This window comes from Aliirhizobium cellulosilyticum, assembly GCF_014198105.1.
GTDB classification, from domain to species: domain Bacteria; phylum Pseudomonadota; class Alphaproteobacteria; order Rhizobiales; family Rhizobiaceae; genus Neorhizobium; species Neorhizobium cellulosilyticum.
Genome location: NZ_JACIGW010000002.1, coordinates 1027854 through 1082823, shown reverse-complemented (window position 1 = coordinate 1082823; position 54970 = coordinate 1027854). Strand labels below are relative to the sequence as shown.

Sequence of the window (54970 nt, the reverse complement as noted above, 5' to 3'; positions counted from 1 at the left end):
GCGCGACATAGAACATCATGATCTTCGGGTTGCCGAGTGTCACGGTCAGCCCGGCGAAGAACATCCTCGCCGCAGAGCGGCTTTCCGGCAGTTGGCCGTCAGCGCCGTCCGTTCTGGCAAACCACATTTTCCAGGCGAGATAGAGAAGATAGGCGACGCCGATCCACTTGATTGCGACGAAGACGGGCTGAAAACTTTCGGCGATAGCGGAAAGGCCGGCAACCGCAAAGGATAGCCATACGGTCTCCCCCACCCACATCGCCATCAGGAAGGGCAAAACGTCACGCCAGCCCTTTGTCAGCACGCGCGAGACGAGCGCGGCGATGCTGGGGCCGGGAGAGCCCGCCGCGACGAACAGCGCGGCGGCAAATACGAGCACGGAAGCCAATGTCATCGGAACCGCCCTTCTCGAGACAGGATTAGAACGGCAGCTTCATGCCGGGCGGGATCGGCAGGCCGGCGGTCAGTTCCTTGGTCTTTTCGGCGGTAATCTGCTCGGCGCGATCCTTGGCCGACTTGTGTGCGGCAACGATCAGGTCTTCGAGTATCTCGATATCGTCTTCCTTGAACAGCGAAGGATCGATCTTCAGGCCGAGTATTTCGCCCTTGCCGTTCATCTTGACGGTCACGAGACCACCGCCAGCCGTGCCTTCGACTTCGAGAGCAGCGATATCCGCCTGCATCTTCTCCATCTTGGCCTGCATTTCCTTGACCTTGCCCATCATGCCCATGATGTCGCGCATCGGTAATTCCTCTTCTTCTCTTATAGCTCGATGTCGTCGCCGGGCAGGATATCGCCCTCGGCGGATTCCGCGATGGCCGGCGCCGGCGCATCCTCGACCTCGTTGTCTTCCTCAAGCACACGGATCCTGACGTCGGTGATCTTGGCGCCCGGAAATTGCGACAGGATCGCTGCGACATCCGGATCGGCGCGCGCATCGGTCATCCGTGCTTCGCGAGCGCTGGCATCAGCCTCCACCAGCGTCGGCTCGCCTTCGTCCTTGCTGAGCATAACTATCCAGTGGATGCCGGTCCATTCCTTCAGCTTGACGCCGAGTTCACCGGGCAGCGTGCCGGGACCGCCATCCGTCATGCGGATATCGAGGCGGCCGGGCTCGATCTTCACCAGCCGGACGAAATTGCGCACCAGCGCCTTCAGCCTCGGGTCGCGGTTCTCGGTGCAGAGGTCAACGACATCGTGCAGCGAACGGACGGCAACCTTCGGCTCCGGCCTCTCGGACGGGCGTTCCTCGATGCGGCCGACGGGCATTTCCCGTGTCGTCGTGTTCGGCACCGCCTGCAGCATGGCCGTCGGTCCGCCGGAAGGAGCGCGCTGGCCGCCATCAAAGCCGCGGGCGTTGACGATCGTCTGCTGCGCCATCTGCGGGCCGCGCCCGCCGCCATTTCCGCCGCCGCCATTGGGCGTCGGCTGGCCATCGCCATTGGCAAAATCAGCAAGCCGCCGCGCCGCATCTTCGGGGGAGGGAAGCGATGCCGCATGCGTCAGCCGGATCAGCACCATTTCGGCAGCACCTGCCGGGCGCGAAGAGCTTTCCGCTTCCGGAATACCCTTCAACAGCATCTGCCAGATACGCGACAGCGCGCTGACCGCAACATTTTCGGAAAACTCCTGGCCGCGCACGCGCTCCACTTCGCTCAGCGAAGGATCGTCGGCAGCTTCGGGAATATATTTGAACCGGGTGACCAGATGGGTGAAATCGGCCAGATCCGTCAGGACGACGACCGGATTGGCGCCGGCCTCGTATTGAGCGTTGAATTCGGAAAGTGCAGCCGTGATATCGCCCTTCACGATATGCTCGAACAGGTCGACGATGCGGGCGCGGTCGGCAAGGCCCAGCATGCCGCGCACGGTATCCGCATGCACGCTGCCGCCGCCATGGGCGATCGACTGGTCGAGCAGCGAAAGGCCGTCGCGGGCGGAGCCTTCGGCGGCACGCGCGATCATCGCCAATGCTTCCTGCTCGGCAGGCACGCCTTCCTTCTCCAGAATGGTGGTAAACAGGCCGACCAGATCGGCAGCGCTGATACGGCGCAGATCAAAACGCTGGCAGCGGGAAAGGACAGTGATCGGAACCTTGCGGATTTCCGTCGTCGCGAAAATGAACTTCACATGTTCCGGCGGCTCTTCGAGTGTCTTCAACAGCCCGTTGAAGGCCTGCGTCGAGAGCATGTGCACTTCGTCGATAATATAGACCTTGTAGCGCGCCGAAACCGGGCGATAGCGCACCTGCTCGATGATCTCTCTGATATCGTCGATACCGGTATGAGACGCAGCGTCCATCTCGATCACGTCGACATGCCGGCCTTCCATGATCGCCTGGCAATGTTCGCCGGGTTCACGCAGGTCGATCGTCGGGCGGTCGATTTCGGCCGTCTTGTAGTTAAGTCCGCGGGCGAGAATTCGTGCGGTGGTCGTTTTTCCCACCCCGCGTACGCCCGTCAGCATATAGGCCTGGGCGATACGGCCGGTCTCGAACGCATTCGTCAGCGTCCGTACCATCGGTTCCTGACCGACCATCAGGTCGGAGAAATCCTTCGGCCGATACTTGCGGGCGAGAACCCGATATCCCGTGCTGCCCGAAGGGGCAGGGGATGAGGGATTGATTGATGTCGGCCCGCTGTCGCTCATAAGGTCCTGACTATAGGCCCTCGGGCCTGTACGGGCCATTCCGGCAGTCAGGCGATCTTGACCGGACCGGGCGTTGACCAAGATGAGAAGGTGGGAGGCTGGCACGGCGACCCGTGCCTGGCTCGTTAGGGCTGCTTCCTTCCGGACCTGACCCGGTTGGCGAGTGGCTCGTCCACCACCAACCTCCCGCCGCACATATCGGCAATAATGCTTCCAAATGCAAGCCAACCCTGTAAAAAACTGTCAGTATCGAAAATCACAACACCGAAAATGCCGGGAGGATCGCTTGAGCGCCTTTGAACTGGATCCACGGCTTGCCAGGGATACCGAGCTTGTGGAGAGCTTCGGCCTCTGTCAGCTCAGGATGATGAAGGACAGCCGCTGGCCTTGGTTCATGCTGGTGCCGCAGCGCAATGATGTGAGCGAGCTGTTCGAGCTGACGCCGCTCGACCAGGCGCTTCTGACCTTCGAGACCAATATGGTGGCGGCCGCGCTGAAAAAGGCGACAGGGGCCGAAAAGATCAATGTGGCTGCGATCGGCAATATCGTTCGCCAGCTGCATGTGCATATCGTCGCACGGTTCGACCGTGACCCGAACTGGCCGGGACCGATCTGGGGTTATGGCCAGGCGGAACCTTATGAAGATACAGCCAAGCAATTATTGATCAAAAGCCTGACGGAAAATCTCGTATCATGACAAGAAAACTTTTCGAGACGGATGCGCCCCATCCGGAGCCCGGCAACCTGACGGCCTTTTCCGGCAACAGGCTCGACCGTCGGGGCGAATATCGCGCCGACGACTGCGTTAGCGAGGCGCTGGCGATCGAGGGGACCCATATTCTCGCCTTCGCCGGTGCAAAGCTCATCCTCAAACATGACGAACAGGTTCTGGACCCGCTTTTCGCGGCTTACGAACTGGCGGAACTGAAGCCCGATTTCGACAATGCCATCCTGCTCGGCTACCGCGAAAACGGTGAGCCGCGCGTGGCGATTCCCGTTAATGTCCCGGCGGAAGAACTTGCCGGCCAGTACAAGCCCACGGATGCCCGCGCGCTCTACCGCGAAGCGCTGATCGACGCGGAGCTGCAGGGCGAGGTCGCTCAGGCGATCTCGCTTCTCTCCTGGAACGCGGCCAACCGCTTCTGCGGCAAATGCGGCTCGCCGACTGAAATGAAGATCGGCGGCTACAAGCGCGTCTGCACCCAGTGCCAGCACATGATGTTTCCTCGCACCGATCCGGTCGTCATCATGCTGACGGTCGATGTCGAGAACGATCGCTGCTTGCTCGGCCGCAGCCATCATTTTCAGGAGGGCATGTATTCCTGCCTCGCCGGTTTCGTCGAACCGGGCGAAACGATCGAGCATGCGGTTCGCCGCGAGACGGTCGAGGAATCGGGCATCGAGGTCGGTCGCGTGCGGTATCACGCTTCCCAGCCCTGGCCCATGCCGCACTCGCTGATGATTGGCTGTTATTCGGAAGCGATTTCGACAGAGATCACCATCGATCCGCAGGAAATGTCGGATGTCCGCTGGTTTACCCGTGACGAAGTCAGGCACATGCTCGACGCCGGCCCGGATACAAAACCCTTCGGCCCTGCCAGCGGCGCGATCGCCTATCGGCTGATGAAGGACTGGATCGATTGGCCGTATGAGCAATCGGGCGTCGCTTGAGTAACAGTTCCGTGGCCTGTGCGAGCAGGCTAGAAATCGGAGGCACCTGATGACAGTGGCCCGCTCGGAGCGTCTTCTGGTGCTTCTGCAGGTCATGCGGCGGTATCGGCAGCCGGTCAGCGGTGCGACGCTTGCCGCCGAAACCGGCGTCAGCCTCCGCACGCTCTACCGTGATATCGCCAGCCTGCAGGCACAAGGGGCCTTGATCGAGGGGGAAGCCGGGCTCGGCTACATCCTGAAGCCCGGTTTCATGCTGCCGCCGATGATGTTTTCGCAAGAGGAGATCGAGGCTCTCGTGCTCGGCTCCCGCTGGGTTGCGAAAATGGCTGATCCGATACTCGCGGCCGGCGCCGTGGACGCGCTGCAGAAGATCGCCGCAGTCCTGCCGGTCGAACTCAGCGAAGAGATCGATAATTCCACTTTGCTCGTAGCAGCGCCACGAAACAGAGAAGACAGGAGCGATCTGGCGATGATCCGCAAGGCGATCCGCGCCGAACACATGCTCGACCTCGCCTACAGGGATGAAAAGGGCGCGCTGACCGAGCGCCGCGTCTGGCCTTTTGCGCTCGGTTTTTTCGATAGCGTGCGGGTTATGATCGGCTGGTGCGAGCTGCGACAGGGATTTCGCCATTTCCGCACGGACCGCATCGTCTCCGCGGTCTCGACAGGAAAGCGTTACCCGCGCCGCCGCCCGGCACTGCTGAAAGAGTGGCGACGGTCAGAAGGCATTTCCGCGCCCGGCTAGGGCTGCTGACAGAATTTGACAGCATGATGCGATAGATTCGGGTCAGTCTCAACAAGGAGCACTGACATGGTTCACCCTGATTTCACTATTCTTTTCGTCGATAATCCGTTCGTAAGCGCCGCATTTTACCGCGATCTGCTCGGTGTCGAACCAGTGGAAAGCTCGCCGACATTCGCGTTGTTTATCCTGTCCAACGGCATGAAGCTCGGTCTGTGGTCGCGCCACACGGCACAGCCGGCGGTGACCGCGGGAAGCGGCTCCATGGAAATCTGCTACCGGCTCGAAAAAACCGCTGATGTCGATCGCACCTATAGCGATTGGGCGAAGAAGGGCCTGCGCGTGCTGCAGACACCGGCGGAACTGGACTTCGGCTATACCTTCGTCGCGACCGATCCCGATGGTCATCGCCTGCGCGTCTATGCCAGGAGCGAAACGGCCTGAAACACAAAAGGCGGCGTTGAACACGCCGCCTTTTGCAAATCCCTTACTAGTCTTAGTCTTCCGATGCCTCGTTCCGGCTTGGCGCGTTGAAGCGCCTTATGCTTTCTGCAGCGCGCCGCGCATCGGGTGTCCCTTGTAGCTGCCGAGGATGCGGACCTTTTCCGAGAAGAACCGGAGTTCCTCCAGCGCCCGGCGCACCGGCGCGTCATCCGGATGGCCTTCGATATCGGCATAGAACTGGGTGGCGACGAACTTGCCACCCAGCTGGTAGCTTTCGAGCTTCGTCATGTTGATGCCGTTGGTCGCAAAACCGCCCATCGCCTTGTAGAGGGCTGCCGGGATGTTGCGCACATTGAAGACGAAGGTCGTGACGATCACGTCTTCCGGATTGTTCCGTTGTACCCACTTCTCGTCGCGCGACAGAACGACGAAGCGGGTTACGTTGTTTTCCGTATCCTCGACGTTTTCGGCCAGGATCTCGAGCTTGTAGAGATCCGCGGCAAGCCGCGGCGCAAGTGCCGCCATCGAGTGATCGCCCTTTTCAGCCACCATCTTGGCAGCCCCCGCCGTATCGCCGGCAACAACGGCTTTCCAGCCGTTCGAGCGGATGATTTTGCGGCATTGGCCCAGCGCATGGATATGGCTGTGAACCGTGCGGATCTCGTCATGCTTCACACCCGGCAGAACCATCAGCTGGAAGCGAATCGGCATGAAATATTCACCGATAATATGCAGCCGCGATTCCGGCAGCAGCGTGTGGATGTCCGCCACGCGCCCGGCAATCGTGTTCTCGATCGGGATCATCGCCAGATCGGCCTCGCCGCTTTCGAGCGCCTGGAAGGCATCTTCGAAGGTCGCGCAGGGCAGCGGCTCCATATCGGGAAACATGTCGCGGCAAGCCATGTCGGAATTGGCGCCGTAGTCGCCCTGGAAGGCAATGCGATTGGTCAGCGTGGTCATCGGGTGCCTCTTTTTCAGGATTGGCGCGACGTCAGGATTGCACGGGCTTTCTCAAGGTCGGCAGGGGTGTCGACGCCGAGCGGGATCGAGTGCACGATTTCGGCATCGATCCGCATGCCGGCCTCGAGTGCCCGAAGCTGCTCCAGCCGCTCGCGCATTTCCAACGGGGACGGGCCGAGCGCGACGAATTTTTCCAGAGCCGCGCGGCGATAGGTGTAAAGGCCGATGTGATGGTAAAGCGGGCCATCACCATAGGGAGCGGTCGCGCGGGTGAAATAGAGTGCCTTCAGCCGGGTTTCGGAAATCGGCGAGCCGACGATCTTCACCACATTCGGATTGGTTTTCTCGTGTTCGTCGGTGATTTCGACGGTCAGAGTCGCGATATCGGTCGAGGGATTGTCGAGAAGCGGTCGAAGTGAAGCACGTACCACGTCCGCCTCGATCGTCGGCAGGTCGCCCTGGACGTTGATGACGAATTCCGCCTTGCCATCCGGGTCGGCCTTCTGCAGCGCCTCGTAGATGCGATCCGAGCCGGACTGGTGATCCTGGCGGGTCATGACGACATCGAAACCGGCTGCCTTGACGACATCGAACACGGCCTGATCGTCGACCGCCACGACAACGCGCCCGGCTTTTGCTTCCTCGGCGCGCTTTGCCACCTGAACGATCATCGGCAGGCCGGCGATGTCGGCGAGCGGCTTGTTCGGCAGTCGGGTCGAGGCCATTCGGGCCGGGATCAGGACCAGTGTTTTTTCTGCTGCCGGTTGTGTCATCGAAGGCCTTCTATTCTCGCGTCAAGAGTGTCAAATAGTCTCATGCGGCGCGTTTTGTTTCCAATTGCAACGATTTGGCAAAAGACATAGCTTCCGCGCGATTGCAAGATGGCCGTTTGTACCGCAAGTTGGTCCAGAGGGTAGTCAACGAGATGGGAAGGAGCTCTGGATGAACCCCTACGTGAATATGTCGGTTGGTGCGTTGCTTGCCACTGTTTTCGTGATGATGTCGGTTTCGATCGCTTCGGAGGGGATTTTTCACTCTCCCGTTCCTGAAAAGGAAGGTTTCGCGATTGCCGCTGCGGAGGAAGCATCGGGCGGCGAAGCAGCCGGCGCAGAAGCCGCACCCGCTGCCGTGCCTGTTGGCCAGCTCATGGCGAGCGCAGATGCCACCGCCGGCGCCGCCGTTTTCAAGAAGTGTCAGAGCTGTCACTCCATCGAGAAGGGAGGGCCGAACAAGGTTGGTCCTGACCTCTGGGGTCTTGTGAACCGTCCGGTCGCTACGCACGAGGGTTTTTCTTATTCTGCTGGGATGAAGGATTTTTCCAAGGGTGGCCAGGAAACCTGGACCTTCGATCATCTCAACCACTTCCTTGCCGGCCCGAAGGCTTATGTAAAGGGCACGGCCATGGGCTTTGCCGGTATCAAGAACGACAAGGAGCGCGCCAATCTGCTCGCCTATATACGCGAGCAGTCCGACAGCCCGGCGCCGCTGCCGGATCCGAACGCACCGGAACCAGCTACGAACTGATTTTACTTCTTGAGTTCCTAAGAGATAACGCCCGGCTCAGCCGGGCGTTTTGCATTCTGCCTCCGGTCAGGAAAGCAGCCAGGCCCACATGCTGACGGAGATGACACCGAAAGCGGTTGTGATGCTGATGACGGAAGCGGCAAGGCTCTGGCTGGAGCGGAAACGCTGTGCAATCAGCCAGGCATTGATGCCTGTCGGAACGGAAGAGGTCAGAACCAGCGCAGCGGTCCAGTCCGGCCGTAGGTTCAGTAGCTGGCAGGCCGCAAATACGGACGCCGGCATCAGGAATAGCTTGAGCACGGCCGCGGTAGAGGAGAGCCCCAGATCGCCCTTGATCGGATAACGCGTCAGCGCCATCCCGATCGAAATCAGTGCGGCCGGGCTGGCAGAGCCGGCAATCTGGTCGACGACCAGGGCAACTGGTGCGTTCATTGACAGGCCGGAAAGATTGAAGGCAAGTCCGAGTGTCAAGGCGATGACGAGCGGATTGCGCGCAAGGTTTGTCCCTACCTGCTTGAGTACGGCGACAATACCGCGGGCAGCCGTGCCATCTACCTTGGCTGAGGCGCTTTCCATAAGCACCGTACCGACAATCATCATGATCGGCAGATGGATTGCGAGAAGGATGGAGATGGCAACAAGCCCATCCTGTCCGACGATATGATCGACCAGCGGAAGGCCGATGAAGACATTATTGGCGAAGCTTGCCGACATGCCTGCAATCACGGCAACTTTGGCGTCCCGCCCGAAGGCGCGTTTTGCCATAAAAGCCCCGATGGTCCAGGTGATCGCGACACCTATAAAATAGGCGGTCCACAGTCTGAAGGGCGAAACGCCTTCGAAATGCGCGGTTGCTAGCGTGCGGAAGATCAGCATGGGAACGGCGATCTTGAAGACAAATTCGCCCAGCGCATCACCGGTCTCCGCTTTGAGAAGTCCGGATTTGGCGATCAGCCAGCCGAGCAGAATGAGAATGAAGACCGGGAGGACATTGGCGAGGACGAGCGACACGGTAGGACCTTGGAATATTCCGATCCTATGCGTCTAGCGCATAAGCTTCCGAGCAACAAATGCATATATGCAACCGTGCTCTGATCCAGATCTATAATGGAATGAAAAATCCGGCAGTCAGCCGCCAGTACATCCGTGGCAGCCAACCTTACCGGACGGGATCAACATATGCGAAAACCGTGACGGCCAGATGACAGATGATAAACCTGAACCAACTCGATGCACGGCTGGGATGGATGCAAGAACATTTGTTCTTCCCTTGGGCGGAAAAGGCCACTACCCATGGCGCAGCTTGAACGCAAAAGGATGAAGAGTGAATGCCAAAGTTCGACGTGCTGACCATCGGCAACGCCATCGTCGATATCCTCGCCCGTTGCGAGGATTCGTTTCTTGAAGACAATGCGATCATCAAGGGCGCCATGAACCTTATCGATGCCGAGCGCGCCGAATTTCTTTATTCAAAGATGGGACCTGCGGTCGAGGCGTCGGGTGGTTCGGCCGGCAATACCGCTGCCGGCATTGCAGGTTTCGGGGGCAAGGCCGCCTATTTCGGCAAGGTTGCCGAGGATCAGCTGGGCCAGATCTTCCAGCACGACATCCGCGCGCAGGGCGTTCATTACCAGACAAAGCCTGATGGTCTTCATCCCCCCACGGCTCGTTCGATGATCTTCGTCACGCCCGATGGCGAGCGTTCGATGAACACCTATCTCGGCGCCTGCGTCGAACTTGGCCCCGAACATGTCGAGGAAGAAGTCGTCGCCGAAGCCAAGGTCACCTATTTCGAGGGTTATCTCTGGGATCCGCCGCGTGCCAAGGATGCTATTCGCGAGGCAGCTCGCATTGCCCACGCGCATGGCCGTGAAGTGTCCATGACGCTCTCCGACCCCTTCTGTGTTGGGCGCTACCGCTCGGAATTCCTCGATTTGATGACGTCCGGCACAGTCGATATCGTCTTTGCCAACAAGCACGAACTGCTGTCGCTCTACGAGACGGAAGACTTCGAACTGGCTCTCGGCAAGATCGCCGCAGACTGCAAGCTGGCCGCGGTCACGCTCAGCGAAGAGGGCGCCGTCATCGTTCGCGGTAGTGAGCGGGTAAAAATCGATGCCTATGCAATCGACGAACTGGTCGATACGACTGGCGCCGGTGATCTCTTCGCCTCCGGCTTCCTTTATGGCTACACGCAGGGTCGTTCGCTGGAAGATTGCGGCAAGCTCGGTTGCCTCGCTGCAGCCGAAGTTATCCAGCAGATCGGCCCACGTCCGCTGGTATCGCTGAAAGAGGCAGCAGCCGAGGCAGGCCTTATTTAAAGGCTTCGCCCGGGTAAACGCCCCAGACTTCGCCCTGGGCTACCCAGCCCTCGGCACCACCGGTTTCCGCCTGGCACCAGTCACCGTTGCATTCCTTGATGGTAAGCTGAACGCCCGGCTGAAGCTTGGCTGTGATTGCGGCCGAGCTTTGCGGGTCGCGTCGCATGTTAACATAGATGTCCTGGCCCTTGCCGCGCATCCATGGAGCCGCGACGGCCGTACGCTCGCCCGAAAGCAGCGCCTGGTTCACCCAGCCCTCGGTACCCTCGGCGTCACGCACGCGCCGCCAGTTGTCGTATTCCTGGATGATTTCCATGGGCGTACCTGCCTTCATGTACATCCATGAAACCGCATAGTCGGTGCTCGGCCCGATACGGATATTGACTTTCTTTGATTTCAGGCTGGCAAAACGCGGTAGCGGCAGGCCGCTCGCACCTTTTGCAGCACCCTGTGCATAGACTGGGACGATGGCGGAAAGCGTTGCGATCAGGGGAAAGCAGATGGCTACGATGATGATGATGAGGCGGCGCATTGTGTGGATCCTGACTGACGATCCGCGGATGTGCTTCATGGCCCGTTTGCGAGGTTTTGTTTGTCTTCGCCGGTGGGTCTGCTAGAACGCCCAAGGATAGGATCGACTATCGCGCGACTTGGTTAATGACCTGCTAAAATTGCGGTGGCGGAGCGATGACTGCGAAGAAAAGACCCAGGGTTTATATCACGCGCAAGCTGCCGGACGCCGTCGAGACGCGCATGCGCGAACTCTTCGACGCCGAGCTCAACATCGATGACCGGCCGCGTTCACGCGAAGAGCTTGCTGCTGCGATGGCGAGTGTCGACGTACTTGTACCGACAATCGCGGACAAGATCGATGCCGAGCTTCTGGCCTCAGCAGGCCCGCAACTGAAGCTTATTGCCGGTTTTTCCAACGGTACGGATCACATCGATGTCGATGCGGCGGCTGAGAAAGGCATTACCGTTACCAATACGCCGAACGTCCTGACCGAGGACACGGCGGATATGACGATGGCGCTCATCCTCGCCGTCAACCGTCGCCTTGCGGAAGGCTCTCGTATTCTGACCGACAATCCCGGTGATTGGGCCGGCTGGAGCCCGACCTGGATGCTCGGACGCCGGATCTGGGGCAAACGCATCGGTATTATCGGGATGGGTCGGATCGGCACTGCGGTCGCAAGACGCGCCAAGGCTTTCGGTCTTTCCATCCACTATCACAACCGCAAGCCTGTCAATCAGGCGACCGAGAGCGAACTGGAGGCGACCTATTGGGACAGCCTCGATCAGATGCTGGCCCGTGTCGATATCGTTTCGGTCAATTGCCCGTCGACGCCCGGCACCTTTCATCTTGTGTCAGCCCGGCGTCTGGCGCTGATGCAGCCCACGGCGATCATCGTCAACACGGCGCGTGGTGACATCATCGACGAGATGGCGATGATCAAGCTTCTGCGTGAAGACAAGATCGCCGGTGCTGGTCTCGACGTTTATCAGAACGAGCCCGCGATCAACCCGAAACTCGTCAAGCTTGCGAATGAAGGCAAGGTCGTTCTGTTGCCCCATATGGGTTCGGCCACGATCGAGGGCCGGATCGACATGGGCGATAAGGTCATCATCAATATCCGAGCCTTTTTCGACGGCCACCGTCCGCCGAATCGCGTTTTACCCGGCAGAAACTGAATTCAGGCCGGGATCGGCTCAAGCTGCTTGCGCATCTCGATGAAGGTGACCCTGTCGAAACCCGGATGGGACTTTTCTGCGGTCTTCTGAAATCCCCAACGGCCGAAAGTCGTGTGATTGCCGACAAGCTCGATGCGCGTTTCCAGCCTGAGCGTCGGCAGGTTCATGCTCTGCGCAGTGTCTTCTGCAATGGCAAGCAGCCGGCGCCCGACGCCCTTGCCTTGCTGGCCCGGCGCCACGGCCAGTTTCCCGACATAAAGGCAATCGGTTTCGGGTTTCAGGAACACGCACCCGACCAGACGGGTTTCCTCCAGTGCGGCAAAGGCAATCTCGCTCGTGGCCTTTTGCGCCAGCGAAGCAAGTGTCAGCCGATGCGCCGAGGAGGGCGGATCGACGATCTCGTCCATGTAGGAGAAGGACGAGAGGATAAGTGCCAGCAATTCATCCCAGCGGCCAAAGCCGTTGTCGATCCTGATAATATCGATCATTCTGCCGACGACCTCTTCCTGCGTTTGTATCTGATCGTGTCGAACCGGGCCGAAAGCGCGTCGTAGAGCATAAGGCGGCCGACCAGCGGTTCGCCGATGCCGGTGATCAGCTTTATGACTTCCATCGCCATAAGCGTACCAATGACGCCGGTAAGCGCCCCGACCACGCCGGTCTCGGCGCAGGCCGGGATCAGACCCTCCGGCGGCTTTTCGGGAAACAGGTCGCGATAGGTCGGGTTGAGCACGCCGTCCGTGCTGCTCTCATAGGGCTTGAGCGCCGTCACAGAACCATCGAAGCGCCCGACGGCACCGGTGACGAGCGGGATTTTCGCTGCCTCTGCCGCGTCGGCTGCGGCATAGCGCGTATCGAAATTGTCTGAGCCATCGACGAGCAGATCGAAGCGCGGCAGGTGCTGCATCGCCCATTCGGGCGAAAACCGTTCCTCGAAATCGACGACCCGGACATGCGGATTGAGGCGGGCGATCTTGTCGCGCGCGCTCTTCGTCTTCATTTCACCGATCGTGCCGGAATCATGGATCACCTGACGCTGCAGATTTGAGAGCGACACGCGGTCGTCGTCGGCGATGCCGATCGTGCCGATACCGGCTGCTGCGAGATATTCCAGCACGGGGGCGCCAAGACCACCGGCACCGATCACCAGAACACGGGCGGCTTTCAGCTTCTGCTGGCCGGTTCCGCCGATTTCCGGCAACAGGATATGGCGTTTGTAACGTTCGATCTCGTCCGGCGTCAGGGCCGAGGTCGTTGATCGCGAGGATTGGTTTTCCATAATCGATCTCATAGCACCACCACCTCCATCGGGTAAGCGTCTTCCTTATGCGGTTGACGACGTGACGCTTCCATGGGTGACCGTGAAGAACTGCGCCCGATCGCCGAGTGCGGCAAACATCGATCGGTCGGTGCCGGTCATGAATGCCTGCCCGCCCAGCCCGTCCACCAGATCGAACAATGTCGCCCGCCGCCCCTCATCGAGATGCGCGGCTATTTCATCCAGCAGCAGGATCGGCGCGAAACCCGTCATGTCGGCCGTCAATCTTGCATGGGCAAGAATGAGCCCGATCAGCAGTGCCTTCTGTTCTCCGGTCGAGCATCGCGAAGCCTCGATATCCTTCTCCTGATGGCGCACGAGAAGATCGACGCGGTGCGGGCCTTCGAGTGTGCGGCCGGCGGCCGCGTCGCGCCCGCGGCCGTTGCGCAGAGAGATAAGGTAATCCTCTTCCAGATCAGCTGCCGGGCGATCCATGCCGCCATCCATGAAACCTTCGAGTGCCAGCGCCGGTGTCGGAAACGGTGTGTCTGCGGAATTGACCGAGAGAGACTGCAGCAGGCCCAGCATTTCATGCCGTGCGGCAGCCATGGCTATCCCGAGTTCGGCCATCTGCGTTTCAATCGCCGTCAGCCACGAAGGATCGAAGCGCCCTTCCGAAAGAAGCCTGTTGCGGCTGCGCATGGCGCGTTCGAAATCGCTCGCCCGACGGGCATGGGTGGGATCGAGTGACAGGACAAGCCGGTCGAGAAACCGTCGCCTGTCCGATGACGAGCCGGTAAACAGCCCATCCATCGACGGCGTCAGCCACAACACGTTCAGATGGTCGGAAAGCTCCTCGGTGGATTTGGCCGGCGTGCTGTTGATCCTCAGCTTGCGACTGACGCGTTCGCCGTCTCCAGGTTCTGTTCCGGTGCCGATTGCAACCTCGCCCTGCATTCCATCGAGATCGACGAATATGGCAAAACCGCCGTCCGCACCGACCCGCGTCACGTCGGTCAGCACCGCCCGCCTGAAGCCGCGCCCCGGTGACAGGAAGGATATCGCCTCCATCAGATTGGTTTTGCCGGCACCGTTTTCCCCCGTCAGCACCACATGCCTGCTGTCGAGCGCCAGCGAAGCCGCGGCGTAGTTGCGGAAGTCGGTGAGCTTGAGCCGGGAGATGGAAGTCTTTTGCACCATGGGAAATCGCGGTTTGCCGTTGCACAGGAGCTAAGGATTTGTGCGGCAGAACGCAAGCGATTGGATTGTGAGGCCGGCGGCAGGCAATGTGATGCGCCTCGCAATTTAAGTCTCGAATTATTGTCCGTTAGTATATCGGCAACAAGTTATGATTAATGAAAGCTTAGGGTGATTGGATAATGGCGTATTAAACTTTGGCGCGCATGCTTCATTCAAAAGCGATACCACGTGAATCCGCGAAGCGGCTCAAGATTTAACCGGGGGAAACAATGAGAAGCCAAGACCAGAAGGCAGCACTTGCCGAGCGCCTGAATTTCGTCGGCCTCGGAGAAACGGAACGTCGCCATCTCGCGAACGTCCAGCCGATCGTCAAGGACGCTGTTGGTCCGGCGCTCGACGCTTTCTACCAGAAGGCAAAGGCGCATCCTCACACTGCAAAATTCTTTTCCAGCGACGCTCATGTCTCTCATGCCAAGGAGCGTCAGGCCAGCCACTGGGACGTGATCTCGTCCGGCCGTTACGATGGAGATTATGTCGAGGCGGTTTCCGCCATCGGCAGGACCCATGCCCGGCTTGGTCTGGAGCCACGCTGGTATATCGGCGGTTATGCTCTCATTCTCGACGGTATCATTCGCGCAGTCATTGCCAGGGAGATGAAGGGCTTCTTCCTCGACAAGAAGGCTGGCGTGCTGGCCGATCACCTTTCGGCAGTCGTCAAGGCGGCTATGGTCGATATGGACTATGCCATTTCGGTTTATCTGGAAGCGCTGGAAGACGGCCGCAGGAAAGTCGAAGCCGAACGTATAGCTGCCAAGCAGGAGCAGGATGGTGCTCTGGATGCGCTGGGCCAGGCGCTGAAAAGTCTTTCAGGCGGGGATCTGACAGCAGAGCTTCATCAGGAACTGGCACCGAATTTTCATGCGCTGAAGACGAATTACAATTCCTCCATTGCGGCACTCGATGCGGCTATGGGAGAAATAAACCAGTCCGTCGGACAGGTCCGTGCGGAAGTCGGCGATATCTCGTCCGCTGCCGACAACATGGCCAAGCGCACCGAGCAGCAGGCCGCATCGCTCGAAGAGACTGCGGCAGCGCTTGAGCAGATCACGTCGCTCTCCGGCCAGTCGGCGCGGCGGACGCAGGAAGTGCAGAGCATCATCCGCGAATCGGCATTGGAGACCCAGAAGAACGGAGAGGTTGTCCATCAGGCGATCTCCGCCATGGACGATATTGCCGAATCGTCACAGAAGATGACCCAGATCATCGGCGCCATCGACGAGATTGCGTTCCAGACAAACCTCCTGGCATTGAATGCCGGTGTCGAGGCGGCGCGTGCCGGCGAGCAGGGCAAGGGTTTTGCAGTAGTTGCTCAGGAAGTGCGTGAACTGGCACAGAGATCCGCTGCTGCTGCCAAGGAAATCAAGGAACTGATCGATCGCTCCGCCGGTGACGTGCAGCGCGGCGTCGGTCTCGTCAACCGGGCCGGTGAAGCGCTGACCGGCATCGGCACGCGGGTGAAGGCGATCGACGAACATATAACCCTGATCGCCCATTCGGCACAGGAGCAGGCATCCGGCATCGATCAGATCAATGCGTCCGTCCGCAGCATGGACCAGATCACCCAGCAGAATGCTGCGCTGATGGAAGAAACGAATGCCGCAGCCCAGAGCCTTGTCGGCATCAGCGGCAGTCTTGCGGCGCTGGTGATGCGTTTCAGAACGAGCGGTTCGGCAAGTGTTTATCAGGAGCGTTCCAGGCTCCGTGCCTGATCGAAGGCTGGACCGCGCCCAAGGCATCCTCTACATCCCCGACTAGACAGGTTGGAAGATGAGAGGATTGCCGCCGTGAGCGACGAGACGAGACTGGTGCAGCTGGAAGAACTCGCTGCCCATCAGGCCAAGGTGATCGATGAACTGTCCGACCAACTTGCCGAGCAATGGAAAGTGGTTGAGCAGACCCGTGCCAAACTCGATCGGTTGACCGAACGGTTTCTGACACTGGAGGAATCGACCCGCGAGGCGGCGCCAGTGACGAGGCCTCCGCATTACTGATCAGAGCAACTCCGGCAAACGCGGGACTGGTCCTGTGCTCGCAACTGCTTGGAAGCAAATAGATAGAGTGGTTTCGTATTTCGAGGAAAGGCGAAAAAACCTTAAGCAGACGCACGGCGAAATCGCCTGAGCGCTATATATTCCCAGAGCGCTACGCCAAGAAGAATGGCGGCGGCCATAAGCTGAAGCAGGAAATTTTCTGCGTAGGGAACAAAAACAAACCCCGCGAGAATGGCTGTGATCCCGGTGCAATGTGACCACGGCACGCTGCGGGACGATACCGTCTTCATCCATAGGGTGCCGGCAAGAAACAGCAGCGGGCCGCCGAGAATTGCCAACGCGTTGGCGTGATCACTCTGGTTGTGGGGATGCGTGAGTGTGAAATCCTCTCCCACCGCGGTCAGGATAATGCCTGCTACGATCGGTAGGTGCCCGTAGGTGAAAAGATGGTCGGCTGTGTTTTGCGGCTCGGTCGCATCTTCCGCTGTGTCTGCGGCGCGTTCCTGTCCGTCGTGGAAATAAATCCACCACATCAAAACGGTTGTCAGGAATGCCAGGACGAGAACCAAAAAGATGATGCTACCCTCATCGGCGTGGTCAGAGGCGGTCTTGCCGGTGGTGATGATCGTTTCGCCGAGCGCGATAATGACAAAAAGGGCGCATCGTTCGGCGAGGTGTTCGCCGTTTACATCAAGTGTTTCGGCAGGCGAGGCGCCGATCCCCGGCGTCCAGTAGCGAACGAGGGGTGCCGAATATTCGATTGCCAGTGCTGCGATCCAGAACACGGCGCGGCTTTCCGGACTGACGAGACCGCCAGCGACCCAGAAAGCGCTGGAGACGAGCAGCCACATCGTGATGCGCGCGAATGTCATGAACGACCTGGCGTCGGTCCCTTTGAATGCATAGAGCGCGAACAACGAACGGCTGAGCTGCATCGCCGCATAGGCCAGTGCGAAGACCAGCCCCGCCTCACCAAAGGCTTTGGGAAGGGCAATCGCCAGTACGATACCGAGAAACATCAGCCAAAACAGAAGCAATCTCACCGGCACGACTTCGGCATCGAGCAGGTTGGTCACCCATGTCGTGTGGATCCACACCCACCAGAGTGCGAAAATGAAGATCAGGGCATCGAATGCAATCCCAAAGGAGAAATCCGATGCCAGCGTCTGTGACAGCTGGATCAGCGCGAAGACAAAAACAAGGTCGAAAAACAGTTCGGGAAAGCTGGCCTTGGTCGATTCGGCGTCGTCCTTGCGCAACCAGTGATGTTTGCCTTCAGCCATTCTCGTTTTTATCCTTCATTGCATGGCAAGCCGAAGGAGGGATTTAGGGCGGCGAATCATAAGTGGAGAGGATGGTCGGGAATATTTGCTGGGCTACAGGGGGTAGAAAAACAAAAAGGCCGGGGCAAGCCCGACCTTTCCAATCCCGTTCATTGTGCCAGTACATCCGTGGTCACGTCAAACGGGTCAAGCATTCCGTCTCGGCTGCGTTTCTGATCGTTATGACCGCGCAGCTCTGTGGCACTCATCATCTCTGAAACAGGTTAATCGATCGTTAAGTGAATCCATTACCCGTTTCGAAATGGCACGGTTGACCGCATTCGCCTCAGTATTTGTCGTAAATGCCGTTGGGTTTTAAATGGGATGGCGCTCAGGTCGTTTCAAGACGTCGCCGGGACCGATAAGTGACGGTGATCTGGAAGCTCGCGGCGACCGGGTCGCCGCGAGCAAAGCTTTATTAGGCAGCCTGCAGCTGGTCAGCAGCAACCTTGCCGGAACGGCGGTCCGTTACCAGCTCGAAGGAGAGCTTCTGGCCGTCCTGAAGCTGGCCGAGGCCTGCACGCTCAACAGCGGAAATGTGAACGAAAACGTCCGCACCGCCATCATCAGGAGAAATGAAGCCGTAACCCTTGGTCGCATTGAACCACTTAACTGTACCCGTCGCCATATCGATGCCTTTCTTTGCAATGACCGACAGCCCCTCCCGGAAACCGGAAGGAACAGATTGAACTTCGAACTTTGCAGAGTAGAACGTCGCAAGCGTGGCAGTAGCCCGGTGCTGGCCATCAGACAAATTTCGATCATACGCACTTAGGGCTTGCCCCAATGTTCGTCAAGATTGATGCGATGCTGCGGGTACGTATCGGGTTGACACTGCAATCTTTAAGGGTAATCGCAAAGGTCTATATATATCAACGGCTTGATGGTTAGAAGCCAGCATTCAATGTGCTAGGTCGTACTCTAGATCGCTGTGATAAAGGCATTAAATACAGAAAACCCGGCGCGGGAGGAGGTGCGCCGGGTTTCTGAAACTGACCAACAACCGGGAGGAGGAGGTGTTGCTGGTCCCATCGAGGACACTGGGAGGAGGAGTGCGTCCGTCGATGATTTGACTATACAGGAGGCGAGCCTAAAAAACAGCCATAATTACGCACCGCAGTATTGCGCGTCGCGCATGGCTGCATACGGCTTGCCTAAGAACGATTCATGCGCAATGTTCGCGACATGAGTCTCCTTTCGGTCCAAGCCTTTTTCGCGCAGCGCGCGCCAAACATCAAAGTAATCGTTACCGAAGCCAGTTCCGCGACGGTTCCTCTGGCTGCTGCCGCACACGGGGTAGAGCCGGATCAAATTGCCAAAAGCATATGTTTGCGCGCTGGCGAGGAAACCATGATCGTAGTGATGGCTAGCACTTCTCGCTTGGACAACAAGAAGTTCCGTTCCCGCTTCGGTACCAAGCCACGCATGCTCGGTGGGGAAGAGGTGGTTGAAATTACCGGCCACCCGGTCGGCGGCGTATGCCCCTTCGGATTGGCTTCGCCGCTATCGGTGTATTGCGACATATCTCTCAAGCGCTTCGACGAAGTCGTGCCAGCTGCCGGTGCTACCAATTCGGCAGTTCGGATCGATCCTGTCCAACTGGTAGAGTTGACGGGCGCCGTCTGGATCGACGTCGCCCAAGATGTCGTTGCGGCTAGTGAAATATCATCGCTGTGAAGGCAATCAGAAGCGGTCGCCCAGATAGCGCTGGTACCATGCCTGCTTGCTTTCCGCAGAGGCCGAAGCGACGGCATAACCGATTGCAAATCCTACCGCACCGATAAGGGTGAATAGCGTTGTAGTCGCCGCTGGGTGTTCTTTGATCGTACCTGCTACCGAATTGGCTTCCGAAGAGACATAATTTGCCGCACTGCTGGCACGATCTGCAACGCGCTCGTAAACCTCGCCAGTCTTTTCCGACATAAGGGCACGCAACCTGGATATCTCGGAACGCAGGCCCTGAATCTCTTCGGCGATTGCGCTGTCGCTCGGCTGATGATCGAACGAAGCGATAGCGTTTTCGCGGGTAAAGCTTTTGACTGACTCTGCCATTCCGGCCTCCATCATCTTGATCCTGGAGACCGTTCAACTTTCGACGCGACGATTAGGTTCCGTGGTCCGTCAAAATACCGCGCAAGAATTGGGACAGACTGCAATCAGCGCGTTTGTATCAACGCGCCGGCCAGAGCTTCCAACTGCTCTTTTTCAGCGGAACCTTTCTGAAGCGAGTTCACCAGAATCAGTGCGAGTGCTTCACCATCAGCGCTCGCCTTGTCGATGCCATGCTCAGCGCATGTTTCATCAAAGACTTGCTGTACAAGGGTGAGCTGTTCCGGATTAACCGGATTTCGGATCAACTGAGTCGGCATCAAACCCTCGCGTCGCGGTTGGGACCCAATGGCAGACAAGTCAGTTCCCGACTTTGCCTGGGCAGGTCAAAAAGCACGAGCACAGCCCTGCTAATTGCAAGCCTGTGTCAGCGAAATGTCCTTACCCGGGGGGCAATCTGATATCCGGTTGATAAAATGGCAACAACAAGTTAGCGCGGGTACGATTTGGGGGTTAAAAAACGCTGCCTGTTTTCTATCGCGATATGTAATCGGGTTCGGGCGGCGCAATACAGCGCTGCCGCCCGAAAGGCCTGAAGCCAATTTAGGCCATGCCAGCCGGATCGCCTGTCGGCAACAGAGCCGGATCGAGAACAGGGTCCTGCGGATCCTTGTTGTCGCCCTTGTCCTGCGCAGGTGTCAGGGGTGGCTTTTCCTGGATCCTGTCCGGCACTCCCCCGGTAGGTGTTGGCCCCCGTGGCGTATCTGCCGTCGGATTGGGGATCGGATCTCTGTTCGGCATCACAACCTCCTTTTCTGGATTTCATAGAACCCAACGGAGATCGGCTGACTAGGTTCCAGCGCTATTGCGGCTTGCTGCGCCGGACAAATGCCCGGCGCAGGGCATCGGTTATGGAGTGGCTTTCTGGCTATCAGCGGCAGGGTCGCTTGGTTGCCCCGCCTGCTTCATCTCCTGCTGCGCTGAAGTGGAAGCAATGCTCGCGGTGGTGATTTCCTTATCCACCGCATTGGAAGCCGTCACTTTATGACCGGCACAATCCGCAAGTGCTGCGGATGACGTGAGGCCCATGACGGCAGCGACGACGAGAAATGTCTTCATGTCCATTCTCCTTTCGCTTGTTGCGCTGAGGAGGATAACAAGTAATGTCCAGCTGCCCAAATCACGAATACGCGTAAGCCTTGTGTAATCGACATGCACCGTCGTAGGACACGGTCACATCAGCTTCTGCAAGACCTCTCTGCCGACAAAGATATCCGTCTTGCCCGCTTCGTGTTCAGGATGGCTGAACTCGAAGACAAGTTTCTCGGACATTTCCAGGGCCTGCTTGAGATTGACGAGTGCTACTGGCACTCGCTGGTCGCCGTTCCGAACGACGGCCTCGAAGATTTTGTTCATGGCTCCCTCCCCGAGCGCTGAACGCGGCAGTCCGGAATTCTTCCCTTTATCTGCCTGACGCATAACTTCAGTAGCCTCTGATATTACCAAATCCGGAATTCTCTGGAAAGCCGTGGTTTTCAAGGTAGAAAGACACGTCTCGAAACAGTTGGCTGAACATCTAGCTATCTTCTTCAGGTTCTGTTTGCCTTTTACCCCTCCTTAAATCGCCGCATTTAGAGTCCAGCGGAAACCTGATGGCAAAAGGCCTGCTGTTTTTCGCAGGCATAAGACGGGAGACCGCCGGCTCGCATGGTAGCCAGAGGCAAATCAGACAAGCGCGTCGAACCTTCCTTCGAAGCATCGCACGACGAAGATCAGGACGAATTTCGCCTTGAGGCTGACGATCGCATTGTCGGTCATCGCAAGGCGTCTAAACGTGCGCCCAAGTCTGATGCGAAGGTCGACACCGCCCGTCGCCAAAAACGGGGAGCCGCAAAATCTGGATCTCGCCGCGGCAGCGGTTCTGCCGGTGGCGGATTATTCGCTCCGTTGCGCAGGCTGATCTACTGGTGTGTCGTTCTCGGTATCTGGAGTGCAATCGGCATAGGTGGCCTTGTGCTTTATTACGGCGCGCAAATGCCTGCGGCCAGCAGCTGGTCGATTCCCGATCGTCCGCCGAACATGAAGATCACTGCGATCGACGGTTCCGTCATTGCCAATCGCGGCGCAACCGGCGGCGAGGCCTTGGCGCTGGAAGAGATGTCGCCCTACCTGCCTCAGGCGGTGATTTCGATCGAGGATCGGCGTTTCTATTCACATTTCGGCATTGACCCGCTGGGTCTTGCGCGTGCCTTCGTCAACAACCTGACCGGCCAGCCGATCCAGGGTGGCTCAACGATTACCCAGCAGCTGGCAAAGAACCTGTTTCTCTCCCCGGATCGCACTTTCGAGCGAAAAATCCAGGAAGTGCTTCTGTCTTTCTGGCTGGAGCACAAGTTCACCAAGGACCAGATCCTCGCCATGTACCTTAACCGGGTTTTCTTCGGTTCTGGTGCCTATGGCGTCGAGGCGGCATCAAGGCGTTATTTCAACAAGTCTGCCCGCGATGTGAACCTCGGTGAAGCGGCGACGCTCGCCGGCCTTCTGAAGGCACCTTCAAGGCTCTCTCCGGCCCGCGATCCGAAAGCGGCCGAAGAGCGTGCTCAGGTCGTCCTCGGTACGATGCGCGAAGAAGGCTACATAACCGACAGCGATTTCAACAAGGCGATGGCGCAGCCGCCTTCCAATGCAAAGAGCTACTGGTCCGGCCCGCAGCATTATGCCGCCGATATGGTCGTGGACGAGGTTAAAAGCCTGATCGGCGAGCCGAAGGTTGATGTCACCGTTGAAACGACGATCGACCTCAAGCTTGAAGAAGCGGCCGACAAATCGCTGAACGACATCCTGAAAAAGGAAGGAGGCAAGCTGAACGCCTCCCAGGCTGCGCTGGTTTCGGTTGACGCGACGGGAGCGATCCGCGCTGTTGTCGGCGGGCGTGATTATGTCCAGAGCCAGTTCAATCGTGCCTTCAAGGCAAAGCGTCAGCCGGGATCGGCATTCAAGCCGTTTGTTTATGCCTCCGCACTCGAAGCCGGTTACGGTCCCGACACGATCGTCAACGACGCGCCGGTGAAGATCGGTAACTGGACGCCAGAAAACTATGAGAAGGAATATAAAGGTCCGGTTCCGCTCTCTTATGCCCTGACACATTCGCTGAACACGGTTGCGGCACAGCTGGTCATGGCCGTGGGACCGGAAAAAGTGGTCTCGATGGCGCATCGACTCGGCGTTGATTCCGATATCCAGCCAAATGCCTCGATTGCACTTGGCACTTCGGAAGTCTCGCTGGTGGAGCTGACGTCATCTTACGCGGCTTTCATGAACGGTGGCTACAAGGCGACGCCGCACATCGTCAAACGCATCACCGATCCGGATGGCAAGGTTCTGTACGAGGCTGATTACAGCAATCCGCCGCGTGTCTTGAGCGAGCCCATCGCCGCCACGATGAACGGCATGATGTCCGGTGTCATTCGCGAGGGTACTGGCAGGGCAGCACGGCTTGACGGCTGGCAGGCGGCCGGAAAATCCGGTACGACGCAGAATTCCCGAGATGCGCTTTTTGTCGGCTTTACCAGCATTCTGACGACCGGTGTGTGGTTCGGCAATGACGACGGCAGCTACATGAAGAGGGTTACCGGCGGCACGTTGCCTGCCAAGGCCTGGAAGGAATATATGACTGTGGCGATGAAGGGATACACGCCGACGCCCTTGTTTGGTTTCGGCAACGGCGCTCAGCTGCCGCCCGCAACCGATCAGCCGCAGTCGCCTTCGACCTCAATCGGCGACATCATTTCCGGTATCCTGCCCGGAGCCTCTCAGGAGCAGCCGGAATATTCGGGCTCTGACAGTTTTCCGCCGGCGCCACCGGCACCTGCCGGCTCGGATATCGTTCGCTCACGCCCGCTGCCGCCGGTGCAGCCGCAGGCAGAGGCTGCCTTGCCACCGGCCCGAAACTTCGATCGGTCGGCTTCACCGCAGCCTCCGGGCGCTATTCCCTGCGCTTATGGCGATAACGCCATTTGCAACAACGGCAATGGTGGCACGGTTTACGACAATCGGCAGCAGCGCCAATATCGCGGCGATACCGACGCCGAACAGGCCGGCGGCTACCGCGATTATCGCCAGTATAAAGGCCCGTATGATTCGCAGGCTCCCTTACCGCCCGGAAGCGTTGGCGGCGGCCCTGTGCCTCCCGGAGATGTCGGCGCTGACGGCGGCCATGTCTACCAGCCGCAGCAAGCTCGCAGGACCACATTGCTTGACGTAATCATGGGCCAGTAATGTCTCCGGCGGCATGCTTGCATGCGTCAGCAGACGAATCGCGCTTTTTGCCGGAAGGCTGGCGATTTCCTGCCTTGCAGTCGGAAAAACCCGTCCTTATATACGCCGCATGACGGCAGCACTGGCTGCCAAGGAATTCAAAAGACCATCCCAGTCGAGGAACTGTCAGTGGAATGCCTTTCGGGGTCCCGACGGTTCGCTTAAAGGAGAGAGAAGATATGGCTAAAGTAATTGGCATCGACCTCGGTACCACCAACTCCTGCGTTGCCATCATGGATGGCAAGGATGCGAAGGTCATCGAGAACGCCGAAGGCGCGCGCACCACGCCCTCCATGGTCGCATTCACCGAAGACGGCGAACGTCTCGTCGGCCAGCCGGCCAAGCGCCAGGCGGTGACTAACCCGACCAACACCCTGTTTGCAGTCAAGCGCCTGATCGGCCGCCGCTTCGAAGACCCGACGGTCGAGAAGGACAAAGGCCTTGTTCCGTTCGATATCGTCAAGGGCGATAACGGCGACGCATGGGTCAAGGCACACGACAAGAACTATTCCCCGGCTCAGGTTTCCGCGATGATCCTTCAGAAGATGAAGGAAACCGCTGAATCCTACCTCGGTGAAAAGGTCGAAAAGGCCGTCATCACCGTTCCGGCATACTTCAACGACGCGCAGCGCCAGGCAACCAAGGATGCCGGCCGCATCGCGGGTCTCGAAGTCCTCCGCATCATCAACGAGCCGACTGCTGCGGCCCTTGCCTACGGCATGGACAAGAAGGACGGCAAGACGATCGCCGTTTACGACTTGGGTGGCGGTACCTTCGATATCTCGGTTCTGGAAATCGGCGACGGCGTCTTCGAAGTGAAGTCGACTAACGGCGACACCTTCCTCGGCGGTGAAGACTTCGACATGCGTCTGGTCGAATATCTTGCAGCCGAGTTCAAGAAGGATCAGGGCATTGACCTGAAGAACGACAAGCTTGCCCTGCAGCGCCTCAAGGAAGCTGCCGAAAAGGCCAAGATCGAACTGTCGTCCTCGCAGCAGACCGAAATCAACCTGCCGTTCATCACGGCGGACGCGTCCGGTCCGAAGCACCTGACGCTGAAGCTGACCCGCGCCAAGTTCGAAAGCCTGGTCGATGATCTGGTTCAGCGCACTGTCGCACCGTGCAAGGCAGCGCTGAAGGATGCCGGCGTTACTGCAGCCGAGATCGACGAAGTCGTTCTCGTCGGCGGTATGAGCCGCATGCCGAAGGTGCAGGAAATCGTCAAGCAGCTGTTCGGCAAGGAGCCGCACAAGGGCGTCAACCCGGATGAAGTCGTAGCCCTCGGTGCTGCCATCCAGGGCGGCGTTCTCCAGGGCGACGTCAAGGACGTTCTGCTTCTCGACGTGACCCCGCTGTCGCTCGGCATCGAAACGCTCGGTGGCGTCTTCACCCGTCTGATCGACCGTAACACCACGATCCCGACCAAGAAGAGCCAAACCTTCTCGACCGCTGACGACAACCAGCAGGCCGTGACGATCCGCGTTTCCCAGGGTGAGCGCGAAATGGCGGCAGACAACAAACTGCTCGGCCAGTTCGACCTCGTCGGCCTGCCGCCGGCACCGCGCGGCATGCCGCAGATCGAAGTCACCTTCGACATCGACGCCAACGGCATCGTCCAGGTTTCGGCCAAGGACAAGGGTACCGGCAAGGAACAGCAGATCCGCATCCAGGCTTCTGGCGGTCTCTCTGACGCCGACATCGAAAAGATGGTCAAGGATGCTGAAGCCAATGCCGAAGCCGACAAGAAGCGTCGTGCAGGCGTTGAAGCCAGGAACCAGGCCGAAAGCCTCATTCACTCCAGCGAGAAGTCGCTGGCTGAATACGGCGACAAGGTCACCGAAGCCGACCGCAAGGCGATCGAAGATGCGATTGCTGCGCTGAAGACCTCGGTCGAAGCTTCCGAGCCGGATGCCGATGACATCCAGGCAAAGACGCAGACCCTCATGGAAGCTTCCATGAAGCTCGGCCAGGCCATCTACGAGGCCCAGCAGGCTGAAGGTGGAGCTGAAGGCGGCAAGGACGACGGTGTCGTTGATGCCGACTACGAGGAAATCAAGGACGACAAGAAGTCGGCCTAAGGCTCCGTTGACGGAAGCCTCAATATAGTCGACTAAAAGTTCCGGCTGCCTTGTGCAGCCGGACTACGTTTCCGGAGCCGGATACCTGAATGGCCAAAGCAGACTTTTACGAAATCCTGGGCGTCGCCAAATCGGCGGACGAGAAGGAGCTGAAGAGCGCCTTCCGCAAGATGGCCATGAAATACCACCCGGACAAGAATCCAGGTGACGCGGAGGCCGAAAAGAAGTTCAAGGAACTGAATGAGGCCTACGAAACCCTAAAGGACCCGCAGAAGCGCGCAGCCTATGATCGTTACGGTCATGCAGCCTTCGAACAGGGCGGCATGGGCGGTGGCGGCGGTTTCGGCGGTGGTGCCGGTGGCTTCTCCGACATTTTCGAAGACATCTTTGGCGAGATGATGGGCGGCGGCCGTGCGCGCCGTTCTTCCGGTGGCCGCGAACGCGGCGCCGATCTTCGCTACAACATGGAAATTTCGCTGGAAGAAGCGTTTTCCGGGAAGACAGCGCAGATCCGGGTTCCGACCTCGATCACCTGCGACGTCTGCACCGGTTCTGGCGCCAAGCCCGGCACGCAGCCCAAGACCTGCGGCACCTGTCAGGGTTCGGGTCGCGTTCGCGCTTCCCAGGGCTTCTTCTCTGTTGAGCGCACCTGCCCGACCTGTCATGGCCGCGGCCAGACGATCACCGATCCCTGCACAAAGTGCCACGGCCAGGGCCGTGTGACCGAAGAGCGTTCGCTCTCGGTCAACATCCCGGCCGGCATCGAGGACGGTACCCGTATCCGCCTTCAGGGCGAGGGCGAAGCCGGTGCCCGTGGCGGCCCGGCGGGCGATCTCTATATCTTCCTGTCGGTTACGCCGCATGAATTCTTCCAGCGCGATGGCGCCGACCTTTATTGCGCCGTTCCGATCTCGATGACCACGGCAGCGCTTGGTGGCACGTTCGATGTCGGCACGCTGGACGGCTCGAAGTCGCGTGTGTCGGTGCCGGAAGGCACCCAAGCCGGCAAGCAGTTTCGTTTGAAGGGCAAGGGCATGCCGGTTCTGCGCTCGTCGCAGACGGGCGACCTCTATATTCAGATCGGCATCGAGACGCCGCAGAAGCTGACCAAGCGTCAGCGCGAACTGCTGCAGGAATTCGAGGAAATCTCGTCCAAGGAGAACAATCCCGAATCGACCGGCTTCTTCGCCCGGATGAAGGAATTCTTCGACAACTGATCGAAGACGATAGTGGAATTGAAAACGCCGGCTGAAGAGCCGGCGTTTTGCGTTTGTGGTAAAGTTGCAGGGCTTCGTTCTGGTCGCCATGCTCGGGCTCGTCCCGAGCATCTATTGTCGTTCAACCCAACCTCAACGTGAATGGACCCTCGGGACAAGCCCGAGGATGACGTCGAGAAAAATTACTTCTGAGCCAACGCCGTCATGATCCGTGCCCAGGAGCGGATGCCCTTGTGGTAGGACTTGAGATCATATTTTTCGTTCGGCGAATGGATACGGTCATCCACGAGACCGAAGCCGACCAGCAGCGAATCCATGCCGAGCTGCTTCTGGAAATCGCCGACGATTGGGATCGAGCCGCCCATACCAATGATGACGGCCGGGTTCTTCCACTCTTCCGAAAGGGCAGCTTTTGCCTTGGTCAACTCCGGCGAATCATAGGAAAGCTGGATGGCAGGTGATGCGCCATGTTCATGGAATTCCACCGAGCAATCGCCTGGGATTTTCGAGCGCACATAGGCGCGGAAGGCTTCGCGAACCTTTGCCGGGTTCTGATCTCCGACGAGGCGGAAGGAAACCTTGGCCGAGGCCTGGGCCGCGATTACCGTCTTGAAACCTTCGCCGGTATAGCCGCCGGTAATGCCGTTCACTTCTGCAGTTGGGCGTGCCCAGGTCAGTTCCAGCACGGAGCGGCCTTTTTCGCCGGACGGGATCGAAAGACCGACGCCGCCAAGAAAGCTCTCGGAGCTGCGACCGAGCGTTTCCCAGCCTTCCTTGATATTGGTCGGCGTCTCTTCGACGCCCTCGTAAAAGCCGTCCAGTGTCACGCGACCGGTCTCGTCATGCAGGCCGGCGAGAATGCCGGTGAGGATATGGATCGGGTTGGCGGCAGCTCCGCCGAACAGGCCGGAATGCAGGTCGCGATCGGCAGCCTTGATGACGATCTCTTCGCCGACTAGGCCACGCAATGCAGCTGCGATTGCCGGCGTATCGCCATCCCACATGCCGGTATCGCAAACCAGCGCAAACTCGGCCTTGAGTTCTGCGGCATTGGCGTCGAGGAAGGGCTTCAGCGACGGCGAACCGGACTCTTCTTCGCCTTCAAACAGGATGGTGACGCGGATCGGCAGCGAACCGTTGATTTCCTTGTAGGCGCGGCAGGCTTCGACGAAGGTCATCAACTGGCCCTTGTCATCAGCGGTGCCGCGGCCGGTCAACACTTTACGGCCGGGCGAGATTTCCTTGATCTTCGGCTCAAACGGACTGTCCTCCCAGAGCTCGATCGGATCGACCGGTTGTACGTCGTAATGGCCGTAGAAAAGCACATGTGGGGCATCGGCCGTCGCGCCCTCGTGATGGGCGACAACCATCGGGTGCCCGGCCGTGTCGCGCACGGAGGCGTCAAAGCCGATACCCTTCAGTTCGACAACCAGCCATTCGGCTGCCTTGCGGCACTCGGCCTTGTAGGCCGGGTCCGTGGAGATGGACTGGATGCGGACGAGCGAAAAGAGGCGGTCGATGCTGTCTTGAAGGTTCTGGTCGGCGCGATCGAGAACGGCGGAAATATCGGTCATTGAAATCACCTTGTCTTGGAGCGGTCGCACACGCGGGCGGCCAGCTTGCCCTGAACTGTTAGCAAGCAAGGGCAGGGCGGCACAATGGCAAAAGCCGCTGCCGGTTTGCCGAATGCACGGGCAATGCAACTTTGGTCGAAGGAGTACAACCCTGGACTGTCGGCAAAGTGGAGATATATGCTCAAATTCGGACATCGTTTCGTCCGGCCTTGGGAGGGGCTTCAATGTGGAATCAAGTTTATGACCCCACGGGCAGTGCTGTTCTGTCCACCATACTCGCCGCAATTCCCGTTCTCATTCTTCTCGGCCTTATCGCAACCAATGTGGTGAAGGCACATATCGCAGCCATCATCGCGCTCATCATTGCCAATCTGATCGCAATCTTCATCTTCACCATGCCGGCAGCGATGTCGATCCGTGCCACTATTCTGGGAGCGATCACCGGCTTTTTCCCGATCGGCTGGATCGTCCTCAATGTCATCTTCCTCTACCGGCTGACGGTGGAGAAAGGGCAGTTCGAGAAGCTTCAACAGACGATCGGCAGCGTGACGGACGACCGCCGCATACAATTACTGCTCATCGCCTTTGCCTTTGGGGCTTTTTTCGAGGGCGCATCCGGCTTCGGTACGCCGGTAGCGGTTACTGGCGCGATCCTGATCGGCCTTGGCTTTTCGCCGCTCGCCGCTTCCGGCCTGTCTCTTATCGCCAATACCGCGCCGGTCGCCTATGGCGCGCTCGGCACGCCGATCCAGGGCCTGTCTCAGGTCACAGGCATCGATCCCTACCTGCTTGGTGCCATGGTCGGCAGGCAGCTGCCATTCTTCTCGGTGCTTGTGCCCTTCTGGCTGATCTGGGTTTTTGCCGGACGCAAGGGCATGATGCAGATCTGGCCGGCTATCCTGGTGACCGGCGCGTCCTTTGCCATTTCGCAGTTCGCCATCTCCAACTACATAAATCCATGGATCGTCGATATCGGCGCCTCACTGATCTCCATGGCATGCCTCATTGGCTTCCTGCAGGTCTGGCAGCCCAAGGAGGTCTGGACTTCACCCAAGCTGCGCGGCCACGATATTTCCGATGACGGCACATTGAAGGAAGCAAAACCGATCGTGCGCCCGTCGCGGGCCGAGATCCGTGCAGCACTGACACCCTGGGTAATCGTCTGCGTGATCCTTTTGATCTGGGGCACCGGTTTCTTCAAGTCGGCGGTCAATTCATGGGCGGTGTGGAACTATCCCGTCCCGGGCCTCGACAAGATGATCGCCAAGATGCCGCCCGTAGCGCCCGGGCCAACGCCGGAAGCCGCGACCTTCTCCTTCACCTGGCTGTCATACACGGGCACCGGCATGTTTATCGCAGCCGTACTTTCCGGCTTTGCCATGGGCTTCACTCCGTTGGCGATGCTGAAAACCTACGCCAGGACAATAAAACTCTGCGCCTATTCGCTGATTACGATCGCCGCGATGCTGGCGCTCGGTACGCTGACGAGACTGTCGGGCATCGACTCCACACTCGGCCTTGCCTTTGCCGCGACCGGCGTCTTCTATCCGTTCTTCGGCACGCTGCTCGGCTGGCTCGGCGTGGCATTGACCGGCTCCGACACGGCGTCGAACATTCTCTTCGGCAACCTGCAGAAGGTGACGTCCGAACAACTCGGCCTGTCGCCGATCCTGATGGGAGCGGCAAACTCGTCCGGTGGCGTGATGGGAAAGATGATCGACGCACAGTCGATCGTCGTCGCATCCACTGCGACCGGCTGGTTCGGGCACGAAGGCAGTATTCTGCGCTTCGTCTTCTGGCACTCGATCGTGCTTGCCTGCCTTGTCGGTGTGCTGGTGACGTTGCAGGCCTATGTCTGGCCCTTCTCGGCCATGGTCGTCATTCAACCCTGATGGATCTGAAGAGGCATCGCTCGTTTTGGGCGGTGCCTTAGGCTTTTCGGCTGTTACCGATGATAAGGCGCATATATTCCATCATCAGCTCCCGCTCGAATGAGCGGAAGCCGGAAAACAGCGCGCTGTCCGCCTCGGCGGCGGCATCGACAGCACTCGTTTCCAGCGATCTGCCGAGTTCCGTCAAAGTGATGATCTGGGCCCGTTTGTCGCTCGGGTGCGGTGTGCGCGCAATCAGCCCGTCGCGCTCCATACGCGAAAGCGTATTGGCAAGTGTGGCCTGCTCCACCTCAAGCTTGTCCAAGAGCTGTTTCTGGGTCAGGCCGTCTTCCTGCCAGAGTTCCAGCAGCACGGGAAACTGGCCAGGAGAAAAGCCGAGTGACGCCGCCCGCTTCTGCAGCGATCGTGAAAAAACCCTGGCGAGCTGACCGGCCAGATAGGTAGCCGACTGCGAGCGATCGAATCCCATGGCCTCCGCCACTACTTTCCCGGGGGAGCCAGCTTGGCTGGCAGACGATAATCGATATCAGGCAATGCTTTTATGGAGATTGGGGCACAGGTGCGGTGTTGGCAAGATGGGCACTGATAATTCGGCTGCCGATGTCGGAGGTAACGCAAACAAAAACGCCACGGCTGGGAGGGGGCAGCCGTGGCGTTTCTTATAGAAGGACAAAGACCCGGAGAGGGGGATAGGCCTTTGTCCGGTCTGGTGAGGCGGGGGACGGGCCTTCTGCCAGACTGCGGCGTTACGATCGCCGGTAACCCTGAGATGATAGGCGGATTGCGGCTTTTCAAGGGAAAGCTGGATTACAATTCGGTAAGGTAGAGCAAAGCTTGCCGGTGTGGTTCCGAAGAAGTTTTCGTGGACGCCGATCCTGTGCCACGCTATGCCATGCCCATGAAAAAAGGCGATCACCTCTTCCTAGTCGACGGTTCCGGCTTCATCTTTCGCGCGTTTCACGCGCTGCCACCGCTGACCCGAAAAACCGATGGCTTGCCGGTCGGCGCGGTCTCAGGCTTCTGCAACATGCTCTGGAAACTGCTGACCGATGCGCGTGATACGTCGGTCGGCGTGACGCCCACCCATTTCGCCGTCATCTTCGATTATTCGTCGAAAACGTTCCGCAAGGATCTCTACGACGCCTACAAGGCGAACCGCTCGGCCCCGCCGGAAGAACTGGTCCCGCAGTTCGGCCTGATCCGCCAGGCGACCCGTGCCTTCAACCTGCCCTGCATTGAGACCGAAGGTTTCGAGGCGGACGACATCATCGCGACTTATGCCCGTCAGGCAGAAGCCACCGGTGCAGACGTTACCATCGTGTCTTCCGACAAGGACCTGATGCAGCTCGTGACGCCGATGGTCCACATGTATGACAGCATGAAGGACAAGCAGATCGGCATTCCGGAAGTCGTCGAAAAATGGGGTGTGCCGCCGGAAAAGATGATCGATCTTCAGGCGCTGGTGGGTGACTCGGTCGACAACGTTCCGGGTATTCCCGGTATCGGACCGAAGACGGCGGCCCAGCTTCTGGAAGAGTTCGGCGATCTCGATACGCTGCTGACACGCGCGGGCGAAATCAAGCAGGTCAAACGTCGCGAAAACATCATTGCCAATGCGGATATGGCCCGCCTGTCCCGCCAGTTGGTGGAGTTGCGTACCGATGTGCCTTTGGATCTTGATCTCGACGCGCTGTTCCTCGAGCCACAAGATGGGCCAAAGCTGGTCGCATTCCTGAAGGCGATGGAATTCGGCACGCTGACCCGCCGCGTGGCCACGACCTGCGATTGCGATGCCAATACCATAGAGCCGGCCACGATCGAGGTGGAATGGGGCGCCGAGGCAAGAGGGCCGGATCTTGATGCCGGAACTTCCATCAATACCGGCGATGCCGCAGCCCAGGCACCTGCAAATCCCGCCAAGGCGGCTGTTGCCAAGGGCGCCGATGGAGCAACGCCGAGCGAGCTTGCGGATACGCGTATCGCCGCTTTTTCCACTGCGAAAATCGACACGACGAAATATGTCACGATCCGAGACGCTGCCGTTCTCGACGACTGGATCAAGGCCGCGCGCGAGACCGGTCTTGTCGGTTTCGATACCGAGACCAATTCGCTCGATCCGATGCAGACGGAGCTGGTCGGTTTTTCGCTCGCCATTGCCGACAATACCGATAATCCATCGGGGCTCGATGTCCGTGCCGCCTATGTGCCACTGACCCACAAGACCGGTGTCGGCGATCTCCTTGGCGGCGGAATGGCCGAAAACCAGCTTTCCACCCGCGATGCGCTGGATCGCCTCAAGCCGCTGCTGGAAGACCCGTCGGTCCTGAAGGTCGCCCAGAACCTGAAATTCGACTACCTCGTCATGAAGCGCCACGGCATCACCGTGCAGGGTTATGACGATACGATGTTGATGTCCTATGTGCTGGACGCCGGCAAGACCACGCACGGCATGGACACATTGTCCGAACGCTGGCTGAACCATAAGCCGATCGCGTTCAAGGATGTTGCCGGTTCGGGCAAGAGCGGCGTCACCTTCGATTTCGTCGATATCGACCGCGCGACGACTTACGCTGCAGAAGATGCCGATGTGACGCTGAGGCTCTGGATGGTGCTGAAGCCGCAACTGGCGGCGATGGGCCTTACCCGCATCTATGAGCGGCTGGAACGTCCTCTCGTCGAAGTTCTGGCGCGCATGGAAGAGCGTGGTATTTCCATCGACCGGCAGATCCTGTCGCGCCTTTCTGGCGAATTGGCCCAGAAGGCAGCTGCCTTCGAGCACGAGATCTACGAACTCGCCGGCGAAAAGTTCACCATCGGCTCGCCCAAACAGCTCGGTGATATCCTGTTCGGTAAAATGGGGCTTCCGGGCGGTTCCAAGACCAAAACCGGCCAGTGGTCGACCTCAGCGCAGGTTCTGGAAGATCTCGCAGCCGAAGGCGCGGAGCTGCCACGCAAGATCGTTGACTGGCGTCAGCTGACCAAGCTGAAATCTACCTACACGGATGCGCTTCCCGGTTATGTGCACCCTGAAACGAAGCGAGTCCACACCTCCTATTCGCTGGCTTCCACCACGACGGGGCGCCTGTCATCGTCCGAACCGAACCTGCAGAATATTCCGGTAAGGACGGCGGAAGGCCGCAAGATCCGCACCGCTTTCATTGCGTCGCCGGGCCACAAGCTTCTGTCTGCGGATTACAGCCAGATCGAACTGCGCGTACTCGCCCATGTGGCCGACATTCCGCAGCTGCGCCAGGCCTTTGCCGACGGGATAGATATCCACGCCATGACCGCATCCGAAATGTTCGGTGTCCCGGTGGAAGGCATGCCGAGCGAAATCCGCCGCCGTGCCAAGGCGATCAATTTCGGCATCATTTACGGCATCTCCGCCTTCGGTCTTGCCAACCAGCTGTCGATCGAGCGCTCTGAAGCGAGCGATTACATCAAGAAGTATTTCGAGCGTTTCCCAGGTATCCGCGACTATATGGATTCAACCAAGGCCTTTGCCCGCGAGCACGGCTATGTGGAAACGATCTTCGGTCGCCGCGCCCATTACCCGGAAATCAAGTCGTCCAACCCTTCGATGCGCGCGTTTAACGAGCGTGCGGCGATCAACGCACCGATCCAGGGATCTGCGGCAGATATCATTCGTCGTGCCATGGTGAAGATGGAGCCGGTACTGGCTGAAGCCGGGCTTGGCGAACGTGTGCGCATGCTGCTTCAGGTCCACGATGAACTAATTTTCGAAGTCGAGGATGCGGACGTCGAAAAGGCCATGCCGATCATCGTCTCGACCATGGAACAGGCGGCAATGCCGGCGATTTCGATGAAAGTGCCGCTCAAGGTTGATGCGCGCGCCGCTTCCAACTGGGACGAGGCGCACTGAAAGGCCGCTGATGTTTTCTGATCTGGCGATCAATGCGCAGATCAGGCTGACCCGGTTTCCGGATAAAGCGAAGCCAGTGCCGTGGAAAGCAGTTCCTCGGCATAGGTATCTGCCGTTTCCTGCGCACCTTTGGTTAGACCGACCTCGCGCGATCGTTGTCGCACCGTGTCTTGGATCAGGGCTGCTATACCGCGGGCCTGATCAGCATTGCCGTTCTCGGAGGTGTCGAGCGTCAACGCCAATGCGGTCATGGCGACAATCTCCAGCACGACTATTCGCGCTTCCAGATCATTGCTTGCCACACTGTCAGGGTCCGCTCCATCCCTTGCTCGTGTTTCTATCACCGCCCCAGCTCCAATTGGCCTAGCCTCCATTAGGCATGCCGAATAAAGCAGGTAGGGGACCTATTGGAACTTTAAAGCGTGCCAGGTTTTATTTTTCTCTCGGAATGAAAGACTGGGATAATAAAGTCGAAACGGCGTCGACAATCGCTTTGCCCGAAATTTCTATTTCATCGCTATTATCGATCGTGATGACCTTATAGTCGCCGATCACGCCAAGAGAACTCCGTTTCAGCCGGCGCAGAATGTCTTCTCTGCTCTCTCGTCCGCGCGCTTCAAGCCGCAGTGCCAGCACTTCCGGGCGTGCTGTTACGTTGATGACGACGAGGTTCGGATAGGCTTGCCCGAACAGGCCGAGCGCCGAGCGCGATCCGTTTGCGACAACGACCGCGCCGCTCGCCACGGCATTCTTCGTCTCGACGGGTATGCCGTAATGCAATCCGTGAGCTTCCCATGAAACGGCAAAGCGGCCATCGGCTTTGAGCTTTTCGAACTCAGCTTCGCAGACGCCATCATGATTCTCGCCGCCGGCAGCAGCATCGCGGGTTATCACGCGACGGGCAAACACCACATCGGGGTTGCCCGAGAGGGCGCGGGCGGCGTAGGCCATCAATGTGTCCTTGCCGGCCCCACTGGGGCCGACGACCGCGACCATGCAGCCTTCACCGGCTTTTCTGCGGGGTTCGGATGATCCGTGCATTAGGCCACCCGGCGCCCTTGCCGCCAGACGGCGCGCGATACCGGCACGCCTGCCTCGCGATGAACCCGTACGAGGTCGGCACGCAACCCGGTCGCGATCCGGCCGCGATCGGCAAGGCCAGCTGCTCGGGCTGGGGTGGACGTCACCATGGAGATCGCCTTTGGCAAAGAGATCCCCTCGACATCGTCTGCAAGAATGAATGGCGCGTAAAGCAGGCTGAGAGGCACGTAGTCCGAGGAGAGGACATCGAGAACGTCTCCGGCAGCAAGATCGCGGGCGGCAATATTGCCGGAATGCGACTTGCCGCGCACGACGTTCGGCGCGCCCATCAGCACGCTCATGCCAGCCCTATGCGAGGCGGCGGCGGCTTCGAAACTGGTTGGGAATTCGGCAAGCTTGACGCCGTTTTCGATCGCCTCGTCGACATGGGCAAGCGTCGCATCGTCATGGCTTGCAACGGTGATACCGTGCTCGGCGCAATGCTTGGCAATCGCGATACGATTCGGCGTCGAATTGCGCTGCGATTCCGCCACGCGCTTGTCGACAAAGATCTTAAAGGCTTCGTCGGTCAGGCCGCGCTTCTTCTGATAGTAGAAGATATACTGATCCATTGTCTGGAACTGACGCTGACCGGGAGCGTGGTCCATCAGCGAGACGAGCCGCACATGGCTGTCATTCTCGAAATCGGCAAAATGCTCCAGCACGTTATCGGCCGAAACCTCGCAGCGGAGGTGGATCAGGTGCTCCGAGCGCAGCCGCGCTTCGCGTTCGGCCGCCTGGATCGCATCGGCCATGGCCCGCATCTCGCCATGCTCGAAGCCACCGTCCTCGTCCGATCCCATTCTCAGGCAATCGAAGACGGTCGTGATGCCGGAAGAGGCGATCTGGGCGTCATGGGCCTGGATCGCCGCCGTCGCATTCCAGCGCACGCCGGGACGCGGAGAATAATGCTGTTCCAGATGGTCGGTATGCAGCTCCACCAGACCCGGGATCAGATAATCGCCCTCGAAATCCTCGCCCGTGTGAACGCTGCCTTCGGAAAAGTCAGCGATCTTGCCGTCACGGATCTGTACGGAGCCGGAAATAACGCTGTCTTCCAGCACGATGCGGGCATTCTTGAATACGGTCTCGGTCATGGGGCGGTCTTTCTGATCTCGGAAGCGGGCTTCAGGGGCAGCCAGCGATGGGCAATAAAATCTGCGCCGCGGGCAGGCTCGACGAAGAGCGCTATGCCGTTAATGGAGAGCGGCCTGTTGACGAATTCGGCAAAACGGGGCTCAAGAGCGGCGCGCATGGCAGGCGCCTGTTCGGGCGGAACCTGGCCGGACAGCGTCATGTGAAAGCGAAATTCTCCCATCACATGGGGATAACCCCAGCGCATCAGGTTGTCGCGATGCTGCGGCGACAGCGTTTCCGGCTTGCGACGGGTAATATCGGCATCCGACAGCGGCGCCCGAAATGGCTCGAAATCCTCAACGATGCGGGCAGCATAGTCCTGCAGCTCGGGATAGACCCGATCCGGCACCAGCGCGAAGAACCGTCCGAGCTGGCCGACAATCACGTTGGGTATATCGAATGCCTCAGTCGTCGCGGCAAACTCTTCGAAAGCTTCGATCAGTTCCGCTTCCGTCTTGCCGTCTGCGAGTTCGAACGGAGCCTTCAGTGTTGCGTGAAAGGCGTAGCGGCGAGGATCGGCGGTAAGCGCATGAACCTCCTCCACGGAAAGGCCGTTGACCTCGGGCGTGGGAAAGGCCTCGCCGGTATAGGCATCACGGCCGAGCCAACGGGATGCGGTCGTCGTCAGCGGATGGTCCGCAGCGGGGGAAAAGTAGAGGGCGTAACGCAAGGCATCATTCCGGAATCAGGAAGGGGCAGAGACGGAAGTCTAGACATCCGTCGTATCCGAAGACAGGCCCAGCGCCTAAAAGATTTCCATGACAGAATGATGATGCGGGCGCGCTTTAATGCGTCGGGCCGCCGATCAGTCGCGAGCGGATCGCATTAGACACGTTGTCGAACAGGAAGACCACGAAGAGGATGAGGAGAACCATATAGGCGACCTTGTCCCAGTCGGCATTGGTGCCCATCGCTTCGAGGAGCTTGAGGCCAATACCGCCTGCGCCGACGGCACCGATGACGGTGGCCGAGCGGGTATTCGATTCCCAGAAGTACAGCGACTGGGAGATAAACACCGGCAGGACCTGCGGCACTACGCCGAAGCGGTTGACGATGATTGGCGAGGCCCCGACCGATTTCACGCCCTCGCGCTGCTTGTCGTCCACGTTCTCGACCGCTTCCGCATAAACCTTTCCAAGCGCGCCGGCATCGGTAAAGAAGATCGCCGCAATGCCGGGGATCGGCCCGGGGCCGAAGGAGCGGGTGAAGAACAGCGCCCAGATCAGCATGTCGACCGAGCGCAGGAAGTCGAACAGACGCTTCATGCCCCAGTTGGCGACGCGGCTTCGCGTGATGTTGCGCGCAGCGATGAACGCGAGCGGGAAGGCAAAGAGCGTGCCGAGCAGCGTGCCAACGAAGGCCATCACCAATGTCTGCATCAGCTTCGAAAGGATGTCGGCATGCTGCCAGACATTGTTGCCGAGAAAGTCGGCGACCATGTGCGAAACGTTGGAGCGCGCCGGATCGAGGCGCTCGCCGACCGTTGCAAGGCTGACCAGTTCGCCCCAGCTCTTGCCCCAGAAATCCGACTTGGTGTCGAACAGGAAGTTCGCCCAACCGAGGAAGCGGCGCTGGATATAGACCTGGGAGGTCCGGATTTCAGCCTGTCCCTCGAAGCCGTAGTCAACGATGACCTTGGCTCCGTCCTGGATGATCGCAGCCGGCGCGCCTGCCGGTGCTGTTGCTGCATCCTCGGTGATCGTGACGGGGTAAGCAGTACCGTTGACGTAGACATCGACGCGGCTTGACGAAACTTCCAGTCTGTCGTTGTCGCTGCCGTAGGTGACCGTATAGCCGCCACCCTGGGTCGGCTGCAGCCAGAATATGTCGGCGCCCGCGGCATATTGTCCGCGGCTTGACCACTGCGCCCGCACGGTGCCGTCATCCTGGAAGCGCAGGCGCGGCTGTGCGCGCCACGAATACCAGTCCTGGATATAGGAAGACGCACGATCCCACTGACCATTCTGGAAGGCGGGACCGACATTGAAGGCGAAGAAGCAGATCACGAGATAGGCAAAGACGATGCCTGAACCGATGACCAGCCCGTAGCGCTTCATGACCGAGCGGTGAAAGACCTCCGGATGGGCCGAGCGCAGCCGCTCGCGATCGGAAGCGTTGATGCTGGGGACCGAAGATGTCATCAGGCTGCTCCCCTGCCGAATTCGAAGGATTGTTGGCCGATCAGCCGGCGGCGAAGCCAGCTCGAGAACTGATCGATCGCGATCACGCTGACAAGCAGCAGGATGATGATCGCATAGGTCTTGGCGGCATGGTCGCGGCCGATCGCCAGACGAAACACTTCGCCGATGCCGCCGCCCCCGACAGCCCCGATGATTGTCGAGGCGCGCACGTTGATCTCGGCGCGCAGCAGCGTGTAGGAAACGAAATTCGGCAGCACCTGGGGAACGATGGCGAAGCGCACGCGCTCGACCCATGAAGCACCGGCGGCACGCAGGCCTTCATCCGGCCTCATGTCGGAATTTTCGACAACTTCGAAGAACAGCTTTCCAAGAGCACCGATCGTATGGACGGTGATCGCAATGATCGCGGCGATCGGACCGATCGACAGGATCGCAGTGAGAAGCCCCGCGATGACGATTTCCGGGAAGGCGCGCATCACTTCCATGATCCGGCGCACGACGAAACGAGTAGCGCCGGCGCCGACCAGATTGGTCGAGGCGAAGAAGCAGAGCAGGAAGGCAATTGCCGCACCGATGATTGTCGAGACAAGCGCGATGTTGATCGTGATGATCAGCTGATAGAGGAAGTTCGGGATGTAGAGCGTGTCGGTAATGTAGACCCGGTCGGCCGTATAGTCGTATTTCAGCGATCCGTCGGCATAGGGTGACGGCAGGTCGAACATCGCCCGGAAAATTTCCATCGGGCTGTCCGGCACGAAGCTGCGGATGAAATCGAAGAAATAGGGCAAGCGTTCGAAGAACTTGCCGGCATTCGCGTTATTGGCGAATTGCAGCGAGTAGAAGAGGGCGATGAGAAAAACGCCGATCGAGATCGCGGTGTAGATCCGGCGTGTCCGAAGCTGCTGCCGGTAATGCTGCATCACCATGGATGCGGCAGGGCCGAGCCCGCCAGAGGTATTTTCGCTGATGGTCGCCATGATCCGCGCTCTCGTTTGACGAACGGCGGCACTCATGGAGTACCGCCGTCAGAGGATGGGAAAAAGGATCAGCCGCCGATGACGGACTTACGAGCGTCGACGATCGTCTGGTAGAAGGACGGATCGACCTTGATGTATTCCTTGTTGTCGCCCTGGGTGTAGGACTTGAAGCAATCGTGGTCCTTCTTCGGAAGTTCCATGAAATAGGCTTCGACCTTGGCGCGCATGGCTTCCGGCAGTTTGTTGTTGACCATCAGCGGGCCGTTCGGGATCAGCGGCGACTTCCAGACTTCGACGATATCGTCCATGTCCAGGTTACCCTTGTTGACCATCTGGTGCAGGTTGCCGCCGGTGTAACCGTCTTCCCACTTGCCAACGCCCGAACCGAAGGTCGTGCCGGCATCGAACTTCTTGTCGAGAACGGCAAGAACGAGGTTCTCGTGACCGCCGCCGAAGCCGGTTTCAGAGAAGTATTCCTTCACCGGTGCGCCGATTTCCTTCGGCAGGGCGACGTTCGGGACGAGATAGCCGGAGGTCGAGTCCGGGTCGGCGAAGCCGAGCTTCTTTCCCTTCAGGTCGGCGAGCGTCTTGATGCCTGAATCCTTGCGGGCGACCATGATCGAGTAGTAACCGCTGGAACCGTCCGACTGGGTGTAGGTCAGGATCGGGTCGACAGCCTTCGGGTCCTTGATTGCGATGGCGGCATAGGAGGAGGCGCCCATCGAAGCGATGTCGATCGTGCCGCCGAGCAGGCCCTGGATGACGCCGTTATAGTCCGGCGACGGGAAGATCTGGACTTCCGGAACGCCGGTCGCAGCCTTGAGGCCATCGGCAACACACTGGGTGTTGCGGATCTGGTCGGCTTCGTTTTCCGAGCCGTCGAGACCGATGCGCAGAACCTTGACGTCCTGTGCCATTGCGGAGCCGGCGAGCACGCTGAGTGCAACGGCAGCGAGAAGAGTTTTCTTCAGCATGGTGATCTCCTGTTTCCGGATCATCCGGAGTTGGGTCATGAATGAATGGTTTGCCCTTTACGCGGGCTGTCGATCTGGGTGCGGGTATCAGGCGCTGGCGCTCGCCAGCGAACCGATCCCGCCCGATTGCTGTTCCCGGCTAGCCTGTGCTGCGGGAATGTTGATGCTGGTCGAGGTCATCGTTTCGTCGATGCCGGCGCCATCCTTGTCGGAGCCGTAGATTTCCTGCACGGCAGCCGCCGTGAGTTCAGCTGGAGTGCCGTCGAAGACAACGCTGCCATGAGCCATGCCGATGATCCGCTCGCAATAGCTGCGGGCGGTATCGAGCGTGTGCAGGTTGGTAATGACGGTAATGCCTTCACGCTCGTTGATATCGCGCAGCGCATCCATCACGATCTTGGCGTTGAGCGGATCGAGCGAAGCAATCGGCTCGTCGGCAAGCAGCATCTTCGGCGCCTGCATCAGCGCACGGGCAATCGCCACACGCTGTTGCTGGCCGCCCGAAAGCGTTCCGGCGCGCTGCATCGCGGTCTGTTCGATACCGAGACGTTCGAGCGCCGCAATGGCTGCCAGTCGCTCGTCGTCGGAAAAGATGTTGAGCAGGCTCATGATCGTAGAACGGTGGTTCAGGCGACCGAGCATGACATTGGTCAGCACGTCGAGGCGTGGCACGAGATTGAACTGCTGGAAGATCATCGCGCAGTCACGCTGCCAGTTGCGCAATCCGGCGCCCTTCAGTGAGGACACTTCGACGCTGCCGAAATGGATAGAGCCGGAACTCGGCTCCTGCAGGCGGTTGATCATCCGCAGAAGGGTGGACTTGCCGGCACCGGACCGGCCGATAATGCCGACCATCTGGCCCTGGGGAATCTCTACATTGACGGCATTGACCGCGATACGATCGCCGAAACGTCGAGTGATATTCCTCAGTTCAAACTTCATGTTCTAATGCCTGTCCAATCCCCTGGTGGGGATCGGATTAGACTTGGTTGATGAAGTCTGAATGTCGATTCGATGTCAGTTTGATTACAAGTGTGACGCTTCTGTAACGCTTTCGTTACAACGCATGGCGCGCAAGAAAATCCTCTGCTGAAAGTGTCCTGAAATCTTCGAGTGCGCTGCGTAACTTCTTATGATCCCAATCCCACCAAGCGAGCCGGTCCATTTCTTCTCCGATTTTCTTGGTAAAGCGCTCGCGGATCAGTTTGGCCGGCACACCGCCGACGATGGTGTAAGGCGCGACATCCTTGGAGACGACAGCGCCGGCGCCGATCACCGCGCCATTTCCGACATTCACACCCGGCAGCAGAGTGGCGCCGTGGCCGATCCAGACGTCATGACCGATCGCGATCCGGTGTTCCCGACGCCAGTCGAAGAACTCCTTTTCCATATCCGCGTCATCCCAATAATAGGCGGCGCGATAGGTGAAGTGATGAAGCGTTGCGCGCTGCATGGGATGGTTGGTGGCGTTGATACGCACTGCGGCGGCAATGTTGACGAACTTGCCGATCGTGGCGCACCAGATCGAGCCATCGCGCTCGATATAGGAATAGTCACCAAACTCCACTTCATCCAGGCGGCAGCGCTCGGCCACTTCCGTGTAGCGTCCGAGCGTCGCGTTCGTCACGCTTGCCGTTTCGTGGATATTCGGCGCCTCGGTCAGTTTCCTGCTCATGCCGCAATGGCCTTCCGTGGAGAAAAGGCACTGACGTCGAGAATACGGTCTGCGACTGCCTCGCGCACTTCCTCGTCATGGAAGATACCAAGCATGGCGACGCCCTCTTTCTTCTTCGCGGCGATCATCTCGACCACAACGCGGCGATTGATGGCATCGAGCGAGGCGGTCGGTTCATCCAGAAGCAGGACGCGATGGCTGGTGATGAAACCGCGAGCGATATTGACGCGCTGCTGCTCGCCGCCGGAGAAGGTAGATGGCGGCAGCGACCACAATTCGCGCGGCAGGTTGAGCCTCGAAAGAAGCTCGGCCGCATTCTCTTTCGCAATAGCTGCCTCGACGCCGCGCACGACAAGAGGCTCGGCGACGACATCGATTGCAGCGACGCGCGGCACGGTGCGCAGGAACTGGCTGACATAACCCATCGTATGACGACGCACCTCGATGATCGTGCGCGGGTCGGCGCTGGCGATATCGACGATCCGGTCCTTGTGGTCGACGAGAATCTGGCCGGCATCGACGGCATAGTTGCCGTAGAGCATTTTCAGGATCGAGCTTTTACCGATGCCCGACGGGCCGCCGAGCACGACGCATTCGCCCGAGGCGACGGAAAAGTTCACGTCGTTGACGACCGGAAGCTTGATACCGTCGCGCAGATGCATGGTGAAGCTCTTGAAGACTTCCGAGACGACGAGGGGAGTGGCCATCTGGATCTCCTATACTTGTAGGATCGAGGAAACGAGAAGCTGGGTGTAGGGCTCGCGCGGATCGTCGAGCACCCGGTCTGTCAGTCCGTGTTCGATGACATGTCCGTCCTTCATCACCATCATCCGGTGCGACAGCAGGCGTGCGACCGCAAGGTCATGTGTGACGACGATTGCCGCCAGGCCCAGATCGTTGACGAGGCCACGAACGAGATCGAGCAAGCGTGCCTGCACCGAAACATCGAGACCGCCGGTCGGCTCGTCCATGAAGACCAGACGCGGGCCGGTGACGAGATTGCGGGCGATCTGCAGGCGCTGGCGCATGCCGCCGGAGAAGGCGCGCGGCTGGTCGTCGATCCGGTCGGCGGAGATTTCTACCCGACCGAGCCAGTCCGTCGCCGTTTCGCGGATCTTGCCGTAATGACGGTCGCCGACCGCCATCAGCCGCTCGCCGACATTGGCGCCGGCAGAAACGGCCATGCGCAGCCCGTCCGCCGGGTTCTGGTGAACGAAACCCCAGTCGGTGCGCATCAGGAGACGGCGCTCTGCCTCGCTCATGTGATAGAGATCGCGAAAATTGCCGTCGCGCATCCGGTATTCGACACTGCCGGCAGTAGGCAGCAGGCGAGTGGAGATGCAATTCAGAAGCGTCGTCTTGCCCGAACCGGATTCGCCGACGATCGCCAGCACTTCGCCGGGCCAAAGCTCGAAATTAACATCCTTGCAGCCGATCCGGCTGCCATAGAATTTCGACACACCGCTGACTTTGAGAAGAGGGGTATCGGTCATTCCGCAGCCTCCTGGTTTGGAGCAAGCATTGCCCCGACATGCCCGTGCTCACGGCGATCCTCGCAATGGTCGGTGTCGGAGCAGACGAACATTCGCCCGCCCTTGTCGTCGAGCACGACTTCGTCGAGATAGACGCCATGCGCACCGCAAAGGGCGCAGTCCTGGTCGAATGTCTGGATCTCGAACGGATAGTCCTCGAAATCGAGGCTCACAACCTCCGTGTAGGGCGGCACCGCATAGATGCGTTTCTCGCGCCCGGCGCCGAAAAGCTGCAGCGCGTCCGACATGTGCATTTTCGGATTGTCGAACTTTGGCGTCGGCGAGGGGTCCATCACATAACGGCCATCGACCTTCACCGGATAGGCATAGGTTTTCGAGATGCGACCGTTGATGGCGATGTCTTCGTAAAGCTTCACATGCATGAGGCCGTATTCTTCCAGCGCATGCATTTTCCGCGTTTCGGTCTCCCGCGGTTCGAGGAACCGCAGCGGCTCGGGGATCGGCACCTGGTAGACGAGAACCTGATTTTCGCTGAGCTTCTGTTCGGGAATGCGGTGACGTGTCTGGATTATTGTCGCATCGCAGGTCCGCGTCGTCACGGCCACGTTCGCGACCTTCTGGAAGAAGGCGCGGATCGATACAGCATTGGTCGTGTCGTCGGCGCCCTGGTCGATCACCTTCAACACGTCTTCCGGCCCGATGATCGAGGCGGTTACCTGCACGCCGCCGGTGCCCCAGCCATAAGGCATCGGCATTTCGCGCGATGCGAAGGGTACTTGATAGCCGGGTATCGATATTGCCTTCAGGATCGCGCGGCGGATCATCCGCTTCGTCTGCTCGTCCAGATAGGCGAAATTATAGGTGGCGAGATCGGCACTCATTCGGCAGCATCCTTCATCTCGGTTTCACCGTTGCGCGCGGCTTCGATATCGGCGCGCATCTTGCGGACCATGGCGAGTTCCGCCTGGAAATCGACGTAATGCGGCAGCTTCAGGTGTTCGACGAAACCGGTCGCCTGCACGTTGTCGGAATGCGAAATGACGAATTCCTCGTCCTGTGCCGGCGCGGTAATGTCCTCGCCAAGTTCCTCTGCACGAAGCGCGCGATCGACCAATGACATCGACATCGCCTTGCGCTCGCTCTGGCCGAAGACCAGGCCGTAACCGCGGGTAAACTGCGGCGGCGCCTTGGAAGAACCCTTGAACTGGTTGACCATCTGGCATTCGGTGACGCGGATGTTGCCGAGCGAAACGGCAAAGCCGAGTTCCGGTATGTCCATCTCCACCTCGACTTCGCCGATGCGGATTTCGCCGACAAACGGATGGTTGCGGCCATAGCCGCGCTGGGTCGAATAACCGAGCGCCAGGAGAAAACCTTCGTCGCCGCGTGCCAGGGCTTGCAGGCGCAGATCGCGGCCCATCGGGAATTCCATCGGCTCGCGTGTCAGATCGCCTGCCTGATGATCCTGCGGCAGATCCCCGTCGGCTTCGATCAGGCCCTCATGCGCGAGAATGTCGGAGACGCGCATGATCTCCTCGCCACCGGCTTCCCTGCGGGCCGGTTCTTCGACCGCTTCGTCCGAAAGCAGCGAGGGGTCGAGAAGGCGATGCGTGTAATCGAAGGTCGGACCGAGCAGCTGTCCGCCCGGCAGATCCTTGTAGGTAGCCGAGACGCGGCGTTCGACCTGCATGTCGGCGGTGTCGAGTGGCACCGAATTGCCGAAACGGGGCAGGGTGGTGCGATAGGCGCGCAGCAGGAAGATCGCCTCAATCAGGTCGCCGCGCGATTGGCGCACGGCAAGCGCTGCAAGCGAACGGTCATAAAGCGAGGCCTCCGCCATCACCCGATCGACGGCAAGGCCGAGCTGTTCGGCAATCTGGTCGATCGTGACGGAGGGCAGTGAACGATCGCCCCGGCGTCGGTCGGCGAGAAGCCGGTGAGCGTTGCTGATGGCGACCTCGCCACCTTTGACGGCAACATACATGGTCTACTCTCCTTGAGGACTAAGCCACGATCTTCGTCGTGCGGGGCAGGCACAGAAAACTGCGTCCCGCCGTCAAGATGACATCGACCCCGCGTGGAAACAGCGGCCGGTTGTCGGCCCATAGACGCAGGAACGCCTCGGGCAATCCGGCAATCTCGACTGTCTTGGACTGAAGGATGCCCGGTCCCGACAGCGTGAAGGACTGGCCTTCACCAAGTCCCGCCACTTCTATGACCAGCGTCGTCGAACGATCCGGATATTCTTGGCTGCCGAGCGAAAACAGGCCGAAGGAAGAAGGCGTCACGCCCGCCTCGACGAAGGCAAAGCGTGCTTCGGCCTTTTCGCGGGTTATCGTCGCACCGGAATGGAAGCCGATCCATTCGCCGACCGCCGACTTGGCAAAGCCGGCGCTGAGCCAGACCGGCGTGTCATGGTCGCAAAGCGTCAGCGCGATTGCGCCGGCTGCCGTTCCGAGCGGATCGGGCTGACCGGCATCATGCTCGATCGACCGGATCGATCCCGGCCGCGCCGTGCCGTCCATCAGCATGCGAAATACGCTCTGGGACTGGAATACCGGATCGGAAAAGCCACCGGTAAAGGCCTGTGTATTGGCAGACATCAGTCTTCTCCCCGAACCATTGTGAAGAAGTCGACGCGGGTCGCGGCAGTCTCTTCCGCCTTCGCTCGGTTTTCCGTCGCAATGCGATGTTCAATCGGAGCAAGTAGGACGTTTTCGACATGGTCTCTCGTGGCATCTTCCTGCCAGAGTGCATCGAATATTGCCGCAAGCTTTGCCTTCTGCTTATCCGTGCCGAGAGCTTGCGCGTGGCCGACCGTGCCCGATGCAAGTGCGATGGTCGCGCGTGTCACGGTCGCTTCGCCGAGATTGAACGGACTGCCGCCGCCGCCGATCCGGCCGCGAACCATCACCAGCCCGGTCTCCGGGCCGCGAACGGGTTTTGTCTCGGGCTTGTCTTTCAATGCATCCCACGCGGCGCGAAGTTCATCCGTTGTCGCTACGGCGAGAAGGGAAGCGCACCGCCTGCGGCCTGCCTGTTCGGTTGGCAGGGTCTGCTCTGCAACACTCATGGCAACTCTCCAAAATGTCTATTGATATAGACAACTATACAAGATAACTTAGCCATAACTTTTGGATATAACAAGCGTGTGACATGGATATGCAGGAAGCGGCAGTTCGTCGGCAAAACGGTGTAGCGCTCTGGCGGCAGATTGCCGACAGGATACGCACGGCCATCGCCGGCGGCGACTATGACGACACCGGAAAAGTGCCGCCGGAAGTGGTTCTGGCAGCCCAGTTCGGCGTCAATCGCCATACCGTTCGCAGTGCGCTTGCAGCGCTTGCCCAGGAAGGCATCGTCCAGGCGGTGCAGGGCCGGGGAACGCTGATCCTGCGCAAGGAAAGGCTGAATTTTCCGATCTCGCGGCGCACGAGATTCAATCAGGGCATTGGCGATCAGGCGCGGGAAAAGGAAGGCATCTTGCTCGCCTCGTCCGAAGAAATCGCAAGTGCCGATCTCGCCGCCCGGCTGCAATTGCCCTTAGGCTCAAGGCTCATCCGGCTCGAAACACTGAGAAAGGCCGACCGCCGGCCCGTTTCCCGCGCAACCGCGTGGTTCCCGGCGGACCGCTTTGCCGGCATGGCCGATGCCTATCGCGACAGCGGCTCCATAACCGCCGCCTTTGCGGCTGTCGGCTTGCCGGACTATATCCGCGCCTCGACGGAAATCACCGCCGTCCACGCGGACAATGACGATCTCGCCTCCCTGGAGCTGTCGCCCGGAGCGATCGTTCTCGTTACCCGGGCGCTGAATGTCGATCCCGATGGCGTACCGGTCCAATATGCCGTCAGCCGTTTTCCGGCGGATGCGGTGCAGTTCACGATCGAGAATTGACAGGACCGGAATAGAAAACGCCAGCCGCAGTTTCCTGTCGGCTGGCGTCTGAATTTGAGGACCGGAGTAACGCTTAGTGCGCGCCGGACATGTCGCCGAGCACTTCCTTGGAAGCGACCGTGGAGTCGGCGTTGAGCTTGTAGACCATAGGAACGCCCGTTGCGAGGTTGACGCCGAGGATCTGTTCCTTGGTGAGCTTGTCGAGCACCATGACCAGCGAGCGCAGCGAATTGCCGTGGGCTGCAACCAGCACCTTTTCGCCGCGAAGGACGCGGGGCAGGATCTCGGTCAGGTAATAGGGCCAAACGCGGGCGCCGGTGTCGCGCAGGCTTTCGCCGCCCGGAGGCGGGACGTCATAGGAACGGCGCCAGATGTGAACCTGCTCCTCGCCCCACTTGGCACGGGCATCGTCCTTGTTGAGGCCGGAGAGATCGCCGTAATCGCGCTCATTCAGCGCCTGGTCCTTGATCGTCTGAAGGTCCGGCTGGCCGACCTTGTCGAGCACGATCTTCAGCGTCTTCTGGGCGCGCTGCAGGTCGGAGGTAAAGGCGATGTCGAACTTGATGCCGGTTTCGGCCAGCGCCTTGCCGCCGGTCTCGGCTTCCTGGATCCCAAGCGGGGTCAGGTCAGGGTCCTTCCAGCCGGTGAACAGATTTTTGAGATTCCAGTCGCTCTGGCCGTGGCGAACGAGGACAAGAGTACCGCTCATGAGAAAGACCTCCGTATATTATTGATTTGAGAGCCCGAGCACGTCGAGCATCGAATATTGACCGGGCTTCTTATTACGCGCCCAGAGTGCGGCTGCAACTGCCCCGCGTGCGAAAATAGAGCGGTCCCGGGCACTGTGCGACAATGTAACCAGTTCGCCTTCACCGGCGAGAATGACGGAATGATCGCCGACGACGGAGCCGCCGCGCAGCGTTGCAAAGCCGATCGTGCCGCCCGGGCGCGGGCCGGTATGACCATCACGAACGCGCACGGACTGGGAAGCAAGGTCGATGCCGCGCCCTGCGGCAGCCGCTTCGCCGAGCAGCAATGCGGTGCCCGACGGAGCATCCACCTTGTGCTTGTGATGCATCTCGATGATTTCGATATCCCAGCCCTCTGCCGGCAAGGCACGCGCGGCCTGCTTGGTCAGGACGCTGAGAAGATTGACGCCGAGGCTCATATTACCGGATTTCACCACCCGTGCATGACGGCTTGCGGCGGTGAACTTCTCTTCATCATCGGCAGAGCAGCCGGTCGTGCCGATCACATGCACGATGCGCGCCTGCGCAGCGAGACCTGCGAAGGTGACGCTGGCAGCAGGCGCGGTGAAATCGACCACGCCCTCGGCATTGAGAAAGGCCTGAAGCGGATCGCTGGTTACCGCAACGCCGATCGGTCCAACACCCGACAATTCACCTGCATCCTTGCCGAGGAACGGAGAGCCTTCGCGCTCGATGGCTGCATGAAGAGTGACGCTGGGCGTTTCGTGGATCACGCGGATCAGGGTCTGGCCCATTCGACCGCCGGCACCCACGACGACCAGCTTCATCTCGTTTTCACTCATGTCCTGCCTGTTCCTGCTTAATGATGTTCCGGCGATTGCAGATTGTTGAGCCGAGCGTAGAGGCCGTTCTTGCGCTGGGCAAGGTCATCATGAGTGCCTTCCTCGACAACGCGGCCTTCCTGCATCACCACGATCTTGTCGGCGTTTACGACGGTCGACAGCCGGTGCGCAATGACGATCACGGTGCGGCCGCGCATGGCCGTGTCGAGCGCCTTCTGCACGGCGGCCTCCGACTCGTTGTCGAGCGCCGATGTCGCCTCGTCGAGCAGTAGGATCGGCGCGTTGCGCACCAGTGCGCGGGCGATCGAAAGCCTCTGCCGCTGGCCGCCGGAAAGCGTCACACCGTTTTCGCCGACCGATGTGTCATAGCCTTCGGACTGGGCAATGATGAATTCATGCGCGTGCGCGAGCTTCGCTGCCTCCTCGACCTCTTCGTCGGTTGCGTCCGGACGTCCGTATCGGATGTTGTCGCGGATCGAGCCTTCGAACATGTAGGGCTGTTGCGAGACATAAGCGAGCTGGTGGCGAAGCGAGGATTTCGTAACGTCGGCGATATTTTGTCCGTCGATCAGGATCTCGCCTTCCGCCGGATCGTAGAAGCGCGGAATGAGGTTGATAATGGTCGATTTGCCGGCACCTGAAGGTCCGACAAGCGCAGTCGTTTTGCCGCCTTCGGCGACAAGGCTCACTCCGCGAAGGATCGGTGAACCTGTCGCATAGGAAAAAACGACATCCTTGAGTTCGACCTTGGCCTCGGTGATCGCAAGAGCAGGTGCGCCGGGCTTTTCGCGTTGCGCGGGCTGCAGATCGAGAAGGGCATAGATCATCTGCGCGTTGACCACGGCGCGGTCCATCTGCACCTGCAGCTTGGCAAGCCGGCGTGCCGGATCATAGGCCAACAGCAAGGCGGTGACGAAGGCGAAGAAAGCCCCTGGCGGCACGTTGTCGTAGATCGAACGGAATGCGGCATAGGCCAGCACGCTCGCGATGGAAAAGCCGGCAAAGGTTTCCGTCAGCGGCGAGGTGCGCTCGGAAAGCCGCGCGATGCGGTTGGAGCGGGCCTCAGCCGTCTGGATGATCTTGTTGACCTTCTTCTCGAGCTCCTGCTCCATAGTGAAGGCCTTCACCACCGCAATGCCCTGCACCGTTTCCTGCATGGCGCCAAGAACGCGGCTGTTGATCTCGATCGACTCCCTGGTCGCCAGTCGAAGTCGGCGAGACACATAACGGAGCGCATAAAGGAGCGGCGGCGCGACGGCAAAGACGATCAGCGATAGAACCCAGTCCTTGGAAATCATAACGCCGACAAGCGAGACGAGCGTCAGGAGATCGCGTGCTGTCGAGGTGACCGTCAGGTTCATCACATCGCGGATGCCCGAAATGTTCTGGCTGATCTGTGCCGCCAGATGCGCGGAACGGGCTTCCGAGAAGAAGCCGACCGAGAGCGACATCATGTGGCTGTATAGCCGGCGCTGATAACGCGCCACGATATTGTTGCTAATCTTCGACAGTGCAACCGCTTGGCCATAGGTGGCGAAACCGCGCAGCACGAAAGCAGCAAGGATAGAGCCGCATATCAGCCAGACGATATCTGCGCGACGATTGGCAAATGCCTCGTTTACAACCTTCTCCATGATCCAGGCGGTAAATGCGGTTGAAAGCGCCACGACAATCAGACAGCTGATCGCAAATACATATCCACGGATATGGTCGCGGCCGTTTTCCGAAATGATACGCTTCAGCACGCTGACGACGGTGCTGGAATCAACGTGACGTTTTTTTTCTTTTTCAGCCTTCAATGGAAAGTCCCAATTCGGCAGTATCACTGCGCAGTCTCAAGAAGGGGCTTGTTAACCCCTTAGGCTTGGTTTTGCCAGCCGACCTTGCCGGATTCGTTAATGGTGTGACTTTCCGGCATTCACCGACGCCAGCAGCGCCCCTCGGTAGCAATACCATAAGAGGCGGGCGTGCGGGCATAGCTGGCAAGGCCGGCGAGCGCTGCCTGCGGATGCGTCACGACAAAAGTCGGGATTGTCTCCATCAGTTCCTTATGCGGTGCCTTGTCCTCGAAAGCCGCCCGGAAGGCGGGTTTCTTCAGCTCAGGCAGGATTTTTGGCGAAATCCCGCCACCAAGGAAAACGCCGCCGCGCGCCATGAAGATGAGGGCCAGATCGCCGGCGAGACGGCCGAGATAGGTCACGAACAGTTCGAGTGCCTCCGCAGCCTGGGCGTTCTTCCCGTTCAGACCCTCTTCGGTCACATCCTTGGGCTGGCTGACGCTCGGTGTAACGCTGCCAGCCGCGCAGACCGCATTGTAGATATGCAGGAGGCCGCGTCCGGAAATGATTTCCTCGGCCGAGACACGCCCCTCGATGGTGACGAGATGCGGAAAGATCTCGAGATCGCGCGGTGTGCGCGGGCCGATATCGACATGGCCGCCTTCACCCGGCACGGGAAACCAAGTGTCCTGGGCGTGAAGCAGGCCTGCAACGCCAAGACCAGTGCCGGGGCCAAGTACGACCCGTGTTGCATCGACGGCAGGCGCATTCGGGCCGATCTGCTCGCGGTCGCTATCGGTCAAGCTGGCAACTGCGAGCGCCTGAGCCTCGAAGTCGTTGAGGACGAGCACCGCGTCAAAGCCGAGTTCGCCGATCATTTTCTTCGGCCGAACGATCCAGTCGCAATTGGTCAGATCGATTTCGTCGCCGTCGACCGGACCGGCAATGGCAAGGATTGCCGAACGCGGCTTGGCAAGCTCGGGATTGTTGAAGACCTTGTCGACGATCGCATCGTCGATCGTTTCGTAATCCGCCGTCTGCACATGGACGAAGTCCGTTGCCTTGCTTTCGGCATCGACAAGAATGGAGAAGCGGGCATTGGTGCCGCCGATATCTCCGATCAGGATAGGAAAGGGCAGTGCCTCGGAATGAACATTGGCCATGGGGAGCGGATCTCGCGGATTACTGAAAGTCGATGAGATGTTCTGCAGTGGCGCGATTGAGCGCCATCGGGATGTCATAGACGGTTGCAAGCCGCGTAAGCGCCTTGACGTCGACATCGTGCGGAAGTGCGGAGAGCGGATCGATGAAAAAGACCAGCATGCTGACCTCGCCGGTTGCGATCATCGCACCGATCTGCTGATCGCCGCCCAGCGGCCCGCTTTTCAGTCGCGTAACATCGAGACCTGGAGCAGCTTCCTGCACGCGGCCGCCGGTCGTTCCCGTTGCGACGATGCGAAACTTCGATAATGCCGTCTGGCGTTGGCGGGCAAAATCCGCCATGTCGTCTTTTTTCAGATCATGCGCGATGAGCGCGATGCACGGCTTGGCCGATTCCAAGGCATTCCTCCATCGGGCCTTTGCAGGCCACCTTAATTTGCCTTGGCTTTCTATCGTGCCGTTGCCGATAAGGGAAGGCTCGGCGTTGTCGCTGCAGCTTACGGATGCCAAACGGGCTTAACGGAAAGGCCGCTCGCGTGGCAACGGTATGTCTGCCGGAACATTGGCCGGATTGGAGCTGATCGCATCCATCTGATCGACGGCTTGAGGCACGGAAGGCTGGCTCGAATAGGCCACAGGCTGGCCCCCGAAGGTCGCGTCGGCTTCGGAGCGAGACGCGCCGGCAAGCACTGCAGAACAGGCCTTTGGCAGGTCCGACAGCATGACCTGGCGCGGCTTGACCGGCTTCTTGTCGGGGTCGGCAGGCTTCGGCGGCGCCCATGGTTCCTTGGTGAACCACCATGCGAGCGCCTTGCTGTCGCAATCGTCGGTGACAGGCGTTGCCGCCTGCCGTTCGCAGCCTGTTGCACCCGGCGGGCAGTTCATGCGGATATGAAAATGCTCGTCATGTCCGTAGACCGGCCGCACCTTGCCGAGCAGGCTTCGGTCGCCGGTCCAGGTCTGGCAAAGCTTCTTCTTGATGGCCGGGTTGACGAAAACCCGCTGTACCTGGGGATAGCTTGCTGCCTGCATAACCAGGCGAGCATGCGTGTTCGTCCACTTGCGCGAATCGACAGTCAGGAACTTGCTCTTGTCCAGCATCGAGGTGAACGGAAGGTCTTCCCGCTGCTGCACGCTCATCGGCTGGGCCGGTTTCGGTGTGAACCAGACATCCGCATCGAGCCCGATCTGGTGCGAGGCATGGCCATTTATCATCGGGCCGCCGCGAGGCTGGGAAATATCACCGACCAGAATGCCGGTCCCCCAGCCGAGGCTTGCGGCATCGCGGGAAAACTGTTCGAGCAGATCGATCATTGCCGGGTTGCCCCAGCGCCGATTGCGCGAAAGGCGCATGGCCTGCCATGTCGGGCCGTCCGTCGGTAGTGCGACGGCACCGGACATGCAGCCCTTGGCGTAGAAGCCGAGAGGTGCCGGCGACGCAGCGTTCGGCAATTTCACCGCGCCGAAGAGCTGCTTGGCCGGCGTACCGTCCTGCGCCATCGATGGATCCGTGATGGAACCGCATAACAGAGCCGTCGCCGCCAGTCCGAGGACCATCTTCGAAATCGATTTCATGAACTTCCGCCGCAAATCACTTTTATCGCCAGTTTAGTCTGGAATGAGACTTTGGTGAAATGGAGATCTCGCCCGGCGGCTGCGGGCGATAAATTGCTTGTGAGCGGCTCCTCCTGTTTTTCGCCCTCTTTTGCCCTATGCTTCGGTGCAACAAATCAAAACCACAAAGGGAAAAGCATGGATTTGGCCCGGCTCCGCAAAGGTCTTGTTGTCGCATTGGCAGCGTCATTCATGGCGCCATGGGCGATGGCCGATGAGCCGAAATGGCGTTACGGCATGGCCGTGGTCGGCGAGCCGCAATTGCCAGCAGATTTCCAGGCGCTTCCCTATGTCGATGTAAACGCCCCCAAGCAAGGCGAACTCAAGCTTGCCCAAGAGGGCACGTTCGACAACCTCAATCCGGTAATTGACAGGGGCGCCATCGCTTCCAGCGTGACGATGATCTTCGAAACGTTGATGAAGCGTTCGGAAGACGAGGTCTTCGGCACCTACGGCCTATTGGCTGAAGCCGTTGCCTACCCTGACGACATGTCGTCAGTGACCTTCCGACTGCGGCCGGAAGCCAAATGGGCCGACGGTCAGCCGGTGACCCCGGAAGACGTCGTCTTCAGCCTGAATATGCTCAAACAGCACAGTGCCTTTTATTCCGGTTACTATCGCCATGTGACCGGAGCGGAAAAGACCG

57 protein-coding genes and 1 other RNA gene (2 of these 58 only partly in view) are annotated in these 54970 nt (G+C 59.4%); 17 read left to right on the top strand and 41 right to left on the bottom strand.

Going from position 1 to position 54970, the window contains the following annotated elements; genetic code table 11:
• The 4 genes from GGE33_RS14040 to ffs all read right to left on the bottom strand — a co-directional run.
• Positions 1-394 carry the 5' portion of a LysE family translocator gene (locus GGE33_RS14040; protein WP_183823888.1) on the bottom strand. Its footprint begins 218 nt before the window's first position, so the window shows 394 of its 612 coding nt (coding positions 1-394); it begins with the start codon at positions 392-394; its stop codon lies beyond the left edge, outside the window.
• Positions 395-419: 25 nt separating this feature from the next.
• Positions 420-743 (bottom strand): YbaB/EbfC family nucleoid-associated protein, encoded by a 324-nt coding sequence (locus GGE33_RS14035; protein ID WP_183823886.1) that lies wholly within the window; start codon positions 741-743, stop codon positions 420-422.
• A gap of 20 nt (positions 744-763) precedes the next feature.
• Entirely contained in the window at positions 764-2650 is a 1887-nt protein-coding gene (locus tag GGE33_RS14030; protein ID WP_183824164.1) for a DNA polymerase III subunit gamma/tau, read from the bottom strand.
• Positions 2651-2740: 90 nt separating this feature from the next.
• An RNA gene (ffs, locus tag GGE33_RS14025) (signal recognition particle sRNA small type) lies at positions 2741-2837 on the bottom strand.
• Positions 2838-2936: 99 nt separating this feature from the next.
• Here ffs and GGE33_RS14020 point away from each other — a divergent pair.
• The 4 genes from GGE33_RS14020 to GGE33_RS14005 all read left to right on the top strand — a co-directional run bounded on the left by GGE33_RS14020 (position 2937) and on the right by GGE33_RS14005 (position 5507).
• The gene (locus GGE33_RS14020; RefSeq protein WP_246435993.1) at positions 2937-3347 is read left to right on the top strand and encodes an HIT family protein; all 411 of its coding nucleotides are present in this window, start codon (positions 2937-2939) and stop codon (positions 3345-3347) included.
• On the top strand, positions 3344-4321 hold the full coding sequence (gene nudC / locus GGE33_RS14015; RefSeq protein ID WP_183823882.1) for an NAD(+) diphosphatase: 978 nt from the start codon (positions 3344-3346) through the stop codon (positions 4319-4321). The genes GGE33_RS14020 and nudC overlap by 4 nt, the downstream gene beginning before the upstream one ends.
• Before the next feature lie 49 nt (positions 4322-4370).
• Entirely contained in the window at positions 4371-5066 is a 696-nt protein-coding gene (locus tag GGE33_RS14010) for a helix-turn-helix transcriptional regulator (RefSeq protein ID WP_183823880.1), read from the top strand.
• Between the two features lie 66 nt (positions 5067-5132).
• Positions 5133-5507 carry a VOC family protein gene (locus GGE33_RS14005; protein WP_183823879.1) on the top strand — a complete coding sequence of 125 codons (375 nt, stop codon included), beginning with the start codon at positions 5133-5135 and terminating at the stop codon, positions 5505-5507.
• Between the two features lie 96 nt (positions 5508-5603).
• On the opposite strand, the gene GGE33_RS14000 is transcribed toward GGE33_RS14005, so the two are convergent.
• Together GGE33_RS14000 and GGE33_RS13995 are read right to left on the bottom strand one after the other, a co-directional pair.
• Positions 5604-6467 (bottom strand): prephenate dehydratase, encoded by an 864-nt coding sequence (locus GGE33_RS14000; RefSeq protein WP_148146201.1) that lies wholly within the window; start codon positions 6465-6467, stop codon positions 5604-5606.
• Between the two features lie 14 nt (positions 6468-6481).
• Positions 6482-7240, bottom strand: coding sequence for a 3-deoxy-manno-octulosonate cytidylyltransferase (locus GGE33_RS13995; RefSeq protein WP_183823878.1), 759 nt, complete (start codon positions 7238-7240; stop codon positions 6482-6484).
• Between the two features lie 169 nt (positions 7241-7409).
• On the opposite strand from GGE33_RS13995, the gene GGE33_RS13990 reads away from it, so the two are divergent.
• Positions 7410-7991: a c-type cytochrome gene (locus tag GGE33_RS13990; RefSeq protein ID WP_148146199.1), complete on the top strand. Its 582-nt coding sequence runs from the start codon at positions 7410-7412 to the stop codon at positions 7989-7991.
• A 66-nt stretch (positions 7992-8057) separates the two neighbouring features.
• Here the strand turns inward: GGE33_RS13990 and GGE33_RS13985 are convergent, their stop codons facing one another.
• Positions 8058-9002, bottom strand: coding sequence for an AEC family transporter (locus tag GGE33_RS13985; RefSeq protein WP_148146198.1), 945 nt, complete (start codon positions 9000-9002; stop codon positions 8058-8060).
• A gap of 317 nt (positions 9003-9319) precedes the next feature.
• Here GGE33_RS13985 and GGE33_RS13980 point away from each other — a divergent pair, with 317 nt between their 5' ends.
• Positions 9320-10312, top strand: coding sequence for an adenosine kinase (locus GGE33_RS13980; protein WP_183823877.1), 993 nt, complete (start codon positions 9320-9322; stop codon positions 10310-10312).
• Here GGE33_RS13980 and GGE33_RS13975 read toward each other — a convergent pair.
• Positions 10305-10844 carry an SH3 domain-containing protein gene (locus tag GGE33_RS13975; protein WP_148146196.1) on the bottom strand — a complete coding sequence of 180 codons (540 nt, stop codon included), beginning with the start codon at positions 10842-10844 and terminating at the stop codon, positions 10305-10307. The two genes, GGE33_RS13980 and GGE33_RS13975, sit on opposite strands and share 8 nt — an antisense overlap.
• A gap of 155 nt (positions 10845-10999) precedes the next feature.
• On the opposite strand from GGE33_RS13975, the gene GGE33_RS13970 reads away from it, so the two are divergent.
• Positions 11000-12004: a 2-hydroxyacid dehydrogenase gene (locus GGE33_RS13970; protein WP_183823876.1), complete on the top strand. Its 1005-nt coding sequence runs from the start codon at positions 11000-11002 to the stop codon at positions 12002-12004.
• A 2-nt stretch (positions 12005-12006) separates the two neighbouring features.
• On the opposite strand, the gene GGE33_RS13965 is transcribed toward GGE33_RS13970, so the two are convergent.
• Genes GGE33_RS13965 through recF form a run of 3 tightly spaced genes read right to left on the bottom strand, consistent with a single transcriptional unit; the run spans position 12007 to position 14462 of the window.
• Positions 12007-12489 (bottom strand): GNAT family N-acetyltransferase, encoded by a 483-nt coding sequence (locus GGE33_RS13965; RefSeq protein ID WP_183824162.1) that lies wholly within the window; start codon positions 12487-12489, stop codon positions 12007-12009.
• Positions 12489-13283, bottom strand: a complete 795-nt coding sequence (locus GGE33_RS13960) for a molybdopterin-synthase adenylyltransferase MoeB (RefSeq protein WP_246435991.1) — start codon at positions 13281-13283, stop codon at positions 12489-12491. Before GGE33_RS13960 ends, GGE33_RS13965 begins: the two co-directional genes overlap by 1 nt.
• Positions 13284-13328: 45 nt before the next feature.
• A complete protein-coding gene (gene recF, locus GGE33_RS13955; protein WP_183823874.1) occupies positions 13329-14462 on the bottom strand; it encodes a DNA replication/repair protein RecF in 1134 nt (377 codons plus the stop codon).
• Positions 14463-14731: 269 nt separating this feature from the next.
• Between recF and GGE33_RS13950 the strand changes: the two genes are divergently transcribed.
• Together GGE33_RS13950 and GGE33_RS13945 are read left to right on the top strand one after the other, a co-directional pair.
• Entirely contained in the window at positions 14732-16231 is a 1500-nt protein-coding gene (locus GGE33_RS13950; protein WP_183823873.1) for a globin-coupled sensor protein, read from the top strand.
• A gap of 75 nt (positions 16232-16306) precedes the next feature.
• Positions 16307-16513 (top strand): SlyX family protein, encoded by a 207-nt coding sequence (locus GGE33_RS13945; RefSeq protein ID WP_183823872.1) that lies wholly within the window; start codon positions 16307-16309, stop codon positions 16511-16513.
• 101 nt (positions 16514-16614) lie between these two features.
• On the opposite strand, the gene GGE33_RS13940 is transcribed toward GGE33_RS13945, so the two are convergent.
• Both GGE33_RS13940 and GGE33_RS13935 read right to left on the bottom strand, forming a co-directional pair.
• On the bottom strand, positions 16615-17796 hold the full coding sequence (locus GGE33_RS13940) for a low temperature requirement protein A (RefSeq protein ID WP_183823871.1): 1182 nt from the start codon (positions 17794-17796) through the stop codon (positions 16615-16617).
• Positions 17797-18253: 457 nt separating this feature from the next.
• Positions 18254-18463 carry a cold-shock protein gene (locus GGE33_RS13935; RefSeq protein ID WP_112459391.1) on the bottom strand — a complete coding sequence of 70 codons (210 nt, stop codon included), beginning with the start codon at positions 18461-18463 and terminating at the stop codon, positions 18254-18256.
• 557 nt (positions 18464-19020) lie between these two features.
• On the opposite strand from GGE33_RS13935, the gene GGE33_RS13930 reads away from it, so the two are divergent.
• Positions 19021-19512: a YbaK/EbsC family protein gene (locus GGE33_RS13930; protein ID WP_183824160.1), complete on the top strand. Its 492-nt coding sequence runs from the start codon at positions 19021-19023 to the stop codon at positions 19510-19512.
• A gap of 6 nt (positions 19513-19518) precedes the next feature.
• On the opposite strand, the gene GGE33_RS13925 is transcribed toward GGE33_RS13930, so the two are convergent.
• From GGE33_RS13925 to GGE33_RS13905, 5 genes are all read right to left on the bottom strand, one after another.
• Positions 19519-19887, bottom strand: coding sequence for a hypothetical protein (locus tag GGE33_RS13925; RefSeq protein ID WP_183823868.1), 369 nt, complete (start codon positions 19885-19887; stop codon positions 19519-19521).
• A gap of 104 nt (positions 19888-19991) precedes the next feature.
• Positions 19992-20204 (bottom strand): hypothetical protein, encoded by a 213-nt coding sequence (locus GGE33_RS13920; protein ID WP_148146188.1) that lies wholly within the window; start codon positions 20202-20204, stop codon positions 19992-19994.
• A 283-nt stretch (positions 20205-20487) separates the two neighbouring features.
• Positions 20488-20685 (bottom strand): hypothetical protein, encoded by a 198-nt coding sequence (locus GGE33_RS13915; RefSeq protein ID WP_183823866.1) that lies wholly within the window; start codon positions 20683-20685, stop codon positions 20488-20490.
• Positions 20686-20793: 108 nt separating this feature from the next.
• Positions 20794-21003: a hypothetical protein gene (locus tag GGE33_RS13910; RefSeq protein WP_183823863.1), complete on the bottom strand. Its 210-nt coding sequence runs from the start codon at positions 21001-21003 to the stop codon at positions 20794-20796.
• Between the two features lie 114 nt (positions 21004-21117).
• Positions 21118-21300, bottom strand: a complete 183-nt coding sequence (locus tag GGE33_RS13905) for a hypothetical protein (RefSeq protein WP_148146185.1) — start codon at positions 21298-21300, stop codon at positions 21118-21120.
• Between the two features lie 291 nt (positions 21301-21591).
• On the opposite strand from GGE33_RS13905, the gene GGE33_RS13900 reads away from it, so the two are divergent.
• From GGE33_RS13900 to dnaJ, 3 genes are all read left to right on the top strand, one after another.
• Positions 21592-24162, top strand: a complete 2571-nt coding sequence (locus GGE33_RS13900; protein WP_183823861.1) for a transglycosylase domain-containing protein — start codon at positions 21592-21594, stop codon at positions 24160-24162.
• A gap of 218 nt (positions 24163-24380) precedes the next feature.
• A complete protein-coding gene (gene dnaK, locus GGE33_RS13895) occupies positions 24381-26279 on the top strand; it encodes a molecular chaperone DnaK (protein WP_183823859.1) in 1899 nt (632 codons plus the stop codon).
• A gap of 89 nt (positions 26280-26368) precedes the next feature.
• On the top strand, positions 26369-27496 hold the full coding sequence (gene dnaJ / locus GGE33_RS13890; protein WP_148146182.1) for a molecular chaperone DnaJ: 1128 nt from the start codon (positions 26369-26371) through the stop codon (positions 27494-27496).
• 182 nt (positions 27497-27678) lie between these two features.
• On the opposite strand, the gene GGE33_RS13885 is transcribed toward dnaJ, so the two are convergent.
• Entirely contained in the window at positions 27679-29070 is a 1392-nt protein-coding gene (locus tag GGE33_RS13885) for a M20/M25/M40 family metallo-hydrolase (RefSeq protein ID WP_183823857.1), read from the bottom strand.
• A 224-nt stretch (positions 29071-29294) separates the two neighbouring features.
• Between GGE33_RS13885 and GGE33_RS13880 the strand changes: the two genes are divergently transcribed.
• Positions 29295-30962, top strand: a complete 1668-nt coding sequence (locus GGE33_RS13880; RefSeq protein WP_183823855.1) for an L-lactate permease — start codon at positions 29295-29297, stop codon at positions 30960-30962.
• Between the two features lie 37 nt (positions 30963-30999).
• Here the strand turns inward: GGE33_RS13880 and GGE33_RS13875 are convergent, their stop codons facing one another.
• On the bottom strand, positions 31000-31431 hold the full coding sequence (locus tag GGE33_RS13875; RefSeq protein ID WP_112455112.1) for a MarR family winged helix-turn-helix transcriptional regulator: 432 nt from the start codon (positions 31429-31431) through the stop codon (positions 31000-31002).
• Positions 31432-31860: 429 nt separating this feature from the next.
• Here GGE33_RS13875 and polA point away from each other — a divergent pair, with 429 nt between their 5' ends.
• Complete coding sequence (gene polA, locus GGE33_RS13870) at positions 31861-34845, top strand: DNA polymerase I (RefSeq protein ID WP_183824158.1); 2985 nt, start codon at positions 31861-31863, stop codon at positions 34843-34845.
• A 41-nt stretch (positions 34846-34886) separates the two neighbouring features.
• Here polA and GGE33_RS13865 read toward each other — a convergent pair whose 3' ends face one another.
• From GGE33_RS13865 to phnG, 15 genes are all read right to left on the bottom strand, one after another.
• Entirely contained in the window at positions 34887-35147 is a 261-nt protein-coding gene (locus GGE33_RS13865) for a hypothetical protein (RefSeq protein ID WP_148146178.1), read from the bottom strand.
• 130 nt (positions 35148-35277) lie between these two features.
• The gene (gene phnN / locus GGE33_RS13860; protein ID WP_246435988.1) at positions 35278-35886 is read right to left on the bottom strand and encodes a phosphonate metabolism protein/1,5-bisphosphokinase (PRPP-forming) PhnN; all 609 of its coding nucleotides are present in this window, start codon (positions 35884-35886) and stop codon (positions 35278-35280) included.
• The gene (locus tag GGE33_RS13855) at positions 35886-37022 is read right to left on the bottom strand and encodes an alpha-D-ribose 1-methylphosphonate 5-triphosphate diphosphatase (protein WP_183823851.1); all 1137 of its coding nucleotides are present in this window, start codon (positions 37020-37022) and stop codon (positions 35886-35888) included. The genes phnN and GGE33_RS13855 overlap by 1 nt, the downstream gene beginning before the upstream one ends.
• Positions 37019-37732 (bottom strand): DUF1045 domain-containing protein, encoded by a 714-nt coding sequence (locus tag GGE33_RS13850; protein WP_183823849.1) that lies wholly within the window; start codon positions 37730-37732, stop codon positions 37019-37021. The genes GGE33_RS13855 and GGE33_RS13850 overlap by 4 nt, the downstream gene beginning before the upstream one ends.
• Before the next feature lie 115 nt (positions 37733-37847).
• Positions 37848-39203, bottom strand: coding sequence for a phosphonate ABC transporter, permease protein PhnE (gene phnE / locus GGE33_RS13845; RefSeq protein ID WP_183823847.1), 1356 nt, complete (start codon positions 39201-39203; stop codon positions 37848-37850).
• A complete protein-coding gene (phnE, locus tag GGE33_RS13840; protein WP_394353667.1) occupies positions 39203-40129 on the bottom strand; it encodes a phosphonate ABC transporter, permease protein PhnE in 927 nt (308 codons plus the stop codon). The genes phnE (GGE33_RS13845) and phnE (GGE33_RS13840) overlap by 1 nt, the downstream gene beginning before the upstream one ends.
• Before the next feature lie 119 nt (positions 40130-40248).
• Complete coding sequence (gene phnD / locus GGE33_RS13835; RefSeq protein ID WP_183823845.1) at positions 40249-41154, bottom strand: phosphonate ABC transporter substrate-binding protein; 906 nt, start codon at positions 41152-41154, stop codon at positions 40249-40251.
• Between the two features lie 87 nt (positions 41155-41241).
• Positions 41242-42096: a phosphonate ABC transporter ATP-binding protein gene (phnC, locus tag GGE33_RS13830; RefSeq protein WP_183823843.1), complete on the bottom strand. Its 855-nt coding sequence runs from the start codon at positions 42094-42096 to the stop codon at positions 41242-41244.
• Between the two features lie 115 nt (positions 42097-42211).
• Positions 42212-42829 (bottom strand): DapH/DapD/GlmU-related protein, encoded by a 618-nt coding sequence (locus tag GGE33_RS13825; protein WP_183823841.1) that lies wholly within the window; start codon positions 42827-42829, stop codon positions 42212-42214.
• Complete coding sequence (phnL, locus tag GGE33_RS13820) at positions 42826-43536, bottom strand: phosphonate C-P lyase system protein PhnL (protein ID WP_183823839.1); 711 nt, start codon at positions 43534-43536, stop codon at positions 42826-42828. Before phnL ends, GGE33_RS13825 begins: the two co-directional genes overlap by 4 nt.
• Positions 43537-43545: 9 nt before the next feature.
• Positions 43546-44322: a phosphonate C-P lyase system protein PhnK gene (gene phnK / locus GGE33_RS13815; protein WP_183823837.1), complete on the bottom strand. Its 777-nt coding sequence runs from the start codon at positions 44320-44322 to the stop codon at positions 43546-43548.
• A complete protein-coding gene (locus GGE33_RS13810) occupies positions 44319-45203 on the bottom strand; it encodes an alpha-D-ribose 1-methylphosphonate 5-phosphate C-P-lyase PhnJ (RefSeq protein WP_183823835.1) in 885 nt (294 codons plus the stop codon). Before GGE33_RS13810 ends, phnK begins: the two co-directional genes overlap by 4 nt.
• Entirely contained in the window at positions 45200-46306 is a 1107-nt protein-coding gene (locus tag GGE33_RS13805) for a carbon-phosphorus lyase complex subunit (protein WP_183823833.1), read from the bottom strand. The genes GGE33_RS13810 and GGE33_RS13805 overlap by 4 nt, the downstream gene beginning before the upstream one ends.
• Before the next feature lie 19 nt (positions 46307-46325).
• Positions 46326-46925, bottom strand: a complete 600-nt coding sequence (gene phnH / locus GGE33_RS13800) for a phosphonate C-P lyase system protein PhnH (RefSeq protein WP_183823831.1) — start codon at positions 46923-46925, stop codon at positions 46326-46328.
• Positions 46925-47395: a phosphonate C-P lyase system protein PhnG gene (phnG, locus tag GGE33_RS13795; RefSeq protein ID WP_183823829.1), complete on the bottom strand. Its 471-nt coding sequence runs from the start codon at positions 47393-47395 to the stop codon at positions 46925-46927. Before phnG ends, phnH begins: the two co-directional genes overlap by 1 nt.
• Before the next feature lie 89 nt (positions 47396-47484).
• Here phnG and phnF point away from each other — a divergent pair, with 89 nt between their 5' ends.
• Complete coding sequence (phnF, locus tag GGE33_RS13790) at positions 47485-48219, top strand: phosphonate metabolism transcriptional regulator PhnF (protein ID WP_183824154.1); 735 nt, start codon at positions 47485-47487, stop codon at positions 48217-48219.
• Positions 48220-48292: 73 nt separating this feature from the next.
• Here the strand turns inward: phnF and GGE33_RS13785 are convergent, their stop codons facing one another.
• From GGE33_RS13785 to mepA, 6 genes are all read right to left on the bottom strand, one after another.
• Positions 48293-48928, bottom strand: a complete 636-nt coding sequence (locus GGE33_RS13785; protein ID WP_183823826.1) for a 2,3-bisphosphoglycerate-dependent phosphoglycerate mutase — start codon at positions 48926-48928, stop codon at positions 48293-48295.
• Positions 48929-48946: 18 nt separating this feature from the next.
• Complete coding sequence (gene dapB, locus GGE33_RS13780) at positions 48947-49771, bottom strand: 4-hydroxy-tetrahydrodipicolinate reductase (protein WP_183823825.1); 825 nt, start codon at positions 49769-49771, stop codon at positions 48947-48949.
• 17 nt (positions 49772-49788) lie between these two features.
• The gene (locus GGE33_RS13775) at positions 49789-51570 is read right to left on the bottom strand and encodes an ABC transporter ATP-binding protein (RefSeq protein ID WP_183823822.1); all 1782 of its coding nucleotides are present in this window, start codon (positions 51568-51570) and stop codon (positions 49789-49791) included.
• Between the two features lie 119 nt (positions 51571-51689).
• Positions 51690-52712, bottom strand: a complete 1023-nt coding sequence (locus GGE33_RS13770) for a glucokinase (RefSeq protein ID WP_183823820.1) — start codon at positions 52710-52712, stop codon at positions 51690-51692.
• A gap of 19 nt (positions 52713-52731) precedes the next feature.
• A complete protein-coding gene (locus GGE33_RS13765; protein WP_148146159.1) occupies positions 52732-53109 on the bottom strand; it encodes a methylglyoxal synthase in 378 nt (125 codons plus the stop codon).
• A gap of 117 nt (positions 53110-53226) precedes the next feature.
• The gene (mepA, locus tag GGE33_RS13760; RefSeq protein WP_183823818.1) at positions 53227-54285 is read right to left on the bottom strand and encodes a penicillin-insensitive murein endopeptidase; all 1059 of its coding nucleotides are present in this window, start codon (positions 54283-54285) and stop codon (positions 53227-53229) included.
• A gap of 177 nt (positions 54286-54462) precedes the next feature.
• Between mepA and GGE33_RS13755 the strand changes: the two genes are divergently transcribed.
• Positions 54463-54970, top strand: partial view of an extracellular solute-binding protein gene (locus tag GGE33_RS13755; RefSeq protein WP_183823816.1) — the beginning only. It continues 1328 nt past the right edge of the window; the window shows 508 of its 1836 coding nt (coding positions 1-508); the start codon lies at positions 54463-54465; its stop codon lies beyond the right edge, outside the window.

Bases quoted from the DNA above. Each gene is read 5' to 3' on its own strand.
- GGE33_RS14035 (WP_183823886.1), bottom strand. From the start codon at position 743: ATGCGCGACATCATGGGCATGATGGGCAAGGTCAAGGAAATGCAGGCC.
- GGE33_RS14030 (WP_183824164.1), bottom strand. From the start codon at position 2,650: ATGAGCGACAGCGGGCCGACATCAATCAATCCCTCATCCCCTGCCCCT.
- nudC (WP_183823882.1), top strand. From the start codon at position 3,344: ATGACAAGAAAACTTTTCGAGACGGATGCGCCCCATCCGGAGCCCGGC.
- GGE33_RS14010 (WP_183823880.1), top strand. From the start codon at position 4,371: ATGACAGTGGCCCGCTCGGAGCGTCTTCTGGTGCTTCTGCAGGTCATG.
- GGE33_RS14005 (WP_183823879.1), top strand. From the start codon at position 5,133: ATGGTTCACCCTGATTTCACTATTCTTTTCGTCGATAATCCGTTCGTA.
- GGE33_RS14000 (WP_148146201.1), bottom strand. From the start codon at position 6,467: ATGACCACGCTGACCAATCGCATTGCCTTCCAGGGCGACTACGGCGCC.
- GGE33_RS13995 (WP_183823878.1), bottom strand. From the start codon at position 7,240: ATGACACAACCGGCAGCAGAAAAAACACTGGTCCTGATCCCGGCCCGA.
- GGE33_RS13990 (WP_148146199.1), top strand. From the start codon at position 7,410: ATGAACCCCTACGTGAATATGTCGGTTGGTGCGTTGCTTGCCACTGTT.
- GGE33_RS13980 (WP_183823877.1), top strand. From the start codon at position 9,320: ATGCCAAAGTTCGACGTGCTGACCATCGGCAACGCCATCGTCGATATC.
- GGE33_RS13975 (WP_148146196.1), bottom strand. From the start codon at position 10,844: ATGCGCCGCCTCATCATCATCATCGTAGCCATCTGCTTTCCCCTGATC.
- GGE33_RS13970 (WP_183823876.1), top strand. From the start codon at position 11,000: ATGACTGCGAAGAAAAGACCCAGGGTTTATATCACGCGCAAGCTGCCG.
- GGE33_RS13960 (WP_246435991.1), bottom strand. From the start codon at position 13,283: ATGGAAAACCAATCCTCGCGATCAACGACCTCGGCCCTGACGCCGGAC.
- recF (WP_183823874.1), bottom strand. From the start codon at position 14,462: ATGGTGCAAAAGACTTCCATCTCCCGGCTCAAGCTCACCGACTTCCGC.
- GGE33_RS13950 (WP_183823873.1), top strand. From the start codon at position 14,732: ATGAGAAGCCAAGACCAGAAGGCAGCACTTGCCGAGCGCCTGAATTTC.
- GGE33_RS13940 (WP_183823871.1), bottom strand. From the start codon at position 17,796: ATGGCTGAAGGCAAACATCACTGGTTGCGCAAGGACGACGCCGAATCG.
- GGE33_RS13935 (WP_112459391.1), bottom strand. From the start codon at position 18,463: ATGGCGACGGGTACAGTTAAGTGGTTCAATGCGACCAAGGGTTACGGC.
- GGE33_RS13930 (WP_183824160.1), top strand. From the start codon at position 19,021: ATGAGTCTCCTTTCGGTCCAAGCCTTTTTCGCGCAGCGCGCGCCAAAC.
- GGE33_RS13925 (WP_183823868.1), bottom strand. From the start codon at position 19,887: ATGGCAGAGTCAGTCAAAAGCTTTACCCGCGAAAACGCTATCGCTTCG.
- GGE33_RS13920 (WP_148146188.1), bottom strand. From the start codon at position 20,204: ATGCCGACTCAGTTGATCCGAAATCCGGTTAATCCGGAACAGCTCACC.
- GGE33_RS13915 (WP_183823866.1), bottom strand. From the start codon at position 20,685: ATGCCGAACAGAGATCCGATCCCCAATCCGACGGCAGATACGCCACGG.
- GGE33_RS13910 (WP_183823863.1), bottom strand. From the start codon at position 21,003: ATGAAGACATTTCTCGTCGTCGCTGCCGTCATGGGCCTCACGTCATCC.
- GGE33_RS13905 (WP_148146185.1), bottom strand. From the start codon at position 21,300: ATGAACAAAATCTTCGAGGCCGTCGTTCGGAACGGCGACCAGCGAGTG.
- GGE33_RS13900 (WP_183823861.1), top strand. From the start codon at position 21,592: ATGGTAGCCAGAGGCAAATCAGACAAGCGCGTCGAACCTTCCTTCGAA.
- dnaK (WP_183823859.1), top strand. From the start codon at position 24,381: ATGGCTAAAGTAATTGGCATCGACCTCGGTACCACCAACTCCTGCGTT.
- dnaJ (WP_148146182.1), top strand. From the start codon at position 26,369: ATGGCCAAAGCAGACTTTTACGAAATCCTGGGCGTCGCCAAATCGGCG.
- GGE33_RS13885 (WP_183823857.1), bottom strand. From the start codon at position 29,070: ATGACCGATATTTCCGCCGTTCTCGATCGCGCCGACCAGAACCTTCAA.
- GGE33_RS13880 (WP_183823855.1), top strand. From the start codon at position 29,295: ATGTGGAATCAAGTTTATGACCCCACGGGCAGTGCTGTTCTGTCCACC.
- GGE33_RS13875 (WP_112455112.1), bottom strand. From the start codon at position 31,431: ATGGGATTCGATCGCTCGCAGTCGGCTACCTATCTGGCCGGTCAGCTC.
- polA (WP_183824158.1), top strand. From the start codon at position 31,861: ATGAAAAAAGGCGATCACCTCTTCCTAGTCGACGGTTCCGGCTTCATC.
- phnN (WP_246435988.1), bottom strand. From the start codon at position 35,886: ATGCACGGATCATCCGAACCCCGCAGAAAAGCCGGTGAAGGCTGCATG.
- GGE33_RS13855 (WP_183823851.1), bottom strand. From the start codon at position 37,022: ATGACCGAGACCGTATTCAAGAATGCCCGCATCGTGCTGGAAGACAGC.
- phnE (WP_183823847.1), bottom strand. From the start codon at position 39,203: ATGACATCTTCGGTCCCCAGCATCAACGCTTCCGATCGCGAGCGGCTG.
- phnE (WP_394353667.1), bottom strand. From the start codon at position 40,129: ATGGTGATGCAGCATTACCGGCAGCAGCTTCGGACACGCCGGATCTAC.
- phnD (WP_183823845.1), bottom strand. From the start codon at position 41,154: ATGCTGAAGAAAACTCTTCTCGCTGCCGTTGCACTCAGCGTGCTCGCC.
- phnC (WP_183823843.1), bottom strand. From the start codon at position 42,096: ATGAAGTTTGAACTGAGGAATATCACTCGACGTTTCGGCGATCGTATC.
- GGE33_RS13825 (WP_183823841.1), bottom strand. From the start codon at position 42,829: ATGAGCAGGAAACTGACCGAGGCGCCGAATATCCACGAAACGGCAAGC.
- phnL (WP_183823839.1), bottom strand. From the start codon at position 43,536: ATGGCCACTCCCCTCGTCGTCTCGGAAGTCTTCAAGAGCTTCACCATG.
- phnK (WP_183823837.1), bottom strand. From the start codon at position 44,322: ATGACCGATACCCCTCTTCTCAAAGTCAGCGGTGTGTCGAAATTCTAT.
- GGE33_RS13810 (WP_183823835.1), bottom strand. From the start codon at position 45,203: ATGAGTGCCGATCTCGCCACCTATAATTTCGCCTATCTGGACGAGCAG.
- GGE33_RS13805 (WP_183823833.1), bottom strand. From the start codon at position 46,306: ATGTATGTTGCCGTCAAAGGTGGCGAGGTCGCCATCAGCAACGCTCAC.
- phnH (WP_183823831.1), bottom strand. From the start codon at position 46,925: ATGTCTGCCAATACACAGGCCTTTACCGGTGGCTTTTCCGATCCGGTA.
- phnG (WP_183823829.1), bottom strand. From the start codon at position 47,395: ATGAGTGTTGCAGAGCAGACCCTGCCAACCGAACAGGCAGGCCGCAGG.
- phnF (WP_183824154.1), top strand. From the start codon at position 47,485: ATGCAGGAAGCGGCAGTTCGTCGGCAAAACGGTGTAGCGCTCTGGCGG.
- GGE33_RS13785 (WP_183823826.1), bottom strand. From the start codon at position 48,928: ATGAGCGGTACTCTTGTCCTCGTTCGCCACGGCCAGAGCGACTGGAAT.
- dapB (WP_183823825.1), bottom strand. From the start codon at position 49,771: ATGAGTGAAAACGAGATGAAGCTGGTCGTCGTGGGTGCCGGCGGTCGA.
- GGE33_RS13770 (WP_183823820.1), bottom strand. From the start codon at position 52,712: ATGGCCAATGTTCATTCCGAGGCACTGCCCTTTCCTATCCTGATCGGA.
- mepA (WP_183823818.1), bottom strand. From the start codon at position 54,285: ATGAAATCGATTTCGAAGATGGTCCTCGGACTGGCGGCGACGGCTCTG.